At 64.8% G+C, this 54,773-nt stretch carries 55 protein-coding genes (2 of these 55 running past the window's edge); 23 read left to right on the top strand and 32 right to left on the bottom strand.

The annotated features are described in order from the left end of the window. Positions 1-376, bottom strand: partial view of an acyl-CoA thioesterase gene (locus tag BMG03_RS00765; protein WP_075775345.1) — the 5' portion only. It extends 158 nt beyond the left edge of the window; 376 of the gene's 534 nt are visible here — the first part of the coding sequence; the start codon lies at positions 374-376; its stop codon lies beyond the left edge, outside the window. Positions 377-503: 127 nt separating this feature from the next. Between BMG03_RS00765 and BMG03_RS00760 the strand changes: the two genes are divergently transcribed. Continuing rightward, positions 504-803, top strand: coding sequence for a YggT family protein (locus BMG03_RS00760; RefSeq protein ID WP_075775346.1), 300 nt, complete (start codon positions 504-506; stop codon positions 801-803). Next, positions 803-2,866, top strand: coding sequence for a DNA helicase RecQ (gene recQ / locus BMG03_RS00755; protein WP_075775347.1), 2,064 nt, complete (start codon positions 803-805; stop codon positions 2,864-2,866). Before BMG03_RS00760 ends, recQ begins: the two co-directional genes overlap by 1 nt. Here recQ and BMG03_RS00750 read toward each other — a convergent pair. Together BMG03_RS00750 and BMG03_RS00745 are read right to left on the bottom strand one after the other, a co-directional pair. After that, positions 2,863-5,076 (bottom strand): response regulator, encoded by a 2,214-nt coding sequence (locus BMG03_RS00750; protein WP_075775348.1) that lies wholly within the window; start codon positions 5,074-5,076, stop codon positions 2,863-2,865. The genes recQ and BMG03_RS00750 overlap by 4 nt on opposite strands. 144 nt (positions 5,077-5,220) lie before the next feature. Further along, positions 5,221-6,396, bottom strand: a complete 1,176-nt coding sequence (locus tag BMG03_RS00745) for an acetyl-CoA C-acyltransferase family protein (protein ID WP_075775349.1) — start codon at positions 6,394-6,396, stop codon at positions 5,221-5,223. A gap of 164 nt (positions 6,397-6,560) precedes the next feature. On the opposite strand from BMG03_RS00745, the gene BMG03_RS00740 reads away from it, so the two are divergent. Then, entirely contained in the window at positions 6,561-7,433 is an 873-nt protein-coding gene (locus BMG03_RS00740) for an MBL fold metallo-hydrolase (protein WP_075775350.1), read from the top strand. A 3-nt stretch (positions 7,434-7,436) separates the two neighbouring features. Here the strand turns inward: BMG03_RS00740 and BMG03_RS00735 are convergent, their stop codons facing one another. From BMG03_RS00735 to BMG03_RS00725, 3 genes are all read right to left on the bottom strand, one after another. Then, a complete protein-coding gene (locus BMG03_RS00735) occupies positions 7,437-8,171 on the bottom strand; it encodes a metallophosphoesterase family protein (RefSeq protein ID WP_075775351.1) in 735 nt (244 codons plus the stop codon). Positions 8,172-8,239: 68 nt separating this feature from the next. Beyond that, on the bottom strand, positions 8,240-9,835 hold the full coding sequence (gene serA, locus BMG03_RS00730; protein ID WP_075775352.1) for a phosphoglycerate dehydrogenase: 1,596 nt from the start codon (positions 9,833-9,835) through the stop codon (positions 8,240-8,242). Positions 9,836-9,905: 70 nt separating this feature from the next. Continuing rightward, positions 9,906-11,051, bottom strand: coding sequence for a phosphoserine transaminase (locus tag BMG03_RS00725; protein WP_075775353.1), 1,146 nt, complete (start codon positions 11,049-11,051; stop codon positions 9,906-9,908). Positions 11,052-11,356: 305 nt separating this feature from the next. Between BMG03_RS00725 and BMG03_RS00720 the strand changes: the two genes are divergently transcribed. Both BMG03_RS00720 and serB read left to right on the top strand, forming a co-directional pair. After that, positions 11,357-12,415: a glycosyltransferase family 2 protein gene (locus BMG03_RS00720; RefSeq protein WP_075775354.1), complete on the top strand. Its 1,059-nt coding sequence runs from the start codon at positions 11,357-11,359 to the stop codon at positions 12,413-12,415. Positions 12,416-12,536: 121 nt separating this feature from the next. After that, a complete protein-coding gene (gene serB, locus BMG03_RS00715) occupies positions 12,537-13,409 on the top strand; it encodes a phosphoserine phosphatase SerB (protein ID WP_075775355.1) in 873 nt (290 codons plus the stop codon). On the opposite strand, the gene nagA is transcribed toward serB, so the two are convergent. Both nagA and BMG03_RS00705 read right to left on the bottom strand, forming a co-directional pair. Then, complete coding sequence (gene nagA, locus BMG03_RS00710; protein WP_075775356.1) at positions 13,385-14,527, bottom strand: N-acetylglucosamine-6-phosphate deacetylase; 1,143 nt, start codon at positions 14,525-14,527, stop codon at positions 13,385-13,387. The two genes, serB and nagA, sit on opposite strands and share 25 nt — an antisense overlap. Next, positions 14,515-15,336: a glucosamine kinase nucleotide-binding domain-containing protein gene (locus BMG03_RS00705; RefSeq protein ID WP_075775357.1), complete on the bottom strand. Its 822-nt coding sequence runs from the start codon at positions 15,334-15,336 to the stop codon at positions 14,515-14,517. Before BMG03_RS00705 ends, nagA begins: the two co-directional genes overlap by 13 nt. Before the next feature lie 134 nt (positions 15,337-15,470). On the opposite strand from BMG03_RS00705, the gene BMG03_RS00700 reads away from it, so the two are divergent. The 9 genes from BMG03_RS00700 to BMG03_RS00660 all read left to right on the top strand — a co-directional run bounded on the left by BMG03_RS00700 (position 15,471) and on the right by BMG03_RS00660 (position 23,725). After that, on the top strand, positions 15,471-17,600 hold the full coding sequence (locus tag BMG03_RS00700) for an FAD-dependent oxidoreductase (RefSeq protein ID WP_075775358.1): 2,130 nt from the start codon (positions 15,471-15,473) through the stop codon (positions 17,598-17,600). Then, complete coding sequence (locus BMG03_RS00695; RefSeq protein WP_075775359.1) at positions 17,597-18,202, top strand: CDP-alcohol phosphatidyltransferase family protein; 606 nt, start codon at positions 17,597-17,599, stop codon at positions 18,200-18,202. Before BMG03_RS00700 ends, BMG03_RS00695 begins: the two co-directional genes overlap by 4 nt. Before the next feature lie 11 nt (positions 18,203-18,213). Continuing rightward, on the top strand, positions 18,214-19,413 hold the full coding sequence (locus BMG03_RS00690; protein WP_075775360.1) for an ABC transporter substrate-binding protein: 1,200 nt from the start codon (positions 18,214-18,216) through the stop codon (positions 19,411-19,413). 7 nt (positions 19,414-19,420) lie between these two features. Beyond that, positions 19,421-19,855: an ABC transporter permease family protein gene (locus tag BMG03_RS00685; protein ID WP_077701032.1), complete on the top strand. Its 435-nt coding sequence runs from the start codon at positions 19,421-19,423 to the stop codon at positions 19,853-19,855. After that, positions 19,846-21,075, top strand: a complete 1,230-nt coding sequence (locus BMG03_RS00680) for an ABC transporter permease (RefSeq protein ID WP_077701031.1) — start codon at positions 19,846-19,848, stop codon at positions 21,073-21,075. The genes BMG03_RS00685 and BMG03_RS00680 overlap by 10 nt, the downstream gene beginning before the upstream one ends. Further along, positions 21,072-21,707 carry an ATP-binding cassette domain-containing protein gene (locus BMG03_RS00675; protein WP_075775361.1) on the top strand — a complete coding sequence of 212 codons (636 nt, stop codon included), beginning with the start codon at positions 21,072-21,074 and terminating at the stop codon, positions 21,705-21,707. The genes BMG03_RS00680 and BMG03_RS00675 overlap by 4 nt, the downstream gene beginning before the upstream one ends. Before the next feature lie 109 nt (positions 21,708-21,816). After that, positions 21,817-22,440, top strand: coding sequence for a hypothetical protein (locus tag BMG03_RS00670; RefSeq protein WP_157771527.1), 624 nt, complete (start codon positions 21,817-21,819; stop codon positions 22,438-22,440). Positions 22,441-22,589: 149 nt separating this feature from the next. After that, positions 22,590-23,363, top strand: coding sequence for a DUF6478 family protein (locus BMG03_RS00665; protein ID WP_075775363.1), 774 nt, complete (start codon positions 22,590-22,592; stop codon positions 23,361-23,363). An 11-nt stretch (positions 23,364-23,374) separates the two neighbouring features. After that, entirely contained in the window at positions 23,375-23,725 is a 351-nt protein-coding gene (locus tag BMG03_RS00660; protein ID WP_075775364.1) for a hypothetical protein, read from the top strand. A gap of 56 nt (positions 23,726-23,781) precedes the next feature. Here BMG03_RS00660 and BMG03_RS00655 read toward each other — a convergent pair whose 3' ends face one another. Then, complete coding sequence (locus tag BMG03_RS00655; RefSeq protein WP_075775365.1) at positions 23,782-25,410, bottom strand: AMP-binding protein; 1,629 nt, start codon at positions 25,408-25,410, stop codon at positions 23,782-23,784. Positions 25,411-25,507: 97 nt separating this feature from the next. On the opposite strand from BMG03_RS00655, the gene BMG03_RS00650 reads away from it, so the two are divergent. Together BMG03_RS00650 and BMG03_RS00645 are read left to right on the top strand one after the other, a co-directional pair. After that, positions 25,508-26,155, top strand: coding sequence for a sulfotransferase family 2 domain-containing protein (locus BMG03_RS00650; RefSeq protein WP_075775366.1), 648 nt, complete (start codon positions 25,508-25,510; stop codon positions 26,153-26,155). Between the two features lie 262 nt (positions 26,156-26,417). Further along, positions 26,418-27,086, top strand: coding sequence for a Hint domain-containing protein (locus BMG03_RS00645; RefSeq protein ID WP_075775367.1), 669 nt, complete (start codon positions 26,418-26,420; stop codon positions 27,084-27,086). 179 nt (positions 27,087-27,265) lie between these two features. Here the strand turns inward: BMG03_RS00645 and BMG03_RS00640 are convergent, their stop codons facing one another. The 10 genes from BMG03_RS00640 to BMG03_RS00595 all read right to left on the bottom strand — a co-directional run bounded on the left by BMG03_RS00640 (position 27,266) and on the right by BMG03_RS00595 (position 36,500). Continuing rightward, on the bottom strand, positions 27,266-29,455 hold the full coding sequence (locus BMG03_RS00640) for a 3-hydroxyacyl-CoA dehydrogenase NAD-binding domain-containing protein (RefSeq protein ID WP_075775368.1): 2,190 nt from the start codon (positions 29,453-29,455) through the stop codon (positions 27,266-27,268). A gap of 11 nt (positions 29,456-29,466) precedes the next feature. Next, on the bottom strand, positions 29,467-30,678 hold the full coding sequence (locus tag BMG03_RS00635; RefSeq protein ID WP_075775369.1) for an acetyl-CoA C-acetyltransferase: 1,212 nt from the start codon (positions 30,676-30,678) through the stop codon (positions 29,467-29,469). A gap of 9 nt (positions 30,679-30,687) precedes the next feature. Next, entirely contained in the window at positions 30,688-31,314 is a 627-nt protein-coding gene (locus BMG03_RS00630) for a glutathione S-transferase family protein (RefSeq protein ID WP_075775370.1), read from the bottom strand. Positions 31,315-31,508: 194 nt separating this feature from the next. Next, positions 31,509-32,045, bottom strand: a complete 537-nt coding sequence (locus tag BMG03_RS00625; RefSeq protein WP_075775371.1) for a hypothetical protein — start codon at positions 32,043-32,045, stop codon at positions 31,509-31,511. 16 nt (positions 32,046-32,061) lie between these two features. After that, positions 32,062-32,274 carry a hypothetical protein gene (locus tag BMG03_RS00620; RefSeq protein WP_075775372.1) on the bottom strand — a complete coding sequence of 71 codons (213 nt, stop codon included), beginning with the start codon at positions 32,272-32,274 and terminating at the stop codon, positions 32,062-32,064. A gap of 115 nt (positions 32,275-32,389) precedes the next feature. Continuing rightward, positions 32,390-32,749, bottom strand: a complete 360-nt coding sequence (locus BMG03_RS00615) for a DUF6404 family protein (RefSeq protein WP_075775373.1) — start codon at positions 32,747-32,749, stop codon at positions 32,390-32,392. Positions 32,750-32,914: 165 nt separating this feature from the next. Beyond that, positions 32,915-34,690, bottom strand: a complete 1,776-nt coding sequence (locus tag BMG03_RS00610) for an acyl-CoA dehydrogenase C-terminal domain-containing protein (protein WP_075775374.1) — start codon at positions 34,688-34,690, stop codon at positions 32,915-32,917. 26 nt (positions 34,691-34,716) lie between these two features. Continuing rightward, complete coding sequence (locus BMG03_RS00605) at positions 34,717-35,112, bottom strand: MerR family transcriptional regulator (RefSeq protein ID WP_075775375.1); 396 nt, start codon at positions 35,110-35,112, stop codon at positions 34,717-34,719. A 239-nt stretch (positions 35,113-35,351) separates the two neighbouring features. Then, entirely contained in the window at positions 35,352-35,720 is a 369-nt protein-coding gene (locus BMG03_RS00600; RefSeq protein WP_075775376.1) for a MerR family transcriptional regulator, read from the bottom strand. An 87-nt stretch (positions 35,721-35,807) separates the two neighbouring features. Then, the gene (locus tag BMG03_RS00595; RefSeq protein WP_075775377.1) at positions 35,808-36,500 is read right to left on the bottom strand and encodes a metal-dependent hydrolase; all 693 of its coding nucleotides are present in this window, start codon (positions 36,498-36,500) and stop codon (positions 35,808-35,810) included. A 181-nt stretch (positions 36,501-36,681) separates the two neighbouring features. Here BMG03_RS00595 and gatC point away from each other — a divergent pair, with 181 nt between their 5' ends. Genes gatC through BMG03_RS00575 form a run of 4 tightly spaced genes read left to right on the top strand, consistent with a single transcriptional unit; the run spans position 36,682 to position 39,848 of the window. Further along, positions 36,682-36,969 carry an Asp-tRNA(Asn)/Glu-tRNA(Gln) amidotransferase subunit GatC gene (gene gatC / locus BMG03_RS00590; protein ID WP_075775378.1) on the top strand — a complete coding sequence of 96 codons (288 nt, stop codon included), beginning with the start codon at positions 36,682-36,684 and terminating at the stop codon, positions 36,967-36,969. Next, a complete protein-coding gene (gene gatA / locus BMG03_RS00585; RefSeq protein ID WP_075775379.1) occupies positions 36,966-38,444 on the top strand; it encodes an Asp-tRNA(Asn)/Glu-tRNA(Gln) amidotransferase subunit GatA in 1,479 nt (492 codons plus the stop codon). The genes gatC and gatA overlap by 4 nt, the downstream gene beginning before the upstream one ends. A gap of 1 nt (position 38,445) precedes the next feature. Continuing rightward, the gene (locus BMG03_RS00580; RefSeq protein ID WP_075775380.1) at positions 38,446-39,162 is read left to right on the top strand and encodes a hypothetical protein; all 717 of its coding nucleotides are present in this window, start codon (positions 38,446-38,448) and stop codon (positions 39,160-39,162) included. Further along, complete coding sequence (locus tag BMG03_RS00575; protein ID WP_075775381.1) at positions 39,159-39,848, top strand: N-acetylmuramoyl-L-alanine amidase; 690 nt, start codon at positions 39,159-39,161, stop codon at positions 39,846-39,848. Before BMG03_RS00580 ends, BMG03_RS00575 begins: the two co-directional genes overlap by 4 nt. A 120-nt stretch (positions 39,849-39,968) precedes the next feature. Here the strand turns inward: BMG03_RS00575 and BMG03_RS00570 are convergent, their stop codons facing one another. Next, entirely contained in the window at positions 39,969-41,984 is a 2,016-nt protein-coding gene (locus tag BMG03_RS00570; protein WP_075775382.1) for an NADPH-dependent 2,4-dienoyl-CoA reductase, read from the bottom strand. Between the two features lie 225 nt (positions 41,985-42,209). Here BMG03_RS00570 and BMG03_RS00565 point away from each other — a divergent pair, with 225 nt between their 5' ends. Further along, positions 42,210-43,115, top strand: a complete 906-nt coding sequence (locus tag BMG03_RS00565; protein ID WP_075775383.1) for a LysR family transcriptional regulator — start codon at positions 42,210-42,212, stop codon at positions 43,113-43,115. 42 nt (positions 43,116-43,157) lie between these two features. Here BMG03_RS00565 and BMG03_RS00560 read toward each other — a convergent pair whose 3' ends face one another. From BMG03_RS00560 to BMG03_RS00550, 3 genes are read right to left on the bottom strand one after another with little or no spacing between them, the layout of a single operon-like run. After that, positions 43,158-44,126 (bottom strand): OmpA family protein, encoded by a 969-nt coding sequence (locus BMG03_RS00560; RefSeq protein WP_077701027.1) that lies wholly within the window; start codon positions 44,124-44,126, stop codon positions 43,158-43,160. Then, positions 44,123-44,836 carry a GNAT family N-acetyltransferase gene (locus BMG03_RS00555; RefSeq protein WP_075775384.1) on the bottom strand — a complete coding sequence of 238 codons (714 nt, stop codon included), beginning with the start codon at positions 44,834-44,836 and terminating at the stop codon, positions 44,123-44,125. The genes BMG03_RS00560 and BMG03_RS00555 overlap by 4 nt, the downstream gene beginning before the upstream one ends. Continuing rightward, positions 44,833-45,561 carry a competence/damage-inducible protein A gene (locus tag BMG03_RS00550; RefSeq protein ID WP_075775385.1) on the bottom strand — a complete coding sequence of 243 codons (729 nt, stop codon included), beginning with the start codon at positions 45,559-45,561 and terminating at the stop codon, positions 44,833-44,835. The genes BMG03_RS00555 and BMG03_RS00550 overlap by 4 nt, the downstream gene beginning before the upstream one ends. Before the next feature lie 117 nt (positions 45,562-45,678). Here BMG03_RS00550 and map point away from each other — a divergent pair, with 117 nt between their 5' ends. After that, a complete protein-coding gene (gene map, locus BMG03_RS00545; RefSeq protein ID WP_075775386.1) occupies positions 45,679-46,488 on the top strand; it encodes a type I methionyl aminopeptidase in 810 nt (269 codons plus the stop codon). Between the two features lie 142 nt (positions 46,489-46,630). On the opposite strand, the gene BMG03_RS00540 is transcribed toward map, so the two are convergent. From BMG03_RS00540 to BMG03_RS00530, 3 genes are read right to left on the bottom strand one after another with little or no spacing between them, the layout of a single operon-like run. Further along, the gene (locus BMG03_RS00540) at positions 46,631-47,299 is read right to left on the bottom strand and encodes an HAD family hydrolase (RefSeq protein ID WP_075775387.1); all 669 of its coding nucleotides are present in this window, start codon (positions 47,297-47,299) and stop codon (positions 46,631-46,633) included. Then, a complete protein-coding gene (gene rsmD, locus BMG03_RS00535; RefSeq protein WP_075775388.1) occupies positions 47,296-47,859 on the bottom strand; it encodes a 16S rRNA (guanine(966)-N(2))-methyltransferase RsmD in 564 nt (187 codons plus the stop codon). The genes BMG03_RS00540 and rsmD overlap by 4 nt, the downstream gene beginning before the upstream one ends. Further along, positions 47,856-49,055: an NAD(P)/FAD-dependent oxidoreductase gene (locus BMG03_RS00530; protein WP_075775389.1), complete on the bottom strand. Its 1,200-nt coding sequence runs from the start codon at positions 49,053-49,055 to the stop codon at positions 47,856-47,858. The genes rsmD and BMG03_RS00530 overlap by 4 nt, the downstream gene beginning before the upstream one ends. Before the next feature lie 82 nt (positions 49,056-49,137). On the opposite strand from BMG03_RS00530, the gene BMG03_RS00525 reads away from it, so the two are divergent. Next, positions 49,138-49,626, top strand: coding sequence for a peroxiredoxin (locus tag BMG03_RS00525; protein ID WP_075775390.1), 489 nt, complete (start codon positions 49,138-49,140; stop codon positions 49,624-49,626). A gap of 54 nt (positions 49,627-49,680) precedes the next feature. Here the strand turns inward: BMG03_RS00525 and BMG03_RS00520 are convergent, their stop codons facing one another. The 6 genes from BMG03_RS00520 to smc all read right to left on the bottom strand — a co-directional run. Then, the gene (locus tag BMG03_RS00520; protein WP_075775391.1) at positions 49,681-50,052 is read right to left on the bottom strand and encodes a 4a-hydroxytetrahydrobiopterin dehydratase; all 372 of its coding nucleotides are present in this window, start codon (positions 50,050-50,052) and stop codon (positions 49,681-49,683) included. Positions 50,053-50,109: 57 nt separating this feature from the next. Then, positions 50,110-50,991: a mechanosensitive ion channel family protein gene (locus BMG03_RS00515; protein ID WP_075775392.1), complete on the bottom strand. Its 882-nt coding sequence runs from the start codon at positions 50,989-50,991 to the stop codon at positions 50,110-50,112. A gap of 39 nt (positions 50,992-51,030) precedes the next feature. Further along, positions 51,031-52,218 (bottom strand): GNAT family N-acetyltransferase, encoded by a 1,188-nt coding sequence (locus BMG03_RS00510; protein ID WP_075775393.1) that lies wholly within the window; start codon positions 52,216-52,218, stop codon positions 51,031-51,033. Between the two features lie 57 nt (positions 52,219-52,275). Beyond that, complete coding sequence (locus BMG03_RS00505) at positions 52,276-53,040, bottom strand: glycerophosphodiester phosphodiesterase family protein (protein WP_088723103.1); 765 nt, start codon at positions 53,038-53,040, stop codon at positions 52,276-52,278. Further along, positions 53,040-53,495 (bottom strand): RidA family protein, encoded by a 456-nt coding sequence (locus BMG03_RS00500; RefSeq protein ID WP_075775395.1) that lies wholly within the window; start codon positions 53,493-53,495, stop codon positions 53,040-53,042. Before BMG03_RS00500 ends, BMG03_RS00505 begins: the two co-directional genes overlap by 1 nt. 173 nt (positions 53,496-53,668) lie before the next feature. Then, positions 53,669-54,773, bottom strand: partial view of a chromosome segregation protein SMC gene (smc, locus tag BMG03_RS00495; protein ID WP_075775396.1) — the 3' portion only. 2,354 nt of this gene lie beyond the right edge of the window; only the last 1,105 of its 3,459 coding nucleotides appear in the window; its start codon lies beyond the right edge, outside the window; its stop codon occupies positions 53,669-53,671.

The following is a 54,773-nucleotide window of genomic DNA, read 5'->3' as shown; positions in this document are numbered from 1 at the left end:
CATGCGAGGTGCATTCGCCGCTTTCGGTGAACATCGCATGCTCGAGCCAGATCCAGCGATCGTCCCAGCCAAGACAGCGCGAGCGCATCTCGAATTTCTGGAAGGCCTGCACCCGGCGGCGATAGCGCGTGGTGTTCCCGGCGACCACGATGCCCCATTTGTTGCGCTTCAGTGCGCCCCAGAGCCCTGTGCGGATCGCAAGCGGAATTCGCCCGAGATCGTAGAGCGTCAGCGTGCGCCCGTTGTTCAGCTCCATCCAGAGGTCGATGTCCCACGGCCAGCAGATATGCTGGCTGACATGGGTACCCGTGATCGGCAGCGCCGGGGCGTTGCGGAACTTCACGATCTCTTTGGCCATACGGATAACGGGGTACATGCGGTCACTGGTGCTGCGACGCCGCGGGACGGTCAAGAGAGACGTTACGGAAAATGCGCGTGAGCCTGCGGTTGCAATGCCGCGGCGCCTCGCTTACCTGTCTTTGCGATCCAAAGCGGAGGTTTCGATGGTCACGCTCTTTCAGGCCCTGGTGCTGATCCTGAACGTCATCTGGTTCGTCATGATCGCCCATATCATCATGAGCTGGCTTATCAATTTTCAGGTGCTGAACCTGCGCCAACCCTTGGTGGCGCAAATCTGGTTCGGCCTGAATAACCTGCTGGAGCCGATCTACGGGCGCATCCGTCGCTTCCTGCCCGACACGGGCGGGCTCGATCTGGCGCCGCTGGTGGCCTTCATCATCCTGATCATCATCCGTCAGGCGCTGTTCAACAACGCGGCCTTCTTCTACGGCAACAGCTTCTGATGCCTGCGGCTGCGGCAGCCGAAGCCCCCGCAGAGCTACTGGCGCGGGTCTGGGGGTTCGACGCCTTCCGACCCGGTCAGGAAGAGATCGTGCGCGCGGTGATCGAGGGCCGGAACGTGCTGGCGATCATGCCGACGGGCGGCGGAAAATCCCTGTGTTATCAATTGCCTGCGCTGGCGCGCGAGGGCGTGACGGTGGTGATCTCGCCGCTGATCGCGCTGATGCGCGATCAGGTGCGCGCGTTGAAACAGGCCGGCGTCGAGGCGGGCGCGCTGACCTCGGGCAATACCGAGGAGGAGACCGAAGAGGTCTTCACCGCGATCGACGAAGGACGGCTGAAGCTTCTCTACATGGCGCCCGAACGTCTGGCCTCTGGCGGGGCGCAGCACCTGCTGAAGCGCGCAGGCGTCAGTCTGATCGCGGTGGACGAGGCGCATTGCGTCAGCCAATGGGGCCATGATTTCCGCCCCGACTACCTGCGCATCGGCGAGCTGCGCCGCAGCCTTGGCGTACCGCTTGCGGCCTTCACCGCGACCGCCGACGAAGAAACCCGGACCGAGATCGTCACGCGCCTGTTCGACGGGCAGCCCCCCGAGAGCTTCCTGCGCGGCTTCGACCGACCGAATATCCATCTGGCCTTTTCGCCCAAGGATCAGCCACGTCAACAGATTTTGCGCTTCGCGGCCGCGCGAAAAGGGCAATCCGGCATCGTTTATTGCGGCACGCGGGCGAAAACCGAGGCTTTGGCCAAGGCGCTGAGCGAGGCCGGGCATCTCGCCTGTCACTATCACGGCGGGATGGAGGCCGATGACCGCCGCGCTGTGGAGACCCGCTTTCAGCAGGAAGACGGGTTGATCGTGGTCGCGACGGTCGCCTTCGGGATGGGCGTCGACAAGCCCGATATCCGCTGGGTCGCCCATGCCGATCTGCCCAAGAGCATCGAGGCTTACTATCAGGAGATCGGTCGCGCGGGTCGCGACGGTGCCGCCGCCGAGACGCTGACACTGTATGGGCCCGACGACATCAAGCTGCGCCGGTCCCAGATCGACGAAGGGCTCGCCCCGCCCGAGCGCAAGGAGGCCGATCACGGGCGGCTGAATGCGCTGCTGGGTCTGGCCGAGGCGACCGAATGCCGCCGGGTGAAGCTGCTGCGCTATTTCGGCGAAGAGGCCGCGCCCTGCGGGCATTGCGACCTATGCGATACGCCGCCCGAGGTGTTCGACGGGACCGAGGCCGTGCGCAAGGCGCTGTCCGCCGCGCTGCGCTCGGAGGAACGGTTCGGCGCGGGGCATCTGATCGAGATTCTGCTGGGCTCGCAGACCGACAAGATAAAGCAATGGGGCCACGACAAGCTGCCGACCTATGGGGTCGGGCGCGATCTGAGCCGGGCGCAATGGCAGGCGGTATTCCGGCAGATGATGGGGCATGACCTGATCCGTCCCGACGCCGCGCGGCACGGCGCGCTGGTGATGACCGAGACTGCTCATCCGATCCTGCGCGGCGAGCAGTCGATCACGCTGCGCCGCGATCTGGTGGCGAAGGCGAAGACCAAACACGTGGTCCGGACGCTGGTGAGCGACGACGACGCGCCGCTTCTCTCGGCACTGAAGGCGAAGCGCCGCGCGCTGGCCGAGGCGCAGGGGGTGCCCGCCTATGTCGTCTTCACCGACCGCACCCTGATCGAGATGGCCGAGAAACGCCCCGGAACGCTCGACGAAATGGCGGGGATCAGCGGTGTCGGTGCCAAGAAGCTGGAAAGCTATGGCGCGGAGTTTCTGGAGGTGATCGCCGGCGCGGTGGAAGAGATGCACCCGCTGCGCCGCAAGCTCGCAGGTTCGACCGAGGGGGAAATTTACGACCGGTTGGCCGATGCGCAGCGAAATCTCGAACGCGGCGCGGATGGCTATGATCGCCCGCTCTCCTGCTCGGCCTCGACGATCCGCAAGATCGCAGAGACGAAGCCGCGCTCGCGCGATGACCTCGCCCGGATTTCCAACCTGCCCGAGGCGAAGCTCGACCGCTTTGCAGAGGCGTTCCTGGCGGTCCTGGCCGACTACCGCTAGGCGGGTTGGTCGACCGCGGGTGGGCGTGCATCTGCGGGGCGATCCGACTGGATGCGTTCGGTAATCTCTCGTTTCTTCAAAGGCTTGGTCAGGTAGTGATCGATCCCGGCGGCGAGGATGCCTTCGCTATCACCCTCCATCGCATGGGCGGTGAGCGCGCAGATCGGCACATGTGCCGCGCCTTCCAACGCCCGGATTTCGCGCGCCGCCTCGCGCCCGTCCATGCCGGGCATCGAAATGTCCATGAAGATCAGATCGGGCTGGAAGCTGCGCCACAGGGCGACGGCCTCATGTCCGTTATTGGCGAAGCGCAGATCGATATCGAGATCCTTCACCATCTTGGAAAAGACCAACTGATTGGTGCGGTTATCCTCGGCGGCGAGGATCCGCATCGCACGCCGCTCGGTCAGGTCTGGCGGCGGGCTGGGAGGCGGCGGATCAGGTGTCGCTTCGGCGGCCCGCGACAGGTCCTGCAATGCGCGGAACAGTTCCGAGCGCAGCACCGGTTTTTGCAGACAGCCGGTGACACCCTCGTCCATCGCGGCCTTCGCAGCCTCCGGGTCGGAGCTGAGCAGCAGGATCGGCACGTCGCCGCCATCCGCCCGAAGCCTCTGCGCCAGCGCCACCCCATCAAGTGCGGGCATCCGATGATCGGTCAGGATCACGTCGAAGGCGCTGCCATCCTCGATCACCTGCAACGCCTCCTCGCCCGAGCGACAAAGCGTCACCTCCAGCCCGTAGGTCTGCAATTGCCGCTCCAGAATGACGCGATTGACCAGAAGATCGTCGACCACCAGCGCCGCGTGCAGCGTGATCGGCGGGGAGGGGGCGTCGATCGGCTCGACCGGTTCGGCGCGGGGCAGCACCAGTTTGAGGCCGAAACACGAGCCTTCGCCAAGCGCGCTGTCCACCCAGACCTCGCCACCCATCAACTCCACCAGTTGGCGGGTGATCGCAAGACCAAGCCCGGTGCCTTCGAACTTGCGATTACTCTCGGCCTCGACCTGGTTGAACTCGCCGAAGACGTGATCGAGCAGCTCGGGCGCGATGCCGATGCCGGTGTCTTCGACGGTGATGTGCAGCTCGTAGTGACCGGCCTCGCGTTCGACCCCCACGACGCGGGCGAGGACGTGACCGGCTTTTGTGAATTTCACCGCATTGCCCAGAAGGTTGGTCAGGATCTGGCGCATCCGTCCGGGATCGGCCTCGAACCGGGTGGGCAGGAACAGGTCGTAATCCACCAGAAGTTTCAGATCGCGGTCCTTGGCAGAGGGCTGCAAGAGCACCGTGACCTCGTGCAGGCAGCGTTCCAGATCGAAGGGTTCGGGGTAAAGCCGCATCCGCTCCGCCTCGATCTTCGAGTAATCGAGCACGTCGTTGATGATGGTCAGAAGCGCTTCGCCGGAGGAGCGGATGGTCTCGGCGAACAAGCGCTGCTCTTCGGACAGATCGGTCTCGACCAGCAGGTCCGCCATCCCGACGACGCCATTCATCGGCGTGCGGATCTCGTGGCTCATATTGGCGAGGAAGGCGGATTTCGCGCGGTTCGCCGCCTCCGCCCGGTCGCGGGCATCGCGCAACTCCGCTTCGCGCGCGACGGCGCCGGTGATGTCCTGCGCGAAGGTGACGAGATCGCCCTGCGCGCCCCATGTGTCGTTGAGCCGGAACCAGCGGCCATCCTGCGTGCGCAGCGCCATCGGGGGGATCTCGGTGCGACGGATGCGTTCGCACATCTCGAAATGCCAATCGTGCGGATCGCGCCCCTGCAGGTCGAAGACACCGCGCTCTGCCGCGATCCGCATCACTTCGTCATAGGCGACGCCGACGCCGATCGCGATTTCGCCTTCGAAGAAGGAGAGGAACAAATGGTTGGCGGCGACGAGGCGCAGATCGCTGTCGAAGACGGCGAAGCCGTCCGAGATCGAATTGACCGCGTGCCACAGCCGCGCCTGCGCGATCTGGGCGAGCGAATTGGCCCGTTCGAGATCGTTGCGCACGCGGCTGTTCTCGCCCAGCAGGGTTTCGCGTTCGCTAAGAGCACGGGCAAGACCTTCGCGCTGCTCCACAACTTGATCTGAGAGCATCCTTGCGTGCTGGGCCAGCTTCTGGTTGGCGGCGAACAATTCCTGGCGCTTCTGCTCCAACAGCTTTTCCGCCGCGAGTCGCCCGCGGCGTTCCCGTGCCAGTTTCTCTGCGATCGCCTTGTGCATGGACGCGGCAAAGCCCCCCCGTGTGGTCCGGGAGGCAGAGTTGCAGTGCTGCGTGAAAGGCGGGTTAACCGCGATGATGGGCGGGCGGGAAAATCCTTAAATTGCTATGGATTGCCCGCCCGCTTGACCCTCAAAGACCGGGCCTCAGAGACGTTCGATCGAGAGCGCGATGCCTTGCCCGCCGCCGATGCACATGGTGACGAGGCCGTGCTTGCCGCCGGTGCGCTCCAGCGCGTGCAGCGCCTTCACGATCAGGATCGCGCCGGTGGCGCCGACCGGGTGGCCGAGCGCAATCGCGCCGCCATCGGGGTTTACCTTCGACGCATCCAGACCCAGCTCGCGCGAGACGGCCAGCGCCTGCGAGGCAAAGGCTTCGTTGCTTTCGATCCAGTCGAACTCGGAGGCCTGCATGCCGGTCTTTTCCAGCAGCGCGCGCACGGCGGGGATCGGGCCGAGGCCCATCACCTCGGGGCGGACGCCCGCGATGGCGTAGCCGGTGATCTTGGCGCGCGGGGTCAGACCCGCCTCTTTCGCGGCCTCTTCGCGGGCCAGAACCAGTGCCGCCGCACCGTCATTGATGCCCGAGGCGTTGCCCGCGGTGACCGAGCCGTCCTTCTGGAAGACCGGCTTGAGCGAGGCGAGTTTCTCGAGGCTCGTCTGTTTCGGGTGCTCGTCGGTGTCGAAGACGGTCGTGCCCTTGCGCGTGGTGACCTCGACGGGGGCGATCTCTTCCTTGAAATGGCCCTCGGAGATCGCTTTTGCCGCACGCTCCTGGCTTTCCATCGCGAAGGCGTCCTGCTCTTCGCGCGAGATCGAACACTCGGCGGCCACGTTCTCGGCCGTCACGCCCATATGGCCGGTGCCGAAGGGGCACGACAGCGCGCCGGTCATCATGTCGAGCATCTTCGCGTCGCCCATCTTCTGACCGAAGCGGGCGGCGGGCAGGATATAGGGCGATTTGCTCATCACCTCGGCACCGCCTGCCAGCGCGAAATCGGCATCGCCCAGCATCAGCATCTGCGCGGCGGACACGACCGCCTGCACGCCGGAGCCGCAAAGGCGGTTCACGTTCATCGCGGGCGTGCCGACCGGGACGCCGGCATTCACCGCCGCCACCCGGCTGAGATACATGTCGCGCGGTTCGGTGTTGATGATATGGCCGAAGACCACCTGACCGATCTTGTCCGCCGACACGCCCGCCCGCGAGACCGCCTCTTTCGAGACATGGGTGGCGAGGTCGATCGGCGCGAAGCCGGACAGCGTGCCGCCGAACGTGCCGATGGGCGTGCGGGTGCCGGAGAGAATGACGATACCGGTCATGGGTAGCCTCCAATGTTTGGGTCGGCGCGAGGGTAGCGAATGGGCTGACCCCGCGCCAGCGCGCCCGCATGGTTATGACGAGACGTCATTTGCCAAGGGCACCGGGTTGAAACTCGTGACATAGGGAACACATTCTAGAAATCGAATATGACTAGGAGGCCGACATGACTGCCAACCCGATCGTCAAAGGGTTCTGGGATCGTCCCACCGGAAGCTGGCAATACGTCTTTCACGACCCCGATACGATGAAGGGGGCGGTGGTCGATCCGGTCTGGGATTACGACCCGCAGGCGGGCGCTACGACGCTGGGCAATGCCGAGAAAATCCTCGATTACGTCAAGGCCGAGGGGATCGACGTGGAGTGGGTGCTCGATACGCATCCCCATGCCGACCACTTCTCCTCCGCCGTCTGGCTGGCCGAGAAACTGGGCGCCAAGCGCGGCATCGGCGAGCGCGTGCGGACGGTGCAAAGCCTCTGGGCAGAGATCTACAACACGCCCGAGCTGTCGCAGGACGGGCGGCAATGGGATCACCTGTTCGCCGAGGGCGAGACGTTCAGGATCGGCAATCTCGATGTGAAGGTGATGCTCTCGACCGGGCATACGCTGGCCTCGATCACCTATGTCGTGGGCGATGCGGCCTTCGTGCATGATACGCTGATGCAGCCCGAAAGCGGCACGAGTCGGGCGGATTTTCCGGGTGGCTCTGCGGCCGAGCTGTGGGATTCGATCCGGGCGATTCTCGATCTGCCCGCCGAGACGCGGCTGTTCATCGGGCACGACTATCCGGGCGCGGACAGGGAGCCGCAGACCGGCGCGACCGTGGCCGATCACCGCAAGCACAACAAGCACGTCAAGGACGGCATCAGCCGCGAGGAGTACATCAAGACGCGTGAAGAACGCGATGCGACCCTGCCGCTGCCCAAGCTGATGCTGGCCGCTTTGCAGGTGAATATCCGCGGCGGGCGCAAGCCCGAGGCCGAGGGGGATGGTCGGTCTTACCTGAAAATCCCGCTCGACTATTTCGATCCGCGGTAAGCGTTAGCCGCGTGGCAGTTCGGCCCGGCCCTCGGGGGTCAGCAGCCACGCGTCGCTTCCTTCGATCACCACGGTCGAGAGCGGGTGGCCATAGCCCGCGCCGGAATCGAGATTGAGGCGGTTGCCGTAATGGGTGGCCGCCTTGATATTTGTATGCCCATGCACGATCAGCGCCCCGTGGTCGCGCGGATCGGTCAGGAAGGGTTTGCGAATCCATAGCAGGTCATCCTCCACCTGATCCTCCATCGCCACGCCGGGGCGGATGCCTGCGTGAACGAAGATCGCCTCGCCGCGGGGGAAATAGGCGGGCTGGCGCGCGAGCCAGTCGCGATGGGACTGCGGGATGGCGGAAAGCTCCGATGTGACCTCGTCGAGTGGGCGCGAGAACGCGTCGGGGATGCCGTAGCTCTCCAGTGTCGCCTCGCCGCCCACACGCGGATTGAGATAGGAGACCTCTGCGCTGAGGATCGGGTCTTCGGTATAGGGATCGTCGAGGAAGCCCAGGAACATCCGGTCGTGATTGCCGCGCAACACGATCCAGTTCTCGCCGCTCTGCTGACCTTTCATCAGGTAGTCGATCACACCCGCCGAGTCCGGTCCGCGATCCACCAGATCGCCGACATGCACGATCGGGGCCTCCGTCTCGCCATAGGCGTCGCGATCCGCCGCAATCAGGTCATGCGCCCCGCGCAGCTTGTCGAGATGCCCGTGAATGTCGCCGATCGCGTAGGTCCGCATGAGTGCCCCTTCCAATGCAAAGGCCCCCCGCGCACGGCGGAGGGCCCGGTTTCAACCGTTCAGCTAAGTCAGCCGAGGACGAATTCCAGCGGCTTGACCTGCTTGAAGCCGCCCGAGGTTTTCAGCGCCTCGACAACGTCCGCGCTGACCGCCTCGTCGACATAGGCGATGGCGATCGCTTCGCCGCCCTGCTTGGAACGACCCAAGGTGAAGTTCGCGAGGTTCACGCCCTTCTCGCCGAGGATCGTGCCGAGCTTGCCGATGATGCCGGGCACGTCGTCGTTGGTGGTGTAGAGCATGTGCTCGCCCACTTCGGCGTCGATGTTGATGCCCTTGATCTGGATGAAGCGCGGCTTGCCATCCGAGAACACGGTACCCGCGATCGAGCGTTCCTTGCTTTCCGAGACGACGGTGACCTTGATGTAGCCCTCGAAGATACCGGTCTGGTCCTGCGAGGTGGTCGAGATCTGGATGCCGCGCTCTTTCGCGATGACCGGGGCGGAGACCATGTTCACGTCCGGCTGGCTGGCCTTGAGGATGCCCGAAACGACAGCCGCGTCGAGCGCCTTGAGGTTCATCTCGGACGCCACACCGTCGAAGGTGATGTTGATCGCCTTGATCGCGTCCTCGGTCATCTGGCCGATGAAGCCGCCGAGGTGCTGCGCGAGTTTCACCCAGGGGCCCATGACTTTCGCTTCTTCAGCGGTCATCGAGGGCATGTTGAGCGCGTTCTCGACGGCGCCGTCCAGCAGGTAGTTAGACATCTGCTCTGCCACCTGCAGGGCCACGTTCTCCTGCGCTTCGGTGGTCGAGGCGCCGAGGTGCGGCGTGCAGACCACGTTCGGCAGGCCGAAGAGGACGTTATCGGTCGCCGGTTCCTCGGCGAAGACGTCGAAGGCCGCGCCTGCGACATGGCCCGACTTGATCAGATCGGCCAGCGCCTGCTCGTCGACCAGGCCGCCACGCGCACAGTTGATGATGCGCACACCGGGCTTGGTTTTCTGCAGGTTTTCCTTCGAGAGGATGTTGCGGGTCGAATCCGTAAGCGGCACGTGCAGAGTGATGAAGTCGGCGCGACGCAGCAGTTCGTCCAGCTCGACTTTCTCGACGCCCATATTGGCCGCCTTCTCTTCGCTCAGGAAGGGATCATAGGCCACGACCTTCATCTTCAGGCCGCGCGCGCGGTCGCAGACGATGCCGCCGATATTGCCCGCACCGATCACGCCGAGCGTCTTGGCGGTCAGCTCGACCCCCATGAATTTCGACTTTTCCCACTTGCCGGCCTGCGTCGAGGCATCGGCTTCGGGGATCTGGCGCGCAACGGCAAACATCATGGCGATGGCGTGCTCGGCGGTGGTGATCATGTTGCCGAAGGGCGTGTTCATCACGATCACGCCTTTCTTGCTAGCCGCTTCCTTGTCGACATTGTCGGTGCCGATACCGGCGCGGCCGACGACTTTCAGGTTGGTCGCGCTTTCCAGCAGTTTCGCCGTGACCTTGGTGGCCGAGCGGATGGCGAGACCGTCATACTTGCCGATCACCTCGGCGAGCTTTTCCTTGTCCTTGCCGAGCGAGGGTTCGAAATCGACCTCGATGCCACGGTCACGGAAGATCTGGACGGCGGTTTCCGAGAGCTTGTCGGAGACGAGAACCTTGGGGGCCATTTTCTGGGCTCCTTGAATTTTCAGGATATCGGGAAAGGACGGGCCCGGAGGCCCGCCAATCTGTCACGGATCACGCTTGCGCGGCGATCTCGGCCTCGAAGGCGTATTCGACCCAAGGCATCAGCGCCTCGACATCCGCCGTCTCGACGGTCGAGCCGCACCAGATGCGCAGACCGGCCGGGGCGTCGCGATAGGCGCCGAGATCGAGGCCCACGCCTTCAGCTTCGAGCCGCTTGGCGACGGCTTTGGCGAAGGCTGCGCCATCCTTGATGCGATCGTCGGTGAACTTCACGCAGACCGAGGTGGTCGACGCGGTCGCCGGATCATTGGCGAGATTCGCGATCCACGGCTTTTCGGCGCAGAAATCCCACACGACTTTCGCGTTGGCATCGGCGCGCGCGATCAGGCCTTTCAGCCCGCCCACGGATTTCGCCCAGTTCAGCGACACGAGGTAATCTTCGACGCAGAGCATCGAGGGGGTGTTGATCGTCTCACCCTTGAAGATGCCTTCGTTCAGCTTGCCGCCCTTGGTCATGCGGAAGATCTTCGGCAGCGGCCAGGCGGGGGAGTAATTCTCCAGCCGTTCGACCGCGCGGGGCGACAGGATCAGCACGCCGTGACCGCCTTCGCCGCCCAGCACTTTCTGCCAGGAGAAGGTGGTGACATCGAGCTTGTCCCACGGCAGGTCCATCGCGAAAGCGGCCGAGGTGGCGTCGCAGATGGTCAGGCCTTCGCGGTCCGCCGGGATCGCATCGCCATTGGGGACGCGCACGCCCGAGGTGGTGCCGTTCCACGTGAAAACCACGTCGGTGTTGAAGTCGATGGTGGAGAAATCGACGATATCGCCATAGTCGGCGGTCTTCGTCTCGGCCTCGATCTTGAGCTGCTTGACCACATCGGTCACCCAGCCGGCGCCAAAGCTTTCCCAAGCGACCATCGTCGCCTTGCGCTCGCCCAACAGCGACCACATCGCCATTTCGACGGCGCCGGTGTCGGAGGCGGGCACGATGCCGATGCGGTAATCGGCGGGCACGCCCAGAATTTCGCGGGTGGTGTCGATCGCCTCTTTCAGCTTCGCCTTGCCGATAGCGGCACGGTGCGAACGGCCCAGCGGCGCGTCATTGAGCATGTCGAGGGAGAAACCAGGGATCTTCGTGCAGGGGCCCGAAGAAAAACGCGGGTTTGCCGGCCGCGTAGCCGGAGCTTGAATAGCCATTGCTGGTATCCTTCCAGATATATGCCCTTCGTTGGGGAAGGGTGTCCCGCCGCCGGATGTACGCGTGGGTCCACTCTGGTGCAAGGGGAGAATTCACCGCGAGGCCACACCTGCGTCAAAATGATGCCGGATCTCGATGCAGACTGGTGCGGCGGTCGTGATGTTGTATCGTTTCAACGATACGCGCCGGCGAGCATATGAGCCAAGGCAGAATCTTATATTATAAACAGTATGATAAATCGTTCAGTTCGTGACATTTGTTCGCGTCACTCCGCTCGAACTGGGCGGCCCAAGAGCTTTCAGACATGACTAAAGACAGCGCCCCGGAGGCTGCCGTGATCACGCCGATGCGAATTTGCATCATCACCCTGATGAAGAACGAAGGGCCTTTCATCCTCGAATGGTTGGCCCATTGGCGCAATCTCGGGGTGACCGATTTCATCGTCTTTTCGAACGACTGCTTCGATGGCACCGATGCGATTCTGGACCGGCTCGATGCTCTCGGGGTAGTGCAACACTTGCCCAACCCAGCATATCTGGCGGACACCAAACGCTTCCATCGACAAGCCTTGGCTTACGGGTCGCAATTGCGGCGCCACCGCGAGGCCGATTACACGATGATCTGCGATACCGACGAATTTCTGCATATCGACGTGGCGGATGGCACCCTTCCGGGGCTTCTGGCATTGCACGATTATCCCGATGCGATTTCCTTCGGCGAGCTGCTCTTCGGGTTCGGAGGGCGAGAAAGCTTCGAAGAAGGTCTCGTTACCGAGCGGTTCACCTGGGCGATCGACATGAGACCCGGAGCGCGCCGTGCCCGTCGTGGCGTGAAGACGATCGCAAAGGTCACGCCGACGGTCCTCGAATGGAACAACCATCGTCCGCAGATGGAGCGACGGCGCGGCATTCGTTGGCTCGACGGTGCCGGCGTCCCGGTGCCGCGTAAATTCCGTGTCGGAACGGATCGCGGCTACGATGTGCGCGGGCGATATGATCAGGCATGGCTCGCGCATTATTCGGTACGCTCGGCGGAAAGCCTGTTACTGAAAATGGAGCGCGGCGACGCGGTGCGGCCGGACCGGCTGACTTCCAATTATGCGCGCAAACGCAGCTCTGCGCGGGAAGATAACCTGACCATGCTGCGCTATGGATTGGCGATCCGGCGCGAGATGGGCCGCTTCCTCGAAGATCCGGTGTTGTCCGCGTTGCACACCGCGGCGATCGACGCTCATCATGCGCGGATCGCCGAACTGAAAGCCGACCCCGAGATGGCGGAGGTCTGGAAGACGTTCCGCGAAGTCTGCCAGACAGAGATAGCAACGCGCGCGGAGCGTTCCGGAACGGGTGAAGCCGACAAATAGCGAGGCGACCGACACCGGAGAGGAGGCGCAGGTTGCCCCGTGGCGACGCTCTGGCATGCGCCGGGAAATTGGTCTAATTCCGGCATCAAAATTCGGAGCCGATATTCCCCAAGGAGCGCGCATGTTTACCGCCACGCTGATCGCTGACCCGAAAGAGGCCAATCTGGATCAAGGCACGCTCGATGCGCTCTGTGGCGCATGGGGCGGTGGCGATGCGCGTTGGCTCAACCCGAATGTCGCAGCCGAGTTCATGGTGGACCGCGTGCCGTCGAATCGTTGGGAGGCGTGGGAGGGCCTGCAAGGGCTGGGCGTCGATCTGGTCGTGCAGCCCGCCGAGGGGCGTCGCAAGCAGATGCTGCTGGCAGATATGGACTCGACGATGATCCAGCAGGAATGCATCGACGAGCTGGCCGACGTGGCGGGCGTGGGTGAACGCGTGAAGGAGATCACCGCGCGGGCGATGAATGGCGAGCTGGATTTCGAAGGCGCGCTGACCGAGCGGGTCGGTCTGCTGAAAGGGCTGCCCGAGAGCGTGATTTCCGAGGTGATCGCGAACCGCATCAGCTTCATGCCCGGTGGGCACGATCTGGTCGCGACGATGAAGGCCCATGGTGCCTACTGTGTGCTCGTCTCGGGCGGCTTCACGGCCTTTACCGGCTATGTCGCGGAGACGCTGGGCTTCGACGAGAACCGCGCGAACCTGCTGCTGGTCGAGGATGGCAAGCTGACGGGCGTGCCCTCGCAGCCGATCCTCGGGCGCGAGGCCAAGGTTCAGGCTTTGCTGGAAATTTCGGAAAAACTGAAGCTGGATCATGCGCAGGTCATGGCCGTGGGCGATGGGGCGAACGATCTGGGAATGCTGAAGCTCGCGGGCGCGGGCGTGGCGCTGCATGCCAAGCCCTCCGTTGCCGCCGAATGCGACATCCGGATCAACTTCGGTGATCTGAGCGCGCTGCTCTACATTCAGGGCTATGCGGTGGAAGATTTCGCCTGACCGCCCTGCCAGACTTCGGTCAGGCGCCAATCGTCATCGAAATGCACCAGATCGCCTGCGAGACCGGGGGCGATCCGGCCAACCGGCGCGCCGATTGCCTCGGCCGGGATACGACTTGCCATCGCAAGCGCCTGTTCCGGTGATACGCCAACCGTCTCGATCATGAAGCGCACCGCCTGCGGCAGCGACAGATCGGCCCCGGCAAGCGTGCCGTCCTCCAGCCGCAGCGCCCCGTCGCGGCGCAGGATGCGGCGACCGGCGAGATCAAACTCGGTCAGATCGGACCCGGCGCAGGCCATCGCGTCGGAGACGAGGAAGACCTCGCCCTGCCGTTTCGCCTCCAGCGCCAGCCGGATCGTCTCGGGATGCACATGGATGCCGTCCGCGATCAGCCCCACGGAGACCGGCTGCGACAGCGCCGCGCCGACGAGGCCGGGTTCGCGCGAGCCCAGCTGGCTCATCGCATTGAAGAGATGGGTGACCATCCGCGCGCCCGCCGCGATGGCCTCCTGAGCCTCCGCGAAGCTGCAATCGGAATGGCCGAGGCTGACGACGATACCGGCATCGGAGAGGCGCGCGATCTGTTCGGGCGTCGCGTTGGCGGGCGAGAGCGTCACGATCAGCGCGGGTAACCCTGTCTTCGCCTCCAGCAGCGTCTCGATATCCTCTTCGTCCATCGGTCGGATGCAGCCCGGCGGGTGACAACCGGGGCGCTTCGGGTCGAGATGCGGGCCCTCCAGATGCAGCCCGCCGAAGCCCGGCACTCGCGACACGGCGGCGATACCTGCCGCCAGCACGGTCTGGGTCGCGGCGCGGGTGTCGGTGATCAGCGTCGGCAGGATCGTCGTCGCGCCAAGATCGGCATGCGCGGCGCAGATGCTGGAGATCGTCTCCAGCGTCGCGTGCCCGTCGAGCATCACGCCGCCGCCGCCGTTCACCTGCAGATCGACAAGCCCGGGCGCGAGCGTGCCTCCCGGAAACTCGATCACCTCGCCCTCTGGCAGCTCCGCGATCGGGCAGAGCGCCGAGATTCGACCCTGTTCCAGCACGATTGCATAGTTTTCGTGGAAGGCGGGGCCATCGAAAACGCGCGCGCCCGTCAGGATCAACTTGTCCAAAACGCATCCTCCATCGCCAATGCCAAGGCACCGTCCAGCGCGTTGCCTTTCGCCGCCCGCTGCGGCCAATCTTGCACCGCCAGACCCTGTCCAAGTCCGCCGAGCCACGTCACGGGCAGCGGCTCTTCGGGTTGCAACAGTGCGATGGCCTCCCTGATCTCCGTCTGTGCAGCCTCGCGCACGGCAACCGCGGCAGGGTCGGTCGACTGCAGGACGCGCGGCGCAAATCGCGCCCAATCGGCAGGTGTGGCGTCGAGGCTGAACGCGATCAGCCCGTTGCGCCCGTTCATTTCGTCGAGGAAGTCGCGCAGCAGCGGCGTCACCGGGCAGAAACCATCCAGCGCACGCCCCGCTCGCATTCCGAGCGCCCGGCCCATCCAAGCGCCCGAGCCCTCATCGCCCAGCCGCAAGCCCCAGCCACCGATCGCGTGTTGCTGACCGCCCAGCTGCCGCGCGAAGAACGAGCCGGTGCCAATGGCCGCGACGATACCGTCCTCCGGTCCTAGGGCGCCGCGCACCGAGGTCGTCACATCCTGCACGACGCGGGCGGGAAAAGGCAGCTCGGCGGCCAAAGCCTCGGCGGCGGGCGCATGGTTCGCCCCGGCCAGCCCGAGCACCGCGCGAATCTTCGGTGCATCGAGGGGCCGCATCGCGGTTTCGATGGCGGTGAAAATATTTTGCCGCGCCGCGTCGTAGTCGGAGGCGATATTCGCAGGGCCGCCCTCGCCGCGCCCGATGACGCGGCCTGACGCATCGGCGAACACCGCCCGGCATCCGCTGCCTCCGCCATCGACTGCAATGAAATGCATCCCCGCCTCCGTTTTCTGCGTAACAGTGCCAAATAGCGAACCCAAGAGAAAGCGCGTAACGAAATCCGCGCGTGAAACGACTTGGGGAAAGATCGCATCGCCTCTATCACTGGGGCGTCACCCACGGGAGGACCATGCGCAAACCTCTGATATTCCTTGGCCTGATCGCTCTGGCGGTGATCGCGACCTTTCTGGTGGCCGATCCCGACCCCGAACGGCTGCGCGCCCTGCGCGACAGTCTCGCGGCGTGGCGCGAGGCGCATCCGCTGGCGCTGCCCATCGGGTTCTTCGTCACCTACGTTGTCGTTACGGCGCTGTCGTTGCCCTTCGCGGTCTGGCTGACGCTGCTGGGTGCCGCGCTTTTGGGGTTCTGGCAGGGGCTGGTGCTGATCTCGTTCGCGTCTTCTATCGGGGCGCTGCTGGCCTTTCTGGTCGCGCGCTACCTGATGCGCGACTGGGTGCGCGGGCGGCTTGGCCCGCGGTTGGCGAAGATCGAGAAAGGGGCGGCGCGCGACGGGGAATTCTATCTGTTCTCGCTGCGGCTGATTCCGGTCGTGCCGTTCTTCGTCATCAACCTCGCCTTCGGGCTGACCCGGATGAAAGCATGGAAATTCTATGCCGTCTCGCAGCTCGGCATGCTGCCCGGCACGGCCGTCTATGTCGCGGCGGGCGCGCAACTGGGCGATCTGGACAGCCTGTCGGGGATCGTCTCACCGGGGCTGCTCGGCGCCTTCGCGGCGCTGGCGGTGTTTCCGTGGGTGGCGCGCGCGGCGCTACGATTCTGGGCGCGCAAGCGCGCTTATCGCGGCTATGAGCGCCCGGCCAAGTTCGACCGCAACCTGATCGTCATCGGCGCAGGGGCGGCGGGGCTTGTGGCGTCTTATGTCGCGGCCCAAGCGAAGGCGAAAGTCACGCTGGTGCAGGACGGCCCGATGGGCGGCGATTGCCTGAATTTCGGCTGCGTGCCGTCGAAGGCGCTGATTGCCTCGGCGAGGGCTGTGGGTGTGGCACGCGGTTCCGAGGCGCTGGGCGTGCGCGCGGATGTCTCGGTCGATTGGTCCGTCGTGACGCGGCGGATATCCGAGGTGATCGCGCAGATTGAGCCGAATGATTCCGTGGAGCGCTATGAAGGTTTGGGCGTCGAGGTGATCGAAGGCCATGCGCGACTGGAAGACCCATGGACCGTGCGCGTGGGCGACCAGCGCCTGACGACGCGCGGCGTCGTGCTCGCGACCGGCGCGGCTCCGGTGATCCCGCCGATCGAGGGGATCGGATCGGTCGAGCCCCTGACCTCGGACACGCTGTGGGAGGCGCTCGCTGCGATGCCTGCGCCACCCGAGAGGATGGTGATCCTTGGCGGTGGCCCGATCGGCTGCGAGATAGCGCAGGCGCTGGCGCGTCTTGGGGCGGGCGTGACGGTCGTCGAGGCGGCGGAGCGGCTGTTGATCCGTGAAGATACCGAGGCCTCGGACGCCATCGCGGCCGCGTTGCGCGCCGATGGGGCCGATCTGAAGCTTGGTGCGAAGGCGATCCGCTTCGGGCGGGACGAGTCCAGCACGGATGGACGTAAATGGCTGGAGCTGGAAGACGGCTCCAAGATTCAGTTCGACACGCTGCTGGTCGCGGTCGGACGCAAGGCGCGGCTCGAAGGCTTTGGGCTGGAGGAGCTGGGCATTCCGGCAAACAAAGTGATCGAGACGAACGACTACCTCGAGACGCTGATGCCGAATATCTACGCCGCAGGCGATTCGGCCGGGCCCTTGCAGCTTACCAACGCCGCGGGCCATCAGGGCTGGATCGCGGCGGCGAATTCGCTGGCCTCGCCGTTCTGGCGCTTCAAGGCCCACACCGCGCCGATCCCGCATGCGGTATTCACCACGCCCGAACTGGCGCGGGTGGGGATGACAGCTGCAGAAGCCGAGGCGGAGGGCGTGCATCACGAGGTCACGACATATCCGCTTGGCGATTTGGACCGGGCGCTGGCCGAAGGCGCGGGACAGGGCTTCGTGCGGATTGTCACCGCGAAGGGCTCGGACAAAATCCTTGGCGCGACAGTCTGCGGCGCGCATGCCGCCGAGGTGCTTACCGAGTTCGCGCTGGCGATGCGGCACGGGCTGGGCTTGGGCAAGATTCTCTCGACGCCGCATATCTATCCGAGCTGGTCGGAGGCCGCGAAGAACGCCGCCGGGCGTTGGCGGCAGGCTCATGTGAACCCGCGCACCCTGCGGATCGCCGAGCGTTTCATGACCTGGAGGCGCGGATGATCGATGCTGCTCTCCTGCCGCTGCAACGTGCCATGATGCAGCCTCCCGCCGAGGCGCTGGCCGCGCGCGGTATCCGCGCCGATCAGGTGACGGTGGCCGGCTTCGCGCTGGGTCTGCTCGCGATTCCGGCGCTGGCGTTCCACGCCTATTGGCTGGCGCTGGCGCTGATCCTCATCAACCGGGTCGCGGACGGGCTCGACGGGGCCATCGCGCGGATCAAGGGGCCGACCGATCGCGGTGCGTTCCTCGATATCGCGCTGGATTTTCTGTTCTACGCGCTGATCCCGGTGGGCTTCGCTCTGGCTGATCCGGCCCGTAACGCGCTCGCCGCTTCCATCCTGATCGCGGCCTTCGTCGGCACCGGGTCGAGCTTTCTCGCTTTCGCCTCGATCGCCGCCAAGCGCGGGATGAGCACCGATGCCTATCCGACGAAGGGCATCTACTACCTCGGCGGCCTTACCGAAGGGGCCGAGACGATCCTGTTCTTCGCGGCGATCTGTCTGTTTCCGCAAGCCTTCCCGATCCTTGCCGGGATCTTCGCCGCCGCCTGTTTCGTGACCACCGTGACCCGCTGGCTGATGGGCTGGCGGGCGTTTTCCTGAACGGAGAGAGTATGAGAAACCTCCTTGCCGCCCCGGTTCTTGCCGCGAGTCTCGCGCTGCCGCTCGCTGCGCCCGCCTTCGCCGATTGGGCGCAGATGCAGGCTGAGGCGAAGGGCCAGACGGTCTATTTCAATGCTTGGGGCGGCGATCCGCGCACCAACGCTTTCATCGATTGGGTGTCCGATCAGATGCAGGAGAAATACGGCGTCACGGTCGAGCAGGTGAAACTGTCCGACACTGCCGAAGCCGTTTCGCGCGTGCAGGCCGAGAAGGCGGCAGGCAAGGATGACGGCGGCGCGGTGGACCTTATCTGGATCAACGGGCCGAACTTTCTGGCGATGAAGGACGCGGGGCTGCTGCATGGGCCGTTCGTGAGCGATCTGCCCAATGCGAAATATCTCGACCTGTCGGAAGGCTCGGCGGCCACGACCGATTTCACCGTGCCGACCGAGGGCTATGAGAGCCCGTGGCGGCTTGCGAAATTCGCCTTCGCCTATGATGCGGAGCGGGTGAACGAACCGCCGAAGGATATGGCGGGGCTTCTGGATTGGGCCAAGGCGCATCCGGGCCGCTTCACCCATCCCAACCCGTCGAATTTCATGGGGGCGAGCTTCCTCAAGCAGGCGCTGGTCCAGTTGGCGCCCGATCCGGCGGCGCTGTCGCAGCCCGTGATGGACGAGGCCTATACCAAGGAAACCGCGCCGCTCTGGGCGTGGTACGATGCGTTGCGCCCGCTGATGTGGCGCGAAGGCAAATCCTTCCCCGAGAACGAAAGCGCGCAGGCGCAACTGCTGGCCGATGGCGAGGTCGATTTCGCGATGTTCTTCGATCCCGCCGCGCCCGCCGCGATGATCGAGCAGGGCGTGCTGCCGCCCTCTGTCCGCGTCTGGGTGCCCGAGGGCGGCACGATCGGGAATATCTCCTACGTCGCGATTCCCTATAACGCGGCGCATCAGGCGGGGGCGGAGCTGGTCGCGAATTTCCTGCTCGATCCGGCCACGCAGGCGCATATGCAGGACATCCGCGTGCTGGGAAGTTTCTCGGTGCTCGATCCGGCGAAGCTGGACCAGGCGGCGAAACAGGCCTTCGCTGATTTGCCTACCGCGCCCGCGCTGCCGACGCTGGAGGAGTTGGGCCCGACCCTGCCCGAGCCGCACCCGAGCTGGATGACCAAGCTCACCGAGGACTGGGCGCAGCGCTACACGAAGTGAGGTTCCGATGCGGCTCGCCGGGGCGATCATGACGCTGGTGATCGGCGCGCCAGTGCTGCTGGGCGCGGTGCTGACGCTGGCGACCGCGTTTGGCTGGCAGCCGGGGCTGGGGCGCGTCGCGCTGGGCTGGAACGGTTTCGCTGAGGCATTGGCCGCGCCCGGTATCCTTACCGCGCTGCGGCTGACGCTGGTGACCGGTTTGGGGGCTACGCTGCTGTCGCTTGCGGCTTCGATCCCGCTCGCGCGCTGGCTGATGACGCGGCAATCGGCGTCGCGCTGGCTGACGCCTCTGCTCGCGGTGCCCCATGCGGCGCTGGCGATCGGGCTGGCCTTCCTGATCGCGCCCTCGGGCTGGGCGGCGCGGTTGATCTCGCCCTGGGCGACTGGCTGGGACTTGCCGCCGCAGATCGTCACTGTGGGCGACCCGTGGGGGTGTCGCTGATCCTCGGGCTGATGCTGAAAGAGGTGCCGTTCCTGACGCTGATGACGCTGGTCGCCGCCGCGCAGCGCCCGGTGGCGGCGCAGATGGCGGCGGGGCGCGCGCTTGGCTATGCGCCGGGGCGCGTCTGGGCGCGGATCGTCTGGCCGCAGCTTTACCCGGCACTGCGCCTGCCGGCGCTGATCGTACTGGCCTTTTCGCTGTCGGTCGTGGACATGGCGCTGATCCTCGGGCCGTCGAACCCGCCGACGCTGGCGGTGCGGATCCTGCGGCTCTACGGCGCGCCGGATCCCGCGCAGGCGGTGCCCGCCTCGGCGCTGGCGGTGATACTGCTGGCGGTGATGGGTGCGAGTGCGGCGCTTTGGATGGCCGGCGAGCGCGCGGTGGCACGGCTGGGCAAGACGGCGATCCGCACTGGGAATCGCGGCACCTCGCGGCGAAACTGGAGCGGCGCTGGCCTGATCGGGGCGGGCGGTCTGCTGGCGATCGGATCGCTCGGCGCGCTGATCCTGTGGAGCCTCGCGAGCTTCTGGCGCTTTCCCGATGCCATGCCCGCCGATCTGACGCTCAAACGCTGGGCCAGCGCGGATTGGGCAGGGCCCGCTCTGACCAGCTTGTCCCTTGCGCTGGTCTCGACCGGGCTGGCGGTGATCCTCGCGATGCTCTGGTTGGAAAGCGAGGATCGCTCCGGCAAGCGCCTGCCGCTCGGCGCCTTGATCTTCCTGCCGCTTTTGCTGCCGCAGATCGGGTTTCTGCAGGGGCTGACGACGGGGTTCCTCTGGCTCGGCCTGCCGCCCGGGCCGGTCGCGGTGACATGGGCCGAACTGCTGTTCGTCTTTCCCTATGTGATGATCGCGCTGGCCGGGCCGTGGCGCGCGCTCGACCCGGCGCATCTCGCCAGTGCGGCGAGCCTCGGGGCCGGGCCGACGCGACGCCTGCTGCGGATCAAGCTGCCGATGCTGCTGGGCCCGATCTGCGCGGCGGCGGCGATCGGGGTCGCGGTGTCGGTCGCGCAATATCTCGCAGTTCTGCTGCCCGGGGCGGGGCGCGTTCAGGCGCTGGCGACTGAAGCTGTCGCGCTGGCCTCGGGGGCGGATCGGCGGCTGGCCGCGATCCTCGCGCTCATGCAGGCGGCGCTGCCATGGCTGGGTTTCGCGCTGGCGCTCGCCGTGCCGGCATGGTGGCATCGCAATCGGCGCGGGTTGCGCGGAGGAGTGGCATGAGCCTCGAGTTGATCGATCTGAGCCTGACCGCGCCCGGCGCCTCCGCGCCGCTCTTCGCGTCGCTGTCGCTGGTCGTGGCGCCCGGCGAGACCGTCTGCCTGATGGGGCCGTCCGGGATCGGCAAGTCGAGCCTGCTCGCCCATATCGGCGGGCACCTGTCGCGTGGGTTCACGGCCTCGGGCGATGTGCTGCTCGATGGCGAAAGCGTCACGCAGCTGCCCGCCGAGAAACGCGGCATCGGGATGCTGTTTCAGCAGGCGCAGCTTTTCCCACATCTCTCGGTGGGCGACAATCTGGCCTTCGGGTTGCCCGGGCAGGTGAAGGGCAAGGCGGCCCGGCGCGCGGCGGTCGAGGCGGCATTGGAACAGGCCGGGCTTGCGGGCATGGCTGATCGCGATCCGGCGACGCTGTCGGGCGGGCAGCGCACCCGTGCGGCGCTGATGCGCACGCTGCTTGCCCGGCCCCGCGCGGTGTTGATCGACGAGCCCTTCGCCGCGCTCGACGCGGAGTTGCGGGCCGAGATCCGCAGTTTCACGCTGCAGCATCTCGCGGCCGAGCGGATCCCTTGCCTGATGGTCAGCCACGATCCGGAGGATGGCGCGGCAGCTGCGCGCCGGATCACATTGGGCTGAACCCCGCGCAGCCGCAGTGCGGCGAGCCCCCGCAGACTTGCGCGTTGAAGGCCCTGAGGCTATCTCAAAACTCATGATTTCTGCTGTCAAACACCGCTCGTCGTGTCTTTTGGCCCCCCTCGCCCTCGCGCTGGGGGTTACCGGATTGCTGGCGGGGTGTCAGCCGACAGCCTTCGGTTCGGCGCAGGTCGCAAAAGCCCGCACCACGCTCGCGAATGGCGCGCTGACGGTAGCCGCGCCGAAGGGCTGGTGCGTCGATCCGAAAAGCCTGCGCAATTCCGGTGCGGGGGGGTTCGCGCTGTTCGGCAATTGCGCTGCAATCTCGCGCAATGCCGAGGATGCCCATGCGCCAGAGCCCGCGCTGCTGAGCGTCACCGTCGGGCCGCCCGCGCTGGAGGATGGCTCCGGCAAGCTGTCACGGGATCGGCTCAAGAAGATCGGGGATTTCTTCCATTCCGAGATTGGGCGGGCGGCGCTGTCGCGATCTGGCGAGGCGGGCGACGTCACTATCAAGGGCACCGATATCGCCGATGGCACCTTGCTGCTGCGGGTCGAGGATCGCTCCGGCACCGGCGGGCCGCCGATCGCCAAGACCTATCTGCGGGGCGTCACCGCGCTTGGCGGGCGGATCACCGCGCTGTCGGTTATGCCGCTGAAGGAAGGCGAATTGAGCTACGCCCAGCAGCGCCAGTTGCTGGAGAAATTCATCGCCGCGATCCGCGCCGCGAACTGACCGTGCGGACGTGACGCTCCAAGCGCGCGTCGCCACGCCGGAACATGATGACTTCGCCCGGAAATTTCCCTTTCTCAGAACCCGGTGATAAGGAATAACTGCTGTGATGCCGCAAGCGGCAACGGCAGGACGGGAAAGAAGGGCGGGACATGGCGGGGCGAAACGGCGGATCGCTGTTGCAACGGATTGCCGAGCGGCGCAGCTTGCGGCGCTGGCGCGATGCGGCGTCCACGGTGCCCACGCTTGGGCCTGATGGACTGCGCAGTCTGCGCGCCCGGGCGCGCGCGCTGCGCAACGAGCTCGACACGGTGCTCCGCGCGACCGAGCAGCGGCTGACGGCCTTTCCCGGTGATACGTCGGTTCGCAAGCCCGCCGGCAGTGACTGGGCGTGGCGTCCGCTGCTCTGGCGGGTGAAGGCGCATCCGCATGGGATCGCGGGGGCGCAAAGTCGCGACAAGCTTGGCGATGACCTCACCCTGTTCCATGACTGCCCTCGGTCCGAGATAACGCTGCGCCAGATCCGTAATACCAAGGGCGAGACGCTCGCGCCGTTCGGGCTGCGGCTCGATGTGCTGCGCTTCGAAGGCTCGTTCCTGTCGCTGGTGCTCGACCTACCCGATGCGGCGCTTGGCGGGCTGCAACTCAACCATCTCATCCGGCTGGAGATGCAGCTGGAGTGCGAGCGGGAACTGGAGGTGTTCTGCCGCCTCAACATCAAGCACGGCCCCAATTCGGAGCAGCTGGTGCGCGAATTGCCCCAAGGCGATGGCGCGCGCTATGTCGAATTCGATCTGGCCTATACGCGGATGAACGAGCGGCGGTTGGAAAAGGTATGGGTCGACCTGATTTTCGAAAACCCACGGATGAACGAGGTGGTGATCCGCGATCTCACCTTCGCGCGCTACCCGCGCGCCGAGCTGTGACGGAGGCGAGGATGCTGGAAAATTCACGGATCAAGGCCGGGCGCTGGGAGGCGGTGAGCCACGAGAAAGAGGCGCCCGATCTTGAGGTGCGCCATCAGGGCGAGGTGCTGGAAGGGCTGTTGCTGACTGGCGAGCCGGGCGACTGGCGCCTCTCGCAGCCGATCCCGGCGGAGTTGCTGAGTGAGGGGGTGCTGACCTTCCTCGTCTGCCGCAAATCGGATGGCGAGGTGATCGACCGCTTCTCGCTGGTCGCAGGCGCGCCGCTCGCGGGTGATCTGCGCGCCGAGATCGACCTGCTGCGCACCGAGTTGGACATGCTGTCGCGCGCCTTCCGCCAGCATTGCGCCGAGAGCGAAAGCTGAGCCTTCTACGCGTGCGCGCGCCCTCGCGCGGGCGCGCGCACGCGTAGAAGAAAGACCTACGCGTCGAGCAGCTTGGCCACGGCCCGCAGCTCGAATTTCTGGATCTTCCCGGTCGAGGTTTTCGGCAGTTCGGAGAAGACCACGCGCTTGGGCGTCTTGAAGCCCGCGAGCCGCTCGCGGCAGAACTTGATCAACTCCTCTTCCGTCGCCTCCTTGCCCTCCTTCAGCTCGACGAAGGCGCAGGGCACCTCGCCCCAGGTCTCGTCGGGCTTCGCCACGACCGAGGCGAGCGAGACCGCCGGGTGGGCGCAGATCACGCCTTCCACCTCGACCGAGGAGACGTTCTCCCCGCCCGAGATGATGATGTCCTTCGCGCGGTCGGTGATCTTGATGTAGCCGTCGGGATGCATGAAGGCGATGTCGCCGGAGTGGAACACGCCGCCCTCGAAGGCCTCGCGCGTCGCCTGCGGGTTCTTGAAGTAGCCCTTCATCACCATGTTGCCGCGGAAGACGATCTCGCCCAGATGCTGAGAGTCGCGGGCGACCTCCTTGCCCTGATCGTGAACGGTTACCTGTTCGAGCATCGGCATCGACACGCCCGTGCGCGCCTTCAGTTCGGCACGTTCCTCGCCGGTTGCGCCGTCCCAGGACGGCTTCCAGGTGCATTCCACGGCAGGACCATAGGTTTCGGTCAGCCCGTAGACTTGCGTGACGTTGAAGCCCAGCGGTTCGATCGCGGCCAGCGTCGAGGCGGGCGGCGGGGCGCCGGCGGTGAAGACTTCGACCACGTGATCGAAGGGGCGGCGATGCTCGTCCTTGGCGTTGACGATGGTGTTGAGCACGATCGGCGCGCCACCGAAATGCGTCACCCCGTGATCGGCGATCGCGTCATAGATGTTCTTCGCGGTCACGTCCCGGCAGCCGACGACCGTGCCGCCCATCATCGGGGCCATCCAGCTATGGGTCCAGGAGTTGCAATGGAACAGCGGCACGATGGTCAGCAGAACCGGGTAAAGCTGCATCCGCCACGAGATCGCGTTCGCCTGCGTCGAGAGATAGGCGCCGCGGTGGTGATAGACGACGCCTTTGGGCTTGCCGGTCGTGCCGGAGGTGTAGTTGAGCGCGATGCTCTCCCATTCGTCCTCCGGCATGATCCAGTCGAACATCGGGTCGCCCTCGGCCACCAGCGCCTCGTATTCGAGGTAATGCCCGGTAGGCTCGAACCCGTGATCGGGGTCGGCCACCTCCACGATCTGCGGCGCGGGGCCTTTCATCTTCTTCACGGCTTCTTCGGCCACCGGCAGGAAGGCCACGTCGCAGAGCACGATCTTCGCGCCGCCATGTTCGAAGATATAGGCGACGGTATCGACATCGAGCCGTGTGTTGATCGCGTTCAGCACCGCGCCGCAGGCGGGCACGCCGAAATGCGCTTCGATCTGGGGCAGGGTGTTGGGCAGGATCGTCGCTACCACGTCACCCGAGTTCACGCCGCGCGCCTTGAGCGCCGAGGCGAGCTGGCTCACGCGTGCGTGGTAATCGACGTAATTATAAGAGCGGCTGCCGTAGATCACCGCCAGCCGCTCGGGGAAGACCTCCAGCGCGCGGTTGAGATGCGACAAAGGTGTAAGCGGGGCGTAATTCGCCGCGCATTTCTCCAAACCCGTCTCGTCGGCAAGCCAGCCCATGAAAACCTCCTCCTCAATTGTTCGGGCATCTTCAGGCGGCTCCGCGCGAAAGGAAAGAGGGTTTGCGTCATCTTTCGTCAGAGATAGTGTCTCGCGCATGATCGTTTCGCATGGCCGTCGCTATATCTTCGTTCACATCCCGAAGACGGGCGGCACGGCGCTGACGCTCGCGCTGGAGGACCGCGCCATGGCGGACGATCTTCTGATCGGAGACACGCCCAAGGCGCAGCGGCGCAAAAGCAGGCTGGCGGGCCGCGAGACGCGAGGGCGGCTTTGGAAGCATTCCACGCTGAGCGACGGGCTGGGGCTCTATACAGAAGAGCAGGCTCGGGCCTATTTCACTTTCACACTTGTGCGGAACCCGTGGGATCGGGTCGTCAGCTACTACCATTGGTTGCGCGAGCAGCAGATGACGCATCCGGCCGTGGCATTAGCAAAGTCACTCAGCTTTTCGGACTTCATAAACCATCCGCACACCCAGGCATCGCTCGCGGCGGCCCCTTATGGCAGCTACATGCGGCTGCCGGACGGGGAGGAGATTTGCGACCTTTATATTCGCCTTGAAGATGTAGAGACCGATGCCGAACCCCTCGCGACGCATCTGGGGTTTTCCGTGATGCCCTTCGCGCGATCCAACATTTCCGCGCGGAAGCGCAACTGGCGCGAGTATTTTTCGGATGCCGACGCTGAAGCGGTTTCAAAACTCTGTGCCGAAGACATCGCGCGGTTCGATTACCGATTCTAAATTTTCGCGCGATTGCAGATTGCGACGCATTTTGGGCCATTCTTACGGGCGGTGAACGCACCCCTATCCAAAAAGATAGGTCAATCGAGCGTGTCCCCTATCCAAAAAGATAGGTCAATCACGGGTCCGTGAGCAACTTACTGTCCGAAAGTATAGGTTTGCCACATTTCGGTCACCTTTCGGCCCCGGAAACTCCCTAGGAATCAATTGATCTGGGTAGGACCAAGAAATGGCCTCGCCGACTTTCAGAAGGAAGACCGACATGACCCGCAGTGCAACGACGACCTGGGACGACGATTGCGCCTTTGATACCGCTCTGGCGGGCGCAACCTCCGGGCGAATGCTCGACAACGGAGCTGCGTCGGGAATCGTCGCCGGAACGCGCATCGCCACCGCCATGGGCTGGCGCCCGGTGGAAGCGATCGCAGCCGGTGACATGGTCATGACTTTCGACAGTGGCCTGCGTCCCGTCGCGGACGTCAAACGGACTCAACTCTGGCTCGGTCACGGGCGTTGCCCGGACCATCGCAAGCCGCTCGCCGTGCCGGTCGGCGCGTTGGGCAACAAAACCCCGATGCTGCTTTTGCCTGAACAGAACATGATGGTGGAAAGCGACATGGCCGAGGCAATTTACGGTGACCCCTTCGCCGTGATCCCCGCTTCGGCACTTGAAGGCTATCGCGGGATCGATCGGATTACACCCCACCGTCCGATCGACGTGATCGTGCTGGAGTTTGAGGAGGAGGAGATCGTCTACGCTAATGGTTCTGGCATGGTCCATTGCGGTTCGGTCAACAGCCACCGGCTCGAAGCGCTCTTCGACGATGATGCAGGCCCGAACTACGAGACGCTCTCGCTCGAGATGGCGCGCTCGATCGTCGCGGGGCTGATCGACGAAGATCTGACCGCACATGCTTACGCGGCAGAGTGATAGCCCGGCCTGATCCCCTCCTGAAATTCTGACAGGCCGAACGCCGCACCCCAGACCAGGGTGCGGCGTTTTCCTTTGCCCGGGAATAGGCGAACGCTTCGGCGCAGAGGAAGGCGCGCGCATAGAAAAACGCCGGGGCCTTTCGGTCCCGGCGTTCTGGTTTCTCTGGCGCTGTCGGATCAGGCGGCTTTCGCGGCCTGACCGTCGCCGAAACGACCATAGAAGGTGTCACCCTTGGCTGCGATGTCGCGCAGCAGGGCGGGGGCTTCGAAGCGCGGACCGTATTGCGCGGTGAGCGCCTCGCAGATCTCCACCGCCTTGCCGGCGCCGAGGATGTCGAGCCACGAGAACGGGCCACCCGACCAAGGGGCGAAGCCCCAGCCGAGGATCGCGCCCACGTCACCCTCGCGGATGTCTTCCAGCACGCCCTGCTCGAAGGCGCGCACGGCTTCCAGCACCTGCGCCATCAGGAGGCGATGCTGCACGTGATGCACGTCGGGCTGCTCGTCGGCGCGCGGGAACTTGGCGTCGAGGCCGTCCCACAGGCCTTGGCGTTTGCCCTTGTCGTCATAGTCGTAGAAGCCCGCGTTCGACTTGCGGCCCATCCGGCCTTCGTCGGCCATCCAGAACAGCACGTCATCGACCGCCTCATCGGGATAGGCATCGCCCATCGCGGCCTTGGTGGCCTTCGCGATCTTCACGCCGAGGTCGATCGAGGTCTCGTCTACCAGCTGCAGCGGTCCGAGCGGCATGCCGACCATAGTCGCGGCGTGTTCCACCAGCGTCGGGTTCACCCCTTCGGCCACCATGCGAATCCCCTCGTTGATATAGGGGATGATGCAGCGGTTGGCGTAGAAGAAGCGCGCGTCGTTCACCACGATCGGCGTCTTGCGGATCTGGCGCACGAAGTCGAGCGCCTTGGCCACGGCCACCGGACCGGTCTCGGCGCCCTTGATGATCTCGACCAGCATCATCTTGTCGACGGGCGAGAAGAAGTGGATGCCGATGAACTGCTCGGGGCGTGCGCTGGCCTTGGCCAGCTCGGTGATCGGCAGGGTCGAGGTGTTGGTCGCGAAAATCGCATCCTGCGGAATCACGGCTTCGGCCTTCTTGGTGACCTCGGCTTTGACGCCCGGATCTTCGAACACCGCTTCCACGATCAGGTCGCAGCCTTCCAGCGCGGCGTAATCGGTGGTCGCGTTGATCAGGCCGAGCGTCTTCGCCTTGCCCTCTTCGGTGACCTTCTTGCGCGAGATGCCCTTGTCGAGGATGCCTTCGGAATAGGACTTGCCGCGATCGGCGGCCTCTTGGCTGTTGTCGATCAGCACGACCTCGATACCGGCTTTGGCCGAGACATAGGCAATGCCTGCGCCCATCATGCCCGCGCCGAGGATGCCGACCTTCTTCACCCTCTGGTCCGACACGTCGGGACGGTTCGCGCCCTTCTCCAGCGCGCCCTTGTTGATGAAGAGCGAACGGATCATCGAGGTCGACGACGGGTTCAGCAGAACGTTGGTGAACCAGCGCGCCTCGATCTTGATCGCCTGATCGAAGGGCACGAGCGCGCCTTCATAGACCGCCGAGAGCAGCGCCTTGGCCGCCGGATAGACGCCCGCGGTCTTGCCATGCACCATCGCGGAAGCACCGACGAAGGTCATGAAGCCCGCCGGGTGATAGGGTGCGCCGCCGGGCATCTTGAAGCCCTTCGCGTCCCACGGTTTGACCAGATCGGCGTCTTTGGCGTTCAGCACCCATTCCTTCGCGGAGGCCAGCGGATCCTCGACGACCTCGTCGATCAGGCCCGCAGCTTTCGCCTTCTTGGGGTCCGAAAGCTTGCCTTCCAGCAGGAAGGGCGCCGCCGCCATCGCACCGAGCTTGCGCGAGACACGGGTGGTGCCGCCGCCGCCGGGGAAGATGCCGACCATGATCTCGGGCAGGCCAATCTTCGCCTTCGGATTGTCCGCGACAAAAGTGCGGTGCGTCGATAGCGGCAGTTCCAGACCGATGCCGAGCGCGGTGCCGGGGATCGCGGTTGCGATCGGCTTGCCGCCCTTGTTGGTCTTCGGGTCCATGCCAGCGCGCTCGATCTTGCGCAGGACATGGTGCATCTGCATCACCCCGTCGAAGATCGCCTGAGCGCCGCCTTCGCGCATCTGCGCGATGACGTTGAGATCCATGCCGCCCGCGAAATCGGGCTTGCCGGAGGTGATGACGACACCCTTCACTGCGTCATCCGCCAGCGCCTTGTCGATGAAGCTGTCGAGAAGAGCGAAGCCCTCCATGCTCATCACGTTCATCGACTTCTCGGGCACGTCCCAAGTGATGACGGCAACGCCGTCGCTGCCAAGTTCGTATTTGAAATCAGCCATTTGTTCCTCCCTCACACGCGCTCGATGATGGTCGCGGCGCCCATGCCGGACGCAACGCAGAGCGTGGCCAGACCGGTGTTCAGGTCGCGGCGTTCGAGCTCGTCCAGCAGCGTGCCGATGATGATCGCGCCGGTGGCGCCGAGCGGGTGGCCAAGCGCGATCGCGCCGCCGTTGACGTTGACCTTCGATGCGTCGACCTGGAAGGCCTGCATGAAGCGCAGCACGACGGCAGCAAACGCCTCGTTCACCTCGAACAGGTCGATGTCGGAGATCGACATGCCCGAATCGGCGAGGATCTTCTCGGTCACGGGCACCGGGCCGGTCAGCATGATCGTCGGATCGGTGCCGATCTTCGCGGTGGCGCGGATGCGCGCGCGCGGCTTGAGGCCATGCGCCTCACCGAATTCCTTGTTGCCGATCAGCACGGCGGCAGCTCCATCCACGATGCCCGAGGAGTTGCCGGCGTGATGGACGTGGTTGATGTGATCGAGGTGCGGGTATTTCAGCATCGCGACCTTGTCGAAGCCGGGCATGACCTCGCCCATTTCCTTGAAGGACGGCTTCAGGCTGCCGAGCGATTCCATCGTCGTGCCCGGACGCGGGAATTCGTCCTGCTCGAGAATGGTCAAACCGTTCTGGTCCTTCACCGGCACGATGGATTTTGCGAAACGGTTTTCCTTGATCGCCTCCGCTGCACGGCGCTGCGATTCCACGCCGAGCGCGTCGACGTCTTCGCGGCTAAAGCCGTATTCGGTGGCGATGATATCAGCCGAAATGCCCTGCGGGACGAAATAGGTCTTCATCGCGAGCGACGGGTCCACGGCGATTGCCGCGCCGTCCGAGCCCATCGCGACACGGCCCATCATCTCGACGCCGCCTGCGATATAGCCCATGCCCGCGCCGCCGCGCACCTGGTTCGCGGCGAGGTTCACCGCTTCCATGCCCGAGGCGCAGAAGCGGTTGATCGACAGGCCCGGGATGCGCTCGTCGAGATCCGACAGAAGCACCGCCGAGCGCGCAAGGCAGCCGCCCTGCTCCATCACCTGGGTCGCGTTGCCCCAGATTACGTCCTCGACCGCATGGCCTTCGAGGTTGTTGCGCTCGGCCACCGCGTTCAGCAGCCGCGCGGACAGCGCGACCGAGCTGACCTCGTGCAAGGAGCCGTCCTTGCGGCCCTTGCCCCGCGGAGTGCGGGCTGCGTCATAGATATAGGCTTCCGTCATGGTTCCTCCTCACGCCCGGTCGGAAGGATTGCCGGGCATCAAATCATAGGGGTGTTTCCAACCGGGCAGGGCAGCAATGCCATCCAGCCAACGGTCGATATTGGGGAATTCCTTGCGGTCGAACCCAAAGGGCTCGGGGTAGTAGAGATAGCCGCAGCAGGCGAAATCGGCCAAGCTGGGCTGGTCGCCGACGACCCAGTCGCGACCCTCCATGTGTTTCTCCAGCGTCTTGATCGCGGTCAGCACGCGGCCCTTGAGCCAGCCGATCGCCTCTTGCGGACGCTTGTCTTCGGGCAGGAAGTTCATCAGGAAGCGCAACCCGCCTTGCTGGCCCGAGCCTTTCTGCGCATCCCAGAACATCCAGCGCAGCATTTCGTTGCGGTCCTCGGCGAGGAATTTGCCGGTCTGCTCCGCGATGTGAAGTTGGATGACGCAGGATTGCGACAGGGTCAGGTCGCCCTCTTTGAAGACGGGCGCCTCGGCCATTTCGTTCAGCGCCTGGTATTCGGCGCTGCGCGCCTCGCCGTTGAAGAAATCGACATAGACCGGCTCCCAGTCGTAGCCCGCCAATTCCATCGTCAGCGCCGCCTTGTACGCGTTCCCCGACTCTCCGAAGCAATAAAGTTGTGCCGCCATTCGTTGCGGTCCTCCCTGATCACGATGCCAATCTGGCCCCTAAGTGACGCGAACGTAAGCCCCTCGTGGGCATTCCGCCGCAACGTCATTCGATCACGACGTTGCGTCCAACGCGAGGGAGAGGGTGACGTTCCGTTGCGAGAGGTGAACGGACGTGAACGGAAAGCACGGAAAAAGCGAGAGGAGCGGCGCGGTTAGCGCACCGCCTGCATCGTTCCCTTGGGAAACTCGATTCCTTCGAAATCGGGATACACCTTGCGCAATACCGCGATCTGCGTCGGGCTGTCGATGCGCACAAGATACCATTCCTCGCCATCCTGCAGCGCCAGCGTGGTATTGGTCGAGCGCACCTTGCCCATATCGGGCACCTCCATCACCGTCGATGTCGGAATCTGCGCATAGGCCCGGCCCGAAGACGTCTCGCCGGTCTTCATTTCGTTGGTGTTCATCTCGAACTCGTCGATCGTGACCGAGGCCATCGCGTCGTTGATCTGCTTGCGCATGATCTCTTCGAGCTGCTCTTTCGGTACGCCCGTCTGATCCGCGATGGCCTGCATCATCTTCGGCGGCACCGTGTCGAAGAAGACCGAGTAGTCCTTCTCTTCCACCGCCTTGGTGAAGCCCGCGACCTCCTGCGTGACAGCGTTGCGGTCGGCGGAGTCGAAGGCAAAGGCGGGCAGGGCCGAGACGGCAAGGGATGCGACAGCGAAAGCGAGAGACAGGCGGGTCATGGATGTCCTTTCGAAATCAGGCTTTGCGCTCGCCAAGCTCGGCCTTGAACAGCCGCAGGCGGTGGTTGAGATTTTCCTCGTGGGTGACGGAGTTGAAATGCTCGAACAGGAAGGTCAGCGCTTCGTCGGGCGTGATTTCCGCCTCCTGCGCGAAGCGGTTGAGGCTGCGATAGGCGTCATTGGTCATGGCGACGGGAAAGCGACGGGTCAGGCGCAGTCGTTTGGGCATTCAGGCTCCGGGGCAATGTAGCGCGGGAAGGCGCGTCAGGTTGCGCGCAGCTTAGGAAGAAACCTGCGCGCTGGCCAGACCGCCCGTGCTCCGAAGCCAAGCATCGGGACCGCGCCTAGAGGTCGTCCCAATCGCTCAGCCCGAGCTTGTTCTTGCGGTGGATCTGCCACAGCGCCATCAGTGCCCCGAAGGCGAGCGCCGAGATCACCAGCGTTACCAGATGCGGCGCGTAGGACATGCCCTCCGTCGCGCTCAGCAGATGATCCACGAGGAGCTGCGCCACCGCGAACCCGGCGCCGAAGATCAGCAGGTTCTGCTTCCAGTCGAGATAGGGAATCGGGCGCGGCTCGAAGCCCAGCCAATGCAGTACCCGCGCGCCCATGGAAGGACGGGTCGAGCGGAACACGCCCCGCGCCCGCAGCTCTGCGAGCGCGGCATCGTATCGGCGGTGGGTTTCTGCGTTATTGAGATACATGGCAGCGGGGCTCGGCGGGAATCGTGTCTCGGTTGAGATTCCGAGGTTAGACCTGCATGGCCGCAAAACAATCGCCCGGCGCTACACTTCGCCTGACATGGCGGTGATCGAAAATTGAAACGGCGGGCCGAGGCCCGCCGTTCATTTTCGTTTCATCCGTTCGTCTCAGAACTGGTCGTCGGTCAGCGCCATGACCGGGTCCGCACCGCTCTCGATCCGCGCCAGATGCATGGCGCAGGCGGGAAGCTGACGCGCCATGTAGTAGCGGCCCGTCGCGATCTTGCCTTCGTAGAAGGCGGTGTCCGACGCCCCGTTGTCGAGCGCGGTGAAGGCGGCTTTCGCCATCCGCGTCCACATCAGGCCGAGGCAGACGTGGCCCATCAGGTGCATGAAGTCATAGCTGCCCGACAGCGCCGCGTTCGGGTTTTTCATGCCGTTCTGCATGAAGAACATGCCCGCGGTCTGAAGCTGCTTGGAGGCGTTCTTCAGCGCATCGGTGAAGGGCTTCATCCGCTCATCGTCGTCATGCGACTTGCACTCTGCCTTGACCATCTCGAAGAAGGCCATGACGTGCTTGCCACCGTCGGCTGCGAGCTTGCGGCCCACGAGGTCGAGCGCCTGAATGCCGTTGGCGCCCTCGTAGATCATCGCGATGCGCGCGTCGCGCACATGCTGCGACATCGGCCAGTCTTCGGTATAGCCGTGGCCACCGAAGACCTGCTGCGCGGAGACGGCGGTCTCGAAGCCCTTGTCGGTAAGGAAGCCCTTGATGACCGGGGTCATCAGCGAGATCAGACCTTCGGCTTCGGCGTCGTTGAGCCCATGGGAGCGGTCGATCAGATGCGCACCCCAGAAGGTGAAGGCGCGGGCGCCCTCTACGAAGCTCTTCTGGTCCATCAGCATCCGGCGCACGTCCGGGTGCACGATGATCGGATCGGCGGCCTTCTCGGGCGCCTTCACGCCGGTCACGTCGCGACCCTGAATGCGGTCCTTCGCGTAAGCCACGGCTTCCTGATAGGCGGCTTCGGCCACGGCATAGCCCTGAAGACCGACGCCGAGACGCGCTTCGTTCATCATGGTGAACATCGCGCGCATCCCCTTGTGGAGGTCGCCCAGCAGCCAGCCCTTCGCGCCGTCGTAGTTCATGACGCAGGTCGCGTTGCCGTGGATGCCCATCTTCTCTTCGAGCTTGCCGACCGAGAGCGAGTTGCGCTCGCCCAGCGAGCCGTCCTCGTTGACGAGGAATTTCGGCACGATGAAGAGCGAGACGCCCTTGGTGCCTTCGCCACCGCCCGGCGCTTTCGCCAGCACAAGGTGGATCACGTTATCCGACAGGTCGTGATCGCCCGCCGAGATGAAGATCTTGGTGCCGGTGATCGCGTAGGAGCCATCATCCTGCGGCTCGGCCTTGGTGCGCATGAGACCCAGATCGGTGCCGCAATGGGGCTCCGTCAGGTTCATCGTGCCGGTCCAGTCGCAGGTGACCATCTTCGGCAGATAGGTCTGCTTCTGCTCGTCCGTGCCGTGGGTGTGGATCGCCGAATAGGCGCCGTGGGTCAGGCCCTGGTACATATTGAAGGCCATGTTGGCCGAGACGAACATCTCGCCCACCGCGCAGTTCAGCAGGTAGGGCATGCCCTGACCGCCGAATTCAGGATCGCAGTCGAGCGCGGTCCAGCCGCCCTCTTTCATCGCCTCGAACGCCTTGTCGAACCCTTTGGGCGTGCGGACCACGCCGTTTTCGAGCACGCAGCCTTCCTTGTCGCCCACCTCGTTCAGCGGGGCCAGCACCTCCGACGAGACCTTGCCCGCAGCGTCGAGAACGGCTTCGGTGAAGTCGCGGTCCATTTCTTCGTAACCCGGCACGTCCGAATCCGAAACCTTGAGCAGGTCATGCAGCACAAACTGCATGTCTTTGGTGTTGGCGATAAAGCTCGACATGGTTCGCTCCCTTTAGTCGTCGCGGATCAGGCCGCGTCGTCGTGGCGCGCCTTCTCCAGTTCCTTCTCCGCCCACTCGATCTGACTGGCCAGTTCGTCGATCGCCTGACCCAGTTCCTCGCGTTGGCGCGTCATTTCCTCCAGACGTTGCTGTGCGAGCTTGATCGTCTCGTTCAGCTGCGTCTTCTGCTTGTCGCCCATCTCGTAGAGGTCCAGCAGCTGGCGGATATCCTCCAGCGAAAACCCGAAACGTTTGCCGCGCAGGATCAGTTTCAGCCGGGCGCGGTCGCGCCGCGTAAACAGCCGTTTCTGTCCCTCGCGAATGGGAAACAGCAACTCCTTGCTTTCGTAGAACCGCAGGGTGCGCGGGGTCACCTCGAAGGCATCGCACATCTCGCGGATCGTCATTACTGTGTCGGTCATACTCTCTGCCTCGCGTTTCCTTTGCGTAATGCGACGCGGCAGATCGTCTGTCCGCAGTCACAATACAAGACTTCTTTACGTTCGCGTCACCGTAACGTGGCGTCACGAATCCAATGACGTAATGTCAGGGAATTTTTACCGTACGGTAAAGCAAGTTTCTTTCGTCGAAACTGGCCATAATCGTCAAGCTCACAAGGCGTTCACACGACCTCGCTGACGTTAAGGAATGCATTTCAGGCTCAAGAATCAAGAGTGTCCTGAACCTGATCACGCAATTGTCGGAGGTCGTCGATTGCCGCGTCCAATTCTTCGCGTTGTCGCGTCAGCACGTCAAGCTGCCGGTCGGCCAGTTCGACCCAGACGCGGTTCTGCTCTTCGGTGCCTTGCTGATCGTAGATCAGCAGCCATTGGCGCAACTCCTCGAGCGAGAAGCCAAATCGACGCCCGCGCAGGATCAACGTCATCCGCGCGATTTCGCGCGGGCCGTAATAGCGCGAGCGGCCTTCCTTCTGGGGATTGAGAAGCTCGATATACTCGTAATAGCGCAGCGTGCGCGGGGTCACGTCGAACCGCTCGCACATCTCCTTGAAGGACAGTAAGTCTGACATCTATTCGGCCTCCCGATCCGGGCGAGAAGCTAGCGCGCCGGGCTTCAGGCTGCAAGCAAAGCCAGCCCTCGCCCGGCGGGCTGCAGCTTATATTTCGATCGCTTTGAGCATCTCGGGTTCGATGACATCCACCCCCGGCAGACCGTCGATCAGCGCCTGCGCGGATTGCTCCAGCGCATCGAAGGTCTTGTAGTGGCAGGGGATGACCGTCTTGAAGTTGAAATACTTCTTCGACGCCCAGGCCGCGCGCTTCATGTCCATCGTGAAATGGCCGCCCGCCGCGAGGATGCCGATATCGGGATTGTGCAGTTCACCCATCCAGTCCATGTCGGCCATGATGTCGGTATCGCCGCTGACGTAGATCGTGTGGCCCTCGGCCTCGATCATGAAGCCCGCGGGCTGGCCCGCATAGGCCGGGTTGCCGTCCTTGTAATCGACCGAGGCGGAATGGGTCGCGTTCACCATCGTGACCTTCACACCGCCCAGATCGACCGTGCCGCCCTTGCCGAAACCGACCGTCTCGGCCCCCTCGGCCCCGAGCATGATCGACAGCTCGTGGATGCAGTAGATCGGGATATCCAGTTCCTTCGCGATCGGCACCGCGTCCGAAGCGTGATCGCCGTGGCCGTGGGTCAGCAGCAGATGCGTCGCACCCTCGATCGCCTCGCCGCGCTTGTCGTCGGGAAAGACCGGCGAGCCGGTGAGGAACGGATCGAGCAGGATCACGGCGTCGCCGGTTTCGATGCGGAAGCCGGAATGGCCGAGCCAGATGAGTTTCATATGGATTTCCTCCGTTAGGCACTTCGGTTGTGACAGGGTGACGTATAAGCCCTGCGCATGTTCCAAGATTAGCACGCAAATTCGCGTGGGACAGGGCAGGGGCGCGCCGATGCCGGGGCGCGGCGCTTGAAAGCCCCAGTGGCTCGGGCTAAACCGCCTTCCAAGACAAGCGGAGAAGCACATGTCCATCGATATCGACACCGCCCGCAAAGTGGCGCATCTGGCCCGGATCCGGGTGCCCGAAGACCATCTGCCCGAACTCGCGCAGGAACTCTCCAGCATCCTGACCTTCATGGAGCAGCTCAACGAGGTCGACGTTGAGGGCGTCGAGCCGATGACCTCCGTGACGCCGATGCGCCTCAAGCGCCGCGTCGACGAGGTGACCGATGGCGGTTATCCCGAGAAAATCCTCAAGAACGCCCCCGATGCCCGCGAGGGCTTCTTTGCCGTGCCGAAGGTGGTCGAATGAGCCTGAACAAACTGACGATTGCCGACGCGCGCGATGCGCTCAAGAAGGGCGATGTGACTTCGGTCGAGCTGACCGAGGCCTGCCTGGGCGAAATCGAAGGCGCAGGCGCGCTGAATGCCTACGTGCACAAGACCCCTGAGATCGCGCTGGAGCAGGCCAAGGCCGCCGATGCGCGCATCAAGTCGGGCGACGCGCCCGCGATGTGCGGCATCCCGCTGGGGATCAAGGATCTTTTCGCGACCAAGGGCGTGGCGACGCAGGCCGCGTCGAACATCCTCGACGGGTTCAAGCCGGAATACGAATCCACCGTCACACAGAACCTGTGGGACGCGGGCGCGGTGATGCTCGGCAAGCTGTCGATGGACGAATTCGCGATGGGCTCGTCGAACGAGACCGCCTGCTACGGCCCGGCGGTGAACCCCTGGAAGATCGATGACCGGAAACTGACCCCGGGCGGGTCTTCGGGCGGTTCGGCCGCGGCTGTGGCTGCCGACCTGTGCCTTGCCGCGACCGGCACGGATACCGGCGGCTCGATCCGCCAGCCCGCCGCCTTCACCGGCATCGTCGGCATCAAGCCGACCTATGGCCGGGTCTCTCGCTGGGGTGTGGTGGCCTTCGCCTCTTCGCTTGATCAGGCGGGTCCGATGACCAAATCGGTGCGCGACGCGGCGATCATGCTTGGCACGATGTGCTCGCACGATCCGAAGGATTCGACCTCCGCCGATATTCCGGTCCCGGATTTCGAGGCCGCGCTGACCGGCGACATTCGCGGCAAGAAGATTGGTATCCCGAAAGAATACCGCATCGATGGTATGCCCGCCGAGATCCAGAAGCTCTGGGACGACGGCATCGCGATGATGAAAGATGCGGGGGCCGAGATCGTCGATATCTCGCTGCCGCATACGAAATACGCGCTGCCCGCCTATTACGTCGTGGCTCCCGCGGAAGCCTCGTCGAACCTCGCGCGCTATGATGGCGTGCGCTACGGCCACCGCGCCAAGCTCGCGGCAGGCGAGGGCATCGTCGACATGTACGAGAAGACCCGCGCCGAAGGCTTCGGCCCCGAGGTGCAGCGTCGCGTGATGATCGGCACCTATGTGTTGTCGGCAGGCTTCTATGACGCCTATTACAACCGCGCCCGGAAAGTGCGCGCCTTGATCAAGCGCGACTTCGAAGAAGTTTTCGCGCAGGGCATCGATTCGATCCTGACGCCTGCCACCCCGTCTGCCGCTTTCGGTCTGGGCGAGATGGACGGCGCCGATCCGGTCGAGATGTATATGCAGGATGTGTTCACCGTGACGGTGAACCTTGCAGGCCTTCCCGGCGTTTCGGTGCCGTGCGGGCTGGACAGCAAGGGCCTTCCGCTGGGGCTGCAACTCATCGGGCGGCCCTGGGAAGAGGGCGATCTGCTGAACCACGCCCACGTCCTCGAACAGGCCGCGGGCTTCTCGGCCAAACCGGAGAAATGGTGGTAACATGAAACAGGCACTCGCGATCCTCGGCGGCGTTCTGGCCCTCTCGGGCTGTATCTCTTCGATCCCCGACAGCGGCCCCGAAGCCCGTCGCGAGGCCGAACTGCGCGGCCAGCCCATCGTGCCGCCCTCGGCACAAAGCGTCCTGCCGACCGACAACGGCTCGACCAACCCCGATGCGCCCGGCGCGCCGCTGAACGCAACCGGCACGGCGACGCCCGGCACGACCAACGCGCTTTCCGCACCGACCATCGATGCGGGCGGCACCATCGGCGACAATCCTTCGACCTCCAGCTCCGACAGCAGCGACAATAGCGGCGCCGCGATCGGGGCAGATGCGATGGCCGCGCTGCAGGAGACCGACGCGTCGAACAGCACTGCCGGTTCCAGCACCATGGCCAGCTCGCCGAACTTCGACACCACCGCGTCGAGCAGCGCGCCCGCGCAGAACACGATCAGCAATCAGGACAGCTCGGGGCCGAACCTCGCTGCCTATGCGCTGTCGGTGTCCAACCGTCCGGGCGACTCGGTCTACAAGCGCTCGGGCATCAAGCTGACCTCGTCGAGCAAGGCCTGCGCGAAATACGTCTCTGCCGATCAGGCGCAACGCGCCTTCCTCTCCGCAGGCGGGCCGCAGAAAGACCGGCTGAACCTCGATCCCGATGGCGACGGTTTCGCCTGCGACTGGGATCCGACGCCGTTCCAGACCGCGCGTCAGTGAGCGCCGACTGGCCCTCGCCCAATTACGGCCCGCGCCGCGAGGGGGCGGTGCCGGAACTGATCATTATCCATTACACCGCGATGTGGTCCTGCGAGGCCGCACGGACGCGCCTCTGCCTGCCCGAGGCGGAGGTCTCCGCGCATTGGCTGATCGGGCGTGATGGCTCGGTCGAGCAACTCGTCCCCGAGGAGATGCGCGCCTGGCATGCGGGCTTGGGAAGCTGGCAGGGGCTGGGCGATGTGAATTCGCGCTCGATCGGTATCGAACTGGACAACGAGGGCGATCGTCCGTTCCCCGAGCCGCTGATGGCCGCGCTGGAAGAGCTGCTGCCGCAGATCATGCGCCGCTGGGCAATTGCACCCGAGAACGTCATTGGCCATTCGGATTTCGCGCCCGAGCGCAAGATCGACCCGGGCCCGCGCTTCGACTGGCAGCGCCTCGCGCGGCAGGGCCTGGCGATCTGGCCGGAGCGGGGCGCTGCTGCGCCCGCGGTCGATCCCGAGAGTTTCCTCGCACTGGCCTCGAGCCTTGGCTACCCGGAAGCGCCGCTCGCGACGATCCTGCCAGCCTTCCGCCTGCGCTTCCGCCCGCGCCATGAGGGGCCGCTGGATGCGGTGGACATGGCGCTGGTCGCCGATCTGGCGAGCCGCTTTGGCGCAGATGGCGGGGCGTGGCGATCAAGCTGAGGCCGGGTGCGGGCTCTGCCCCCCGGTCGCCGGACGGCGACAGATTTGAAGACGGAGGGGGCTCTGCCCCCGCTCGCGATGCGAGCCCCCCGGGATATTTCTTCCAATCCGAAGAGTTGATCAGAGCGCGGCGGCGAGCCGGGTGCCCTGATCGATGGCGCGTTTCGCGTCGAGTTCCGCCGCCACATCCGCGCCGCCGATCACATGCGGGCTGCGACCCGCCGCGATCAGCTGATCGGCCAGCGAGCGGTCCGAGAGTTGGCCCGCGCAGAGCACCACCGTATCGGCCTCGATCAGCGTCGGGTTCTCGCGCGCCTCGCCAAAAGTGACATGCAGCCCCTCGGCGGTGATCTTCTCGTAATTCACGCCGCCGATCATTTTCACGTCCTTCATATGCAGCGCCGCGCGGTGAACCCAGCCCGTGGTCTTGCCGAGGCGGCGGCCGAGTTTTTCCTTCTTGCGCTGCAGCAGCGTCACTTCGCGGGCAGGGGCTTCGGGCTCGGGCTTGGTCAATCCGCCCGGCGTCTGCGCCGGATCGCCGACGCCCCATTCGCGCTTCCATTCTTCCAGATCCAGCGTCGGGCTTTCGGTTACCGTCAGGAATTCGGCCACGTCGAAGCCGATGCCGCCCGCGCCGATCACCGCGACGCGCTTGCCGGCGGTGACGCGGCCTTTGAGGATGTCGATGTAACTCACGACCTGCCCGCCCTCGATCGGGATTTCCGGGTCGCGCGGCTGCACGCCGGTTGCGATGATGATCTCGTCGAAGGGGGCGAGGAGATCGGGCGTGGCCTCGGTCTCCAGCTTCACCGTCACGCCGGTCTTCTCGATCATGGTCTTGAACCAGTCGGTGAGCCCATGGAATTCCTCCTTGCCGGGGATCGCGCGCGCCATGGTCAGCTGCCCGCCGAGCTCCGAGGCGCGGTCGAACAGGGTCACGGCATGGCCACGCTCGGCCGCGGTGATCGCGGCAGACAGGCCCGCCGGGCCCGCGCCGACGACGGCGACGGATTTCGGCGCCTCGGTCTTGGTGATGACGATCTCGGTCTCATGCGCGGCGCGCGGATTCACGAGGCAGCTCGAGACCTTACCCTGGAAGGTGTGGTCCAGACAGGCCTGATTGCAGGCGATGCAGGGTGCGATCTCGGCGGCGCGGCCCTCTTTCGCCTTCACCACGAAATCCGCATCGGCGAGGAAGGGGCGCGCCATCGACACCATGTCGGCGCAGCCGTCGCCCAGCACCTCTTCGGCGACTTCAGGCGTGTTGATGCGATTGGACGTGATGACCGGGATCGAGACCTCGGGCTTGATCCGCCCGGTGAGCCAGGTGAAGGCCGCCCGCGGCACCGACGTCACGATGGTCGGCACCCGCGCCTCGTGCCAGCCGATGCCGGTGTTGAGCATCGTGGCGCCCGCTGCCTCGACGGCTTTCGCGAGGGTGACGACCTCTTCCCAGGTCGAGCCGTCGGGGATCAGGTCGATCAGCGAGATGCGGAAGATCACGATGAAATCGGGGCCGACCGCTTCGCGCACGCGCTTGACCACTTCGACGGGCAGGCGCATCCGGTTCTCGAACGAGCCGCCCCAACCGTCTTCGCGCTTGTTGGTATGGCGTACGAGGAACTGGTTGAGGAAATAGCCCTCGGAGCCCATCACCTCGACGCCGTCATAGCCCGCCTCGCGGGCGCGCGCGGCGGCGGTGGCGATGTCGGCGATCTGCTTCTCGATCCCGGCGTCGTCGAGCTCTTTCGGCGGGAAAGGCGAGATCGGGGATTTGATCGCAGAGGGCGCCACGCAATCGGGGCCATAGGCATAGCGCCCGGCGTGCAGGATTTGCATCGCGATGCGGCCGCCCGCTTCGTGAACGCGGTCGGTGATGATCTTGTGATGCGCGATGTCCTCGGGGCTAAACAGGCCTGCCGCGCCGGGGAAGACGCCGCCCTCGTGATTGGGGGCCATGCCGCCCGTCACCATCAGCGCGACACCGCCGCGCGCGCGTTCGGCATAGAACTCGGCCACCGCATTCCAGTCGCCGCGCTCTTCGAGATTGGTGTGCATCGAGCCCATCAGCACGCGGTTCGGCAGCGTCACGTGGCCCAGATCGAGCGGCGTGAAGATATGCGGATATTGGCTCATGTAACCCTCCCTGATTTGGCCCGCACTCTGCGGCGCAAGGCCAGGCTTGTCACGTCAAACGCGGCGTCAGAGCGAACGCGCCACCGTTTCGCAGAGGTCACCAACCTGCGGGATTCTCTCCCATTGTTACCCTCGTATTGTCGCCGCGAAGTCTAAATTGCGCCCGATTTCGGCTCGATAAGCGGAAAATAAGAAACAGAAATTACAAGCCGAAGGGTGTTTGGGATGGATCGCCTGACTGAAATGGAAGCCTTTGCCACGGTTGTGGATCAGGGGGGCTTCACCGATGCAGCCAAGAAGATGGGCATCTCCAAATCGGCTGTGTCGAAGCATGTCTCGGCGTTGGAGGCCCGCCTTGGTGCACGTCTTCTGAATCGCACCACGCGTCGCGTTTCGCCGACGGAAATCGGGCTGGCTTATTACGACCGCGCGCGTCGCGTTCTCAACGATGCGGGCGAGGCCGATGCGCTGGTGACGTCGATGCAGACGGCGCCCTCGGGGCTGCTGCGCATCTCGGTCGCCACCGATTTCGGTGTGAACCTTCTCTCTCCCGTTCTGGGCGAATTCCTGCAGGAATTCCCCGAAATCACCGTGAATATGGTGCTGAACAACCGCTACGTCGAACTTATTTCCGAAGGGTTCGACATGGCGATCCGCGTCGGCGAACTGGAGGATTCGAGCCTGCGCGCGCGCAAGCTGACCGAGACTTCGCGCCGGATGATCGCCTCGCCAGACTACTTCAAGAAATTCGGCCGCCCCGAGCGGATCGACGATCTCAACAACCACAAACTGCTGCATTATTCGAACCAGTCGGCGGGCAATGTCTGGAAGTTGACTGCGCCTTCGGGCGAGCGGCGTCAGGTCCGCTCGGCGGGCTGGCTGACGGTCAATGACGGTCAGTCGCTACTGCATGCCGCGACGGCCGGTCTCGGGATCGCTTACCTGCCCTCGTTCCTCTATGCCGACGCGATGCGCGAGGGCCTCGTGGAAGAAGCGATGCCCGATCTGCCGATGGAAACGCTGGGCATCTACGCAATCTATCCGCCGGGGCGTTTCACGCAGCCGAAAGTGCGCGCTTTCATCGATTTCCTCGCCAAGACCTTCGCCGAGAAGGGCCCCGACAACTGGTGAGACTGAACTCCCTCCCGCGCCGGGCCATTCCGCCGGCTGGCGCTAACTCCGGGTCGAGGTGAGAACCGCTTCGACCCGTCTGTTTTTCTCGCGTCCCTCTTTGGTCAGATTGCTTGCGCGCGGGGCGAGGAAGCCCGCCCCCTCGGCGCTGACCTGTGACGCCGCCACCCCGTAATCGCCGATCAATTTTTGCCGTGCCGATTGCGCGCGTTTCTTCGACAGCGCGATATTGGCCGCGAGCGAACCGACCGCATCGGTATGACCCACCAGCATCACCTGATAATCCGGGTTGGCCTTGAGGAACTCGGCCAGCGCCTGCAGCGAGGCGAAATCGCCCTCGCCGAGCGCGGATGCCCCCGATGGGAAGTCGAGATCGTCGAGCGCGACCGAGCCCTGCGCCTCCAGCGTCTGCGCAAGCGCGGAGGGGGCGACGGCCGGGGCATCGGCGCGCGGCAGAACCGGCGCGGTTTGCGGCGCGGCGAGCGGGTCGTCGGGCCGAGCGGGGGTGACGTCCTGCACCCGCAGCTCGGTCACCTGAATGAAGCCCGACTCGGACGACCGCGAGACGGTGATCCCAAGGTAATCGGCATCCTTGCGCGCCGCGATGTAGCGGAAATCGCCCAGATCGACATGCATCGCGGGCTCGGACAGCAGGTCGAGCGCGTAGCGAAAATCGAAGCCGCCGCAGGCCTGCGTGTCGCACTCATAGAGGATGTCGTAGCCCGCCTGCTTGAGCTGATCGCGCAGCGGCGCGAGGATCTGTAGCGTCGTATTCTGATTGGCCCGCAGTTGATAGGCCGTGTCGGAGCGCGCACCCTCGAGATCGCGGGTCTCGAGCTTGCCGTCCTGCCACGGACCGACCGCCAATTGGTAGCTGGTGGCGGGGCTCGTTTCCTGCGCGGATTGGGTGGCGCCGGCGGGCAACGTCAGATCTAACGAGGCGGCGCACGCGGCGTGGGGCAGGCTGGCGGCGAGCAGACTGGCCAGCAGGAGTGGCGCACGGCGGATCATGCCACCTCCGGCGCGCGGCGATAGTGATACTGCGCGCGAACTTCCATGCCGAAGCTCTCGGCGAGGGCGTTCGAGGCGTCATTGGCGAGCGTCGTGATCATCTCGAACCGCTCTGCCCCGGCCTCAACGGCCCAGCGAGCGCCCTCGTAGATCATCTCGCGCGCGAGGCTCATGCGGCGGTATTTCGGCGCAACGGCGAGCGCGTGGAGCATCGCCGCGTCCTCGTAGAGAGCGATATAGGCAACGCCCGCGGCCCGGTCGTCCTTGCGGCCCAGAACGCAGGTTTTCGGTACCTCTGCGCGGTCCATGATCGCCTGCCGCTCGGGCCCGACATCCAACTCGGTCCAGAGGTCGCGGGCGATCTGCAGCGGCGGCCAATGGGCGAAAGCGGTCACGGGCGGGACCTCGCCCTGCATCGCTGCAATCGGCGCGGACCAGATCCGCACCGGGTCATAAGCTTCGTAGCCGCGCGCCTCCAGAACCGCGTCGAGCGCCTCGTCTCCCGCGCGGATCATGAAGCGCGGACGCTGGCCCAAAGCGCGATGCGCAGCTTCGGCGGCGGGAATGTCGGCCTGCTCCAGCGGGACCTCCAGCGTAGCGCAGCTGACGCGCGATCCGCCGCCTTGCCCGTCGCGGATCAGAAACCCGCCTGCGCGGCGATATTCGGCGGCTGGCCAGGTCGCGTCGATGATCGCGTAGGCGTCGATCATGTGCCCTCCGGGAAGGCGGCCTTCAGCGCGGCGAAGCCCGCCTCGACCTGATCGGGATCGGTGCCGCGCAGCACGAGATTGGTGCCGTAGCGGCCTTCCTGGACGAAAGGATAAGAACCGATCGAAAGGTCGGGGAAGCGGCCAGCCAGCGCGCGCAGATCATCGGCCACCGACGATTCCGCCCGCAGAACCTGCAGGCTGCGCGAGAGCATCGGCGCGCCGCCGGTGAGCTTCGGCAAAAGCCCTTCGACCATCGCCTGAAAGATGTTCGGCACGCCCGCCATCACATGGACATTGCCCAGCGAGAAACCCGGCGCGGCAGAGACCGGGTTCTCGATCAGCTCGGCCCCGTCGGGGATCCGCGCCATGCGCAGCCGCGCGGAGGTGAACTCAGCGTCGCGCGCGGCGTAATGCGCGGCGAGGATCGCCTTGGCATCCTCGCGCACGTCGAGCTTGGCGCCCATCGCCTCGGCTACCGCATCGGCGGTGATATCGTCATGGGTCGGGCCGATCCCGCCACTGGTGAAAAGGTGATCATGGGCTGCCGAAAGCTCCCGCACCGCGGCAACGATCACGTCATTGTCGTCCGGCACCACGCGGATCTCGCGGCAGGTGATTCCGCGCTCGACCAGCTGTCCGGCCAGATAATGGGCGTTTCCCTCGCGGGTGCGCCCCGAGAGGATTTCATCGCCGATGATCAGGATCGCTGCAGTGGGATTTGGCATGTATCAGGCTCCTTTCGACTTGGTATAGGGCGCGGAACGGGGCGCGAAAAGCCCGGGCACTGGCCAAGCCCCGCTTTTGTGACTATCTAAAGGCCGAAACCCTTAAGGAGCAGACCGTTGGACGATACGCAGGGCCGCACCACGAAGGACGGGATCCGGATCTACGATCAGAGCGATTTTGCAGGAATGCGCGCCGCCTCGCAGGTGACGGCGCAGATCCTCGACGAGGTTGCCGACCTGGTAGAGCCGGGGGTCACGACCGCAGCACTCGACGCCTTCATCGAACGCCGCGTGGGCGAGTTGGGCGCGACCTCGGCGACCATCGGCTATCGCGGCTATCAGCACGCGAGCTGCATCTCGGTGAACCATGTCGTCTGCCACGGCATCCCGGGCGACAAGAAACTGAAGGACGGCGATATCATCAATATCGACGTGACCGTGATCCTCGACGGTTGGTTCGGGGACAGCTCGCGCATGTATGTAGCGGGTAATTTGAGCCGCAAGGCCGAACGTCTGATTCAGGTCACCCATGACTCGCTGATGGTCGGCATCGAGCAGGTGAAGCCCGGAAACACCTTTGGCGATATCGGCCACGCGATCCAGAAATTCGTCGAAAGCAACCGCATGTCGGTGGTGCGCGATTTCTGCGGTCACGGCGTGGGCAAGGTGTTCCACGCGCCGCCGAACGTGTTGCATTACGGGCGCGCGGGCACCGGCGCGATGCTGGAAGAGGGCATGATCTTCACGATCGAGCCGATGGTGAACCTCGGCCGCCCCGAGACAAAGGTTCTGGCCGACGATTGGACCGCCGTGACGCGGGACAAATCGCTGTCGGCGCAGTTCGAGCATTCGGTGGGCGTGACCGCCGATGGCTGCGAGATCTTCACCACCTCGCCGGCTGGGCGCTTCCACCCGACCTGGCGCTGAGGTTCAGGGGGCGGTGGGGGCTTGCCCCCGCTGGCTGCGTCACAGCCCTACGTTTGCGCTTCGGGCGTTCGCCGGGGCGTCCTTCCACTGGAAGGCCGCTGATCCCGGCTCACCCCCCGGGATATTTTAGCCAAGCCGAAGATCAGGGGTCGAGGCCGATGAGCCGCGGCACCTGACGCATGTCGGTGAAGAGCTCGGCGCCTTCCGCCGCGAGCCGCGGATTGTCGCCTTTCGGCGAGTAGCCCAAACAACGCATCCCCGCGTTTTTCGCCGCACGCGCCCCGGTAGGACTGTCCTCGATCACCACGCAGGCCGCCGGATCGGCGCCCAGATGGCGCGCGGCATGGATGTAGAGATCGGGCTTCGGCTTTGGCATGCCCATGTCCTGACCCGAGAACAGCAGACCCTCCAGCCGCGTGCGGATATCCGGGTGCTGGCCCAGTGTCGCCTCCATCTTCGCTTTCCGGCCGTTCGAGCCGACCGCGAAGGGAATGCCTTCCGCATCGAGACGCGCGAGAAGGCGCGGGATGCCGGGCATCAGCTCGGTCCCCTCGCGCAACCGCACGTAGAGCGCCTTGTAATAGCTGTCGACCCAGCCCTCTGGCAGATCGGCCCCATGCTCGCGGCCCCATTGATAGACGTTTTCGATGGTGGATCCGATGAAGGCGTCTTCCAGTTCGGAGATCGTCTTGTGCACGCCGTAGCGGGCGAATTCTTCCTGAATCAGATCGAAGGTCGCGGGCTCGCTGTCGACGAGCACACCGTCGCAATCGAACAGGACGGCGTGCGGGATCGGGTGGTGTTGCGTCATTCGGGCATCCGGGCAAGAGTTACGAGCGTGTCGCCATAGCGGCGCTGGTCGAGCTGTTCGAGGGCGGCGGGCAGGATCGGCGCGGTGTTCTCCTCCCAAACAATCATCGCACCCGGAGCGATCCATCCATTCTCGAGACAGGAGGCGAGGGCGCGTTCGCCCAAGCCCATCCCGTAGGGCGGATCGAGGAAGATGAGGTCGTAGCCGGGGCCGCGATTGGGGCCCATATTGGTCGCATCGCGCCGCCAGACATCCGTCACGCCCATCGCGCGCATAGCCTCGATGTTGCGGCGCAGAAGCGCGCGGGCGGCGGTGCCGTCATCGACGAAAGCCACTCGGGCCGCGCCGCGCGACAGCGCCTCCAGCCCCAGTGCACCGGTACCTGCGAAGAGGTCGAGCACCCGCGCCTCGGGCACCGGATTGCCGTGCCCGCCATTGGTCAGCAGGTTGAAGATCGACTCGCGCACGCGGTCGGTCGTGGGGCGCAGATGGGCATCCATGTCGCCTGCACCCACATCCGCCAGCTTCAGCCCGCGTTTAGCGCCTCCGATAATTCTCATTTCATCAGGGCTTTCAACTCTGCCGTGCTTTCGACTGCCTCGGGCGTGACGGGTTTGCCAGCTTCAATGAGGCGCTTGCCGACCATGTAGGCGCGCGCGTCATTGATCGCGTCCACTGCGATCAGGCGGCCGTCGCGGAAATACCAGAAGCTGCTGCCCTCATCGCGGCGGGTGACGACCTCATCGTAGCCCGCATTGAGCCCGGCGATCTGCAGCTTCGCGTCGAACTGGTCCGACCAAAACCACGCTTTCGGGGCGTAAGGACGACCTGCACCCAGCATGTTCTCGGCGACCAGCTCGCCCATGTCGATCGCGTTGCCGACGGATTCGAGGCGGATCCGCTCCTCGGCGCCGGGGAAGGAGGCACAATCCCCCGCCGCCCAGATATGGGGCACGGAGGTGCGGCCCTGCTCGTCGGCGGCGATGCCGTTCTCGCAATGGATACCGGCTTCGCGGGCGACTTCCTCGTCGGGGGTGATGCCGATGCCGACGATCACGAAATCGGCGGGCAATTCGCGCCCGTCCTCGAGGATTGCGCCGGTGACGGTTCCCTCGCCGGTCAGTCGCGTCAGGCCGACCCCTTCGAGGATTTCCACGCCGCGCTCGCTGTGCAGCGCGCGGATCGCGTCTGCGGTCTCCTTGCAGGCGACGCGGCCGAGGATGCGCGGCGCGGCCTCGACCAGCGTCACCTCGAGGCCGAGCTTGCGCGCGACCGCGGCCGCCTCCAGCCCGATATAACCGCCGCCCACCACGACCAGCCGTTTGCCGGCGGTGAAAAGGGGCTGCATCCGGTCGACATCGGCGAGGTTGCGCACGGTGAAGACATTGCCCAGATCGCCGCCGATCGCGGCGGGTAGGCGGCGCGGCGTGGCCCCGGTGCAGAGCGCCAGTTCGGCATAATCCAGCGTCTCGCCATCCGACAGGGTCACCGTCCGCGCCTCGGTGTCGATTGCGGTGACCGAGGTGCCGAGCCGCAGCGTAATGTCGTTTTCCTGCCACCAGTCCGGGGCGCGCAGGGTCAGCCGCTCCAGCTCCATCTCGCCCAGCAGATAGGCTTTCGACAGCGGTGGGCGTTGATAGGGGGGCACCGGCTCTGCGCCGATCACGGTGATCGTGCCGTCATATTTCAGCGCCCGCAGTTTCGCGGCCATCGAGGCTGCGGCCTGTCCCGCGCCGACGATCACTATTCCACCCATATCTTTCTCCACTGGCCCGGCTCGCGCATGACCCTATATCGACGGGCGGAACAAGTGCAACGCGAACAAATCGGAGCTTTTCATGACTATTTCGACCGGCGACGTTCTTCCTGGCGCGACTCTCCTCGCGATGGGCGATGAAGGGCCGCAGCCCGTGAGCCTTGGTGACAAGATGAAGGGCCGCAAGATCGTGATCTTCGCGGTGCCGGGCGCCTATACCGGCGTCTGCACGACCGCCCATGTGCCGAGCTTCATCCGCACCAAGGACCAATTCGCGGAGAAGGGCGTGGATGAGATCATCTGCGTCTCGGTCAACGACCCCTTCGTGATGAAGTCGTGGGGCGAGGCGACGGGCGCGACCGAGGCGGGGCTGACCATGCTGGCCGACCCGGAAGCCGCATTCACGCAGGCGATCGAGATGGATTTCACGGCGCCGCCCGCGGGTCTCATCAACCGCTCGAAGCGCTATGCGATGCTCGTCGAGGACGGTGTGGTCAAGCAGCTGAATGTCGAGGAAAGCCCCGGCACCTGTGAAGCCTCCGCAGGCGAAGGGCTTCTCGCGGAGATCTGATCCGCGGCCCAAATGCAAAGGAAAACGCCCGGCCAAGGAGCCGGGCGTTTTTCGTCAGTCTTCGTCTTTCGGAGCCGGCTCGGCCAGTCGCATCAACGGGCGTCCGATGTCGCGATCGACCTCGGCGACGCCTTCGGCCAGCGAGTCCAGCGCACCGGCTAGCTCGATATCGAGCACGCTGATGCCGCCGCAGTCATGGGTCGTCAGCGTGATCTCGAGCTTGTTGTAGACGTTGCGCCAGTCGGGATGGTGATCCATCTTTTCGGCGCAAAGCGCGGCTTGGCTCATGAAGCCCCACGCGGCGGAGAAGTCCTTGAACAGGAGCCGCTTGATCAGGGCATCCTGTCCATCGGCCGCGCGCCATCCGGTATCTTCAAGCGCGTTCAGCAGCGCCCTGCGTTCCTCGGGTTCGAGCTTCGAAGTCATCGCTTACTCCCTGATACGTTAAGCTGGCCCGCAGCCTTGCAGCAGCGGGCCGCCAGTTCAAGCGGCGCCGCTTTCGCGTGTCACGCTGCGGGTTTCGATCTTCGGCACCTGCACCACTTCGAGCGTGCGCGTAGGGAAGGGGATGCCGATGCCGTTCGCGTCGAACTCCTCCTTGATCTTGCGGGTATATTCCGCCTGAAGCCCCCAGAAGTCGGCGGTGGTGGCCCAGACACGGAAGGTAAAATCGACCGAGCTGTCGCCGAGCTGCTTCACGCGGATCACCGGCGCGGGCTCCGGCAGGGCGCGCGGATCGGAGAGCGAGATCTTCTCCAGCACTTCCTGCGTTTTCTTGAGATCCGCGTCATAGGCGACGCCGATCGTCAGATCCATCATACGTGTCGGATTGGCGGAGTAATTGGTGATCGCGCTCGACCAGATGTCGCTGTTGGGCACGATGATCTGGATGCCGTCATAGGTCGTCAGAACCGTGTAGAAGAGCTGAATCTCGGTCACCGTGCCGCTTTCCGAGCCCGCGGCGATGTAGTCGCCTTGGCGGAACGGGCGGAACAGGATGATCATCACCCCGGCGGCGAGGTTCGACAGCGTGCCCTGCAGCGCGAGACCGATGGCCAGACCGGCAGCACCGACGAGGGCGGCCAGCGACGTGGTCTGGATGCCGAAGCGGTTTAGGATGAAGATCACCCCGATCGCGAGGATCAGGTATTTCACCATGTTCCCGAGGAAGCCGAAGAGCGTGTCGTCCAGCCGCTTGTAGCGCTGCGACAGCGCCACGATGCGCCGTTTGGCCCAGGCCGAGATCGCCATTGCGACCAGCAGGATCACCAGCGCAGCCACCACATTCACCGCAACCATGATGGCCGCATCGATCCGATCCTGCGTCAGCCACGCGCTGACATCGGTCAGGTCATTGAAATTCATTCATCGCTCCCGTCATACGTCCTTTAACACTGCTACTTATCACGCCTGCTCATCGCTGCCACCCGAGGGGCTCCGGAATGGGCCCATTTCGGTCAGTATCTCGATATCTTCGTCCACGGCGGCGCGTTCGGCTTCCAAGTACTCCGCGACCGCGCCGCGCAGACCTTGATGGCCAATCCAGTGCGCCGAATGGGTGGCGACGGGCAGGTAGCCGCGCGCCAGCTTGTGTTCGCCCTGCGCGCCGGCCTCGACCCGGCTCAGCTTGTGCGCGATCGCGTAATCGACCGCCTGATGGTAGCAAAGCTCGAAATGCAGGAAGGGGTGATCCTCGATACACCCCCAGTAGCGCCCGAACAGAGCCTCGCGCCCGATCAGGTTCAGCGCACCGGCGATCGGGCGGTCGCCGTTCATCGCAAGCACCAGAAGCACGTCGTCGCGCATCTCGTGCAGAAGATCGAAGAAGGCACGGGTCAGGTAGGGGCGGCCCCATTTTCGCGCGCCAGTGTCCTGATAGAACTGCCAGAACGCGTCCCAATGCTCGGGCAGTATGTCGTCGCCGGTCAACTGCACGATCTCGCCGCCGAAGGCCTGCGCCCGCTGACGCTCCTTGCGCAAAGCCTTGCGCTTGCGTGAGCTCAGTTCGCCGAGGAACTGGTCGAAACTCTCATACCCCTCGTTGAACCAATGGAACTGCTGCCCGATCCGTGGCAGCCAGCCCGCTTCGGTGGCAAGCTCAGCCTCGTCCTCGGTACAAAACGTCATATGGACCGAGGAAACCCCGGCCCCTTCCGCGATCTGCGCCATGCCAGCCAGAAGCGCGCGGCCCCCGGCCTCTTCCAGCCCCGGCAGAACCAGCAGACGCCGCCCGGCCACTGGGGTGAAGGGCACCGCGCATTGCAGCTTGGGGTAATAGCGCCCGCCCGCGCGCTCGAACGCATCGGCCCAGCCGTGATCGAAGACATATTCGCCCTGACTGTGCGATTTCACGTAGAGCGGCGCGACACCGATGATCCGGTCGCCCATCCGCGCCACCATATGCCGCGCATCCCAGCCCGTGCCCGGCCCGACCGAGCCGGAGGCCTCGAGGGCGGCAAGAAACCGATGTGTGGTGAACGGGTCGAACGCCCGTTCCCCATCCCCGGTTTCGGGGCAGGCGCAGGCATTCCAGTCTGTTTCACTTATTTCGGAAATATCCGAATAAAGCGTGATTTCAACGCTTTGATCCATTTCATCCCGGGAGGTTAGGCGATCCTTTGCCTGAATCTGTGCCCCGCGCGCTCCGCGTCAAGCCGGAAGCGCCGAGAGGTAGCCTTCGAAGGTCACGTTATCGGCGACCCGCCGCGCCAGCGCCTCCTCGTCGACGGAGCGGATCGTCCAGCACAGAACCGGCACGCCGAGCGATTTCAGCTCGGTCACCCGAAGCGCGTTCAGGTCCTTCGCCTCATGCGAGATGAAGGCCGCCCCGACGCGATCGAAATCGGGGATGTGGCGCAGCTCGTCGCCGCGCGCCGCGGGCAGCAGAGCCCAGTCATTGGGCTGGTAGGCCGAGGTTGTCAGACCGACAGCGACGTCCGGGGCCAATTCGCCGAAAGCCGCCACCGCATGGGGGTTGAAGGACATCACTGCGACCGGGCCCTCGTAATCGCGCAGCAACAGCGCCGTCGCCTCCTCCAGCGCGCCGATCTGCGAACCGAGAGCCCCGTCCTGATCCTTGATCTCGACCAGAAGCGGCACTTGGCCTTTCACGATCTCCAGCACTTCGGCGAGGGTCGGAATACCTTCCTCCGTGCCGCTCAGATGGATCGCACCCAGCTCCGCCGCCGTTCGCTGGCGTACCGGGCCGCGCTCTGCGGTCAGCCGGTCCAGCGCGTAGTCGTGAAACACCATCGGCACGCCATCGGCGGAGAGCTGCACGTCGATCTCGATTCCGTAACCCGCGGCGATTGCCGCGCGGATCGCCCCGCGGCTGTTCTCAGGGCGGCCCAGCGTGTAGTCGTGCAAAGCCCTATGCGCGATCGGAAGCCGGAGAAAATCAGGATGCAATGCCATCACGCGACCTCGAAAATCGCCTCGATCTCGACTGCGACGCCCATCGGCAGCGAAGCCGCCGAGACCGCCGAACGCGCGTGACGCCCGGCTTCGCCGAAGACCTCGACCATCAGGTCGGAGCAGCCGTTGATGACCTTGGGCTGATCGGTGAAATCAGTGGTGGAGTTCACGAATCCCACCAGCTTCACCACGCGAAGTTTGTCGAGATCGCCGATGGCGGCTTTCGCCTGGGCGATCAGAGCCAGCCCGCAGAAACGCGCCGCCATCGCGCCCTCTTCGACGTCCATGCCGTCGCCGAGTTTGCCGCGGATCAGACCCTCGGGCCCGTTCGAGATTTGCCCCGAGACGAACAGCTGATTGCCGGTGCGCACGAAGGGCACGTAATTCGCGGCCGGTGCCGGGGCATCGGGAAGCTGAATCCCCAACTCTTCGAGACGTGCTTCGATCTTGGCCATTGCGCCCTCCATGTGAAATTCGACGCGAGGCTAGGCGCGCGCCTTTTCTCCCGCAAGCGGAATCGCTTCTCTTCTTCTTGATGAAAATATCCCGGGGCGCGATAGCGCAGGGTAGAGCCCCTTCACCCTTTAGTTTTGTCGCCCTACGGCGACGAGGGCGGAGCCCCTTGCTGTTACGCCACCAGCGCCTCGGCCTTCTTCAGGTCGACCGAGACGAGCTGGCTCACGCCCTGCTCCTGCATCGTCACCCCGAACAGCCGGTCCATCCGCGCCATCGTCACCGCATGGTGGGTGATGATCAAAAAGCGCGTATCGGTGCGCCGCGTCATCTCGTCGAGCAGGTCGCAGAAGCGCGTAACGTTGGCGTCGTCTAGCGGCGCGTCGACCTCGTCAAGCACGCAGATCGGCGCGGGGTTGGCCATGAAGACCGCGAAGATCAGCGCCATCGCGGTCAGCGTCTGCTCCCCGCCCGACAACAGCGACAGCGTGGACAGCTTCTTGCCCGGCGGCTGGCACATGATCTCGAGACCGGCCTCCAGCGGGTCGTCGCTTTCGACCAGTTGCAGGTTCGCAGAGCCACCGCCGAAGAGGTGGGTGAACAGCGTGCGGAAGTTCTCGTTCACCTGCTCGAACGCGGTCAGAAGACGCTCGCGCCCTTCGCGGTTGAGCCCCGAAATCCCGGCGCGCAGCTTGCGGATCGCCTCTTCGAGATCGGATTTCTCCTGCACCAGCGCGTCATGCTCTTCCTGTACCTCGCGCGCATCTTCCTCGGCGCGCAGGTTGACTGCGCCGAGGCTCTCGCGCAGTCGCTTGAGCCGGTTCACTTCCGCGTCGAGCTTCTCCGCGTCGGGCATCTTCTCGGGATCGGTATCGAGGCTTTCCAGCAGATCCTGCGGCGACTTCTCGGTCTCTTCCAGGATGCGTTCGGCGGCATAGGCGACGGTTTCGCGCGCCGCGTCGACGCGGGCCTCGGCGCGGGCGCGGGCTTCGCGCGCCTCGCCAGCCAGACGTTCGGCCTCGCGCTCAGCCAGCTGCGCCTCGCGCAGGGCGGTTTCCGCGCCCGACAGCTTTTCCGACGCTTCGGCCTGACGCGCTTCGGCGGTGGCAATGGCTTCCGACAGCTCGGCGCGTTTCGCGGCCAATTCCTCAGGGGCGGCGGAGGCGTCTTTCAACTCCGCCTCGCTCTCGATCTTGCGGGTTTCCAGCTCGGCGGAGCGTTTCTCTGCAGTCTCCAGCCGGTGCCGCCAACCGGAGATTTCCTTGGTGATCTCCTGCCGA

Source organism: Thioclava nitratireducens, from assembly GCF_001940525.2.
Classification (GTDB): Bacteria; Pseudomonadota; Alphaproteobacteria; order Rhodobacterales; family Rhodobacteraceae; genus Thioclava; species Thioclava nitratireducens.
This window is presented reverse-complemented; position numbering and strand designations above follow the sequence as displayed.

Excerpts from the sequence above, each read along its gene's own strand:
- BMG03_RS00760 (WP_075775346.1), top strand. The coding sequence starts at position 504 with ATGGTCACGCTCTTTCAGGCCCTGGTGCTGATCCTGAACGTCATCTGG.
- recQ (WP_075775347.1), top strand. The coding sequence starts at position 803 with ATGCCTGCGGCTGCGGCAGCCGAAGCCCCCGCAGAGCTACTGGCGCGG.
- BMG03_RS00750 (WP_075775348.1), bottom strand. The coding sequence starts at position 5,076 with ATGCACAAGGCGATCGCAGAGAAACTGGCACGGGAACGCCGCGGGCGA.
- BMG03_RS00745 (WP_075775349.1), bottom strand. The coding sequence starts at position 6,396 with ATGACCGGTATCGTCATTCTCTCCGGCACCCGCACGCCCATCGGCACG.
- BMG03_RS00740 (WP_075775350.1), top strand. The coding sequence starts at position 6,561 with ATGACTGCCAACCCGATCGTCAAAGGGTTCTGGGATCGTCCCACCGGA.
- BMG03_RS00735 (WP_075775351.1), bottom strand. The coding sequence starts at position 8,171 with ATGCGGACCTACGCGATCGGCGACATTCACGGGCATCTCGACAAGCTG.
- serA (WP_075775352.1), bottom strand. The coding sequence starts at position 9,835 with ATGGCCCCCAAGGTTCTCGTCTCCGACAAGCTCTCGGAAACCGCCGTC.
- BMG03_RS00725 (WP_075775353.1), bottom strand. The coding sequence starts at position 11,051 with ATGGCTATTCAAGCTCCGGCTACGCGGCCGGCAAACCCGCGTTTTTCT.
- BMG03_RS00720 (WP_075775354.1), top strand. The coding sequence starts at position 11,357 with ATGACTAAAGACAGCGCCCCGGAGGCTGCCGTGATCACGCCGATGCGA.
- serB (WP_075775355.1), top strand. The coding sequence starts at position 12,537 with ATGTTTACCGCCACGCTGATCGCTGACCCGAAAGAGGCCAATCTGGAT.
- BMG03_RS00705 (WP_075775357.1), bottom strand. The coding sequence starts at position 15,336 with ATGCATTTCATTGCAGTCGATGGCGGAGGCAGCGGATGCCGGGCGGTG.
- BMG03_RS00700 (WP_075775358.1), top strand. The coding sequence starts at position 15,471 with ATGCGCAAACCTCTGATATTCCTTGGCCTGATCGCTCTGGCGGTGATC.
- BMG03_RS00695 (WP_075775359.1), top strand. The coding sequence starts at position 17,597 with ATGATCGATGCTGCTCTCCTGCCGCTGCAACGTGCCATGATGCAGCCT.
- BMG03_RS00690 (WP_075775360.1), top strand. The coding sequence starts at position 18,214 with ATGAGAAACCTCCTTGCCGCCCCGGTTCTTGCCGCGAGTCTCGCGCTG.
- BMG03_RS00685 (WP_077701032.1), top strand. The coding sequence starts at position 19,421 with ATGCGGCTCGCCGGGGCGATCATGACGCTGGTGATCGGCGCGCCAGTG.
- BMG03_RS00675 (WP_075775361.1), top strand. The coding sequence starts at position 21,072 with ATGAGCCTCGAGTTGATCGATCTGAGCCTGACCGCGCCCGGCGCCTCC.
- BMG03_RS00665 (WP_075775363.1), top strand. The coding sequence starts at position 22,590 with ATGGCGGGGCGAAACGGCGGATCGCTGTTGCAACGGATTGCCGAGCGG.
- BMG03_RS00660 (WP_075775364.1), top strand. The coding sequence starts at position 23,375 with ATGCTGGAAAATTCACGGATCAAGGCCGGGCGCTGGGAGGCGGTGAGC.
- BMG03_RS00655 (WP_075775365.1), bottom strand. The coding sequence starts at position 25,410 with ATGGGCTGGCTTGCCGACGAGACGGGTTTGGAGAAATGCGCGGCGAAT.
- BMG03_RS00650 (WP_075775366.1), top strand. The coding sequence starts at position 25,508 with ATGATCGTTTCGCATGGCCGTCGCTATATCTTCGTTCACATCCCGAAG.
- BMG03_RS00645 (WP_075775367.1), top strand. The coding sequence starts at position 26,418 with ATGACCCGCAGTGCAACGACGACCTGGGACGACGATTGCGCCTTTGAT.
- BMG03_RS00640 (WP_075775368.1), bottom strand. The coding sequence starts at position 29,455 with ATGGCTGATTTCAAATACGAACTTGGCAGCGACGGCGTTGCCGTCATC.
- BMG03_RS00635 (WP_075775369.1), bottom strand. The coding sequence starts at position 30,678 with ATGACGGAAGCCTATATCTATGACGCAGCCCGCACTCCGCGGGGCAAG.
- BMG03_RS00630 (WP_075775370.1), bottom strand. The coding sequence starts at position 31,314 with ATGGCGGCACAACTTTATTGCTTCGGAGAGTCGGGGAACGCGTACAAG.
- BMG03_RS00625 (WP_075775371.1), bottom strand. The coding sequence starts at position 32,045 with ATGACCCGCCTGTCTCTCGCTTTCGCTGTCGCATCCCTTGCCGTCTCG.
- BMG03_RS00620 (WP_075775372.1), bottom strand. The coding sequence starts at position 32,274 with ATGCCCAAACGACTGCGCCTGACCCGTCGCTTTCCCGTCGCCATGACC.
- BMG03_RS00615 (WP_075775373.1), bottom strand. The coding sequence starts at position 32,749 with ATGTATCTCAATAACGCAGAAACCCACCGCCGATACGATGCCGCGCTC.
- BMG03_RS00610 (WP_075775374.1), bottom strand. The coding sequence starts at position 34,690 with ATGTCGAGCTTTATCGCCAACACCAAAGACATGCAGTTTGTGCTGCAT.
- BMG03_RS00605 (WP_075775375.1), bottom strand. The coding sequence starts at position 35,112 with ATGACCGACACAGTAATGACGATCCGCGAGATGTGCGATGCCTTCGAG.
- BMG03_RS00600 (WP_075775376.1), bottom strand. The coding sequence starts at position 35,720 with ATGTCAGACTTACTGTCCTTCAAGGAGATGTGCGAGCGGTTCGACGTG.
- BMG03_RS00595 (WP_075775377.1), bottom strand. The coding sequence starts at position 36,500 with ATGAAACTCATCTGGCTCGGCCATTCCGGCTTCCGCATCGAAACCGGC.
- gatC (WP_075775378.1), top strand. The coding sequence starts at position 36,682 with ATGTCCATCGATATCGACACCGCCCGCAAAGTGGCGCATCTGGCCCGG.
- gatA (WP_075775379.1), top strand. The coding sequence starts at position 36,966 with ATGAGCCTGAACAAACTGACGATTGCCGACGCGCGCGATGCGCTCAAG.
- BMG03_RS00580 (WP_075775380.1), top strand. The coding sequence starts at position 38,446 with ATGAAACAGGCACTCGCGATCCTCGGCGGCGTTCTGGCCCTCTCGGGC.
- BMG03_RS00570 (WP_075775382.1), bottom strand. The coding sequence starts at position 41,984 with ATGAGCCAATATCCGCATATCTTCACGCCGCTCGATCTGGGCCACGTG.
- BMG03_RS00565 (WP_075775383.1), top strand. The coding sequence starts at position 42,210 with ATGGATCGCCTGACTGAAATGGAAGCCTTTGCCACGGTTGTGGATCAG.
- BMG03_RS00560 (WP_077701027.1), bottom strand. The coding sequence starts at position 44,126 with ATGATCCGCCGTGCGCCACTCCTGCTGGCCAGTCTGCTCGCCGCCAGC.
- BMG03_RS00555 (WP_075775384.1), bottom strand. The coding sequence starts at position 44,836 with ATGATCGACGCCTACGCGATCATCGACGCGACCTGGCCAGCCGCCGAA.
- BMG03_RS00550 (WP_075775385.1), bottom strand. The coding sequence starts at position 45,561 with ATGCCAAATCCCACTGCAGCGATCCTGATCATCGGCGATGAAATCCTC.
- BMG03_RS00540 (WP_075775387.1), bottom strand. The coding sequence starts at position 47,299 with ATGACGCAACACCACCCGATCCCGCACGCCGTCCTGTTCGATTGCGAC.
- rsmD (WP_075775388.1), bottom strand. The coding sequence starts at position 47,859 with ATGAGAATTATCGGAGGCGCTAAACGCGGGCTGAAGCTGGCGGATGTG.
- BMG03_RS00530 (WP_075775389.1), bottom strand. The coding sequence starts at position 49,055 with ATGGGTGGAATAGTGATCGTCGGCGCGGGACAGGCCGCAGCCTCGATG.
- BMG03_RS00525 (WP_075775390.1), top strand. The coding sequence starts at position 49,138 with ATGACTATTTCGACCGGCGACGTTCTTCCTGGCGCGACTCTCCTCGCG.
- BMG03_RS00520 (WP_075775391.1), bottom strand. The coding sequence starts at position 50,052 with ATGACTTCGAAGCTCGAACCCGAGGAACGCAGGGCGCTGCTGAACGCG.
- BMG03_RS00515 (WP_075775392.1), bottom strand. The coding sequence starts at position 50,991 with ATGAATTTCAATGACCTGACCGATGTCAGCGCGTGGCTGACGCAGGAT.
- BMG03_RS00510 (WP_075775393.1), bottom strand. The coding sequence starts at position 52,218 with ATGGATCAAAGCGTTGAAATCACGCTTTATTCGGATATTTCCGAAATA.
- BMG03_RS00505 (WP_088723103.1), bottom strand. The coding sequence starts at position 53,040 with ATGGCATTGCATCCTGATTTTCTCCGGCTTCCGATCGCGCATAGGGCT.
- BMG03_RS00500 (WP_075775395.1), bottom strand. The coding sequence starts at position 53,495 with ATGGCCAAGATCGAAGCACGTCTCGAAGAGTTGGGGATTCAGCTTCCC.